The organism is Alkalicoccobacillus murimartini, assembly GCF_030813245.1.
Lineage (GTDB): Bacteria > Bacillota > Bacilli > Bacillales > Bacillaceae_D > Alkalicoccobacillus > Alkalicoccobacillus murimartini.
In genome coordinates, this window is record NZ_JAUSUA010000001.1 from 631,508 (window position 1) to 689,178 (window position 57,671).

Here is a 57,671-nt window from a genome sequence, read left to right on the forward strand (position 1 = left end):
CTGTTCTAGTTTTAAATCAACCGGAGCCAGATCAAATTATGAGAATGCAGCGCCGTGAATATGTCCGAATTTCGGCAAGGGCTGATGTGGCTGTACATCCAGCCGGATCCGCTTATTATCCTTTTGCTTCCACAACAGTTGATATTAGTGGAGGAGGCTGTGCGGTCACCCTTCCTAGAAATTATGAGAGTCCACCAGTTGGTGACGTGGTGATGCTTTATCTTGTCCTACACAGACCATCAGGAACTGTGGATTATCTACAAGTCAAAGCAGATATTGTGCGTGTCATACAACCTACGGAACATTCTCAAGAGCGAATTTCGTTTGAGTTTCTTCACTTAGCCAAGCGCGATCGCGAAAAGATCATGACGTATATTTTTGAAAAACAACTAGTAGAAAAAAAGAAAATGAAAATGTAAGTATAGGTGTAGAAGTGGGTAGTAGCAAGGTTTCATTAGACCCAATTCCATAAATATGCTATAATTGCAACGTAGAAAGAATCCTTTTTAGGGTTTTTGAATAAGCAGAATCGTATAAGTGACAAGTGTTACGGATAATTTGAGGTGTATGAAATGAGTGATTCAGTGAATATCGCAATTGATGGACCTGCTGGTGCTGGAAAAAGCACGGTTGCAAAGCTTGTATCAGAAGAACTAGGCTTTTTGTATATTGACACAGGTGCAATGTATAGAGCGTTAACGCTTGCTGCAATAAGAGAGAATGTTAACACACTAAATGAACGTGATTTAAGTGAATTATTGAGTCAGTGTCGTATTCAATTGTTAGTTGATCAGAATGGCTCCAGAGTCCTTTTGAATGACAAAGACGTTACAACAGACATACGTTCAGATGAGGTTAACAAGGCCGTATCACTTGTCTCAAGTTATCAATCTGTTCGTGAAGAGATGGTAGAACGTCAGCGCCAGCTTGCGAGTATAACAAATAGCGTACTCGACGGTCGTGATATTGGTACATTTGTGCTCCCGAATGCCCGTCTAAAAGTATTTTTGACGGCAACTGTTACGGAGAGAGCACGTAGACGTCATGAAGAGCAGTTAAGTAAAGGCATGCCTTCAGATTACGAACAGTTACAAGCCGATATTGCCAAACGGGATGAACTGGACTCAACTAGAGCATTTGCACCACTTAAAAAAGCAGAAGATGCCGTGGAGATTGATACAACCACATTATCTATTGCTGAAGTTGCCCAAGCCATTACAGATTTGGCAAAAGAGCGGACACTTTAAGATGGGGTTATATCAAGTAGGTCAATTTGTCTGCCGTGTTTATTTATCAACGTTTTACAAAATAGAGATTGAAGGCAAAGAGAACATTCCTGAACAGGGAGGGGTTCTACTTTGTTGCAACCATACTAGTAATCTCGATCCGCCTTTTCTAGGAGCCTATATAAAACGACCAACTAGGTATATGGCTAAACAAGAATTGTTTGAGAAGCCTATATTAAAACAATTGCTACCAAAGCTAGGCGCATTTCCAGTAAAACGCGGTGGAGCTGACAAACAAACGTTGCGAAAAGGGATTTCATATCTAAATGACAATGAAATCTTAGGCCTCTTTCCAGAGGGGACAAGAAGCAAAGATGGTATGCTGGGTAAAGGTTTGGCGGGTGCTGGATTCTTTGCTTTGAAAACTGAAGCAGTAGTTGTTCCATGTGCGATAGTTGGTGGATATAAACGTGGAAAAGCATTAAAGCTAATCTACGGAGAACCCATTGATTTAAGCAAAGAGCGTCAAGAAAAAGCGAACTCAGCAGAAGTAACAGAAACCATCATGACAGAAATACAAAAGCTATTGGATCAACACCAACAACCTCAGGATTAAAATTCTTTCATTCATTTGAAAGATTTTTATAAAACTAGTTTGATACCGCTCATTTAATTTGCGGGGATTGAAGGAGGCAGATGTCAATGGTCGAAGATTTGAATAATGAAGTATCTGAAATGAAATCATTCTCTGTTGGAGATATTGTGACGGGTAAGGTAACGAAGGTAGAGGATAAGCAAGCCTTTGTTGATGTGGGTTTTAAGGTAGATGGTATTGTGCCGATTAGTGAGCTATCAAGCCTCCACATAGAAACTGTCAGTGATGCTCTAGCAGTTGATGATGAACTCGAACTCAAAATTCAGAAGGTCACTGATGATGAACTCGTTCTATCTAAACGCGCTGTACAGGCTGAAAAAGCGTGGGAACGACTGCAAGCTGCTTTTGAATCAGGTGAAATTATTGAGGCAGAAGTTGCAGATGTTGTAAAAGGCGGTCTAGTTGTGGATGTAGGTGTTCGTGGATTTATCCCGGCCTCCTTAGTAGAAAGACATTTTGTTGAAGACTTTTCAGACTACAAAGGTCGAGTTCTCCGATTAAAAGTGGCTGAAATTGATAAAGAACATAACAAACTTATTCTTTCTCAACGAGCAGTGCTTGATGAAGAAGTAGAAGTAAATAAACGTAAAATTCTTGATTCCCTCCAACCGGGTGATACTGTTGAGGGAACCGTTCAGAGATTAACTAATTTCGGTGCGTTTGTAGATGTTGGTGGTGTAGATGGGCTTGTGCACATCTCTCAACTAGCTCATTATCGTGTCGAAACGCCTTCTGAAATTGTCACTGAGGGTGATAAAGTAAAAGTTAAGATTCTTTCGGTGGATTCTAATAGTGAGCGTGTTTCTCTCTCCATAAAAGATACAGAACCTGGTCCATGGGAGAAGGTTGCTCAGCAGTTCTCAGTAGATGATGTTATTGAGGGTACAGTCAAGCGACTTGTATCATTTGGAGCGTTTGTCGAGGTAGCGCCTGGCATTGAAGGTCTTGTGCACATTTCACAGATTGCTAACCGACACATCGGAACACCGTCTGAGGTATTAAGTGAGGGAGAAAGTGTTCAGGTCAAAGTGCTTGAAGTGAGCGCAGAAGATAAACGAGTCTCTCTTAGTATTAGAGAGCTTTTAACAGATGATGAAGGAAGTCAAGAATATGCTCAATATGACAAGAGCCGTGAAGAAGATTCCGGCGGTTTTTCATTAGGGGATATGATTGGTGACCAATTAAAGAAATATAAACAATAAAAAACACACAGAACGAAACCAGTAGCCACTTTTAATTAGAGGCTACTGGTTTTTTGAGGTTTAACGACTGTTTTTTCGCCCATACTAGAATATGAAACTAGGATAGGGGGAAAAATCATGGAAGGGCTTATCATGTATTGGTTCAGCTGGTGTGCGTGGATTGTCGTGACGTTTTTAGTACCAAAATCAATGAATCGGTATAAATGGTCTATGTTTATCTTATTCTTTATTGTCTTTTATTCAATAGATGTGACCGTGCCTTCTGGGCAATTAAATCTTGGCTTTATTTGGCTGAGCGTAGGCTGTTATCGATGTTTTCAGCTTCAAACAAAACAGAAACTATTTACGTGGTTCCTTTCTGTTTGGCTAATAACTGCTGTCTACGCAGGGTTTGTCCTATGGTCTATCTATGACCCAATTATTCTTTTTGCTGAAAAGCAGTGGATTGTGGCTGGCCTCATTTTCTGTGTAGGCTACTTAATCATGAAGCCTTCGTTTTCGCGAATTATTGTTGTCACATTAGGTATGCTTCATGGAGAAGTACTCGTTCATCTTATTTTTGTTCAAATATGGGGGTCATATGAAATTGGAGACGGGATTTTCTTTGACGCATTAGCAGCCACACAAGGGTTATTTTGTGCCCATCTCATTCTTAAAATTGGACTTGAAATGGCTAAACGACTGACAGAAAACAGCTCTCATGCATCACAAAGCCTATAAAACCTTTGATATAGGGTCGACAAGCACGGTGAGATTTAGTAAGATAAGTAAGTTAGAAACGGCAAAGAATGCGCTCGATCAACGAGTGGATGATCGTGTCGTTTTTTCGTATGAATGATGTCTGGTGAAATCTGATTGCTCAGATTCATACTGGCATTTAGAGAAAGGTTGTGGCGCTGTGACTAAACCAGTCGTAGCCATTGTAGGACGTCCAAACGTCGGAAAATCTACAATTTTTAATCGTATTGTAGGAGAAAGAATTGCTATCGTAGAGGATATTCCTGGGGTAACTCGTGATCGAATCTATAGTCAAGGTGAATGGCTAGATACGGAATTTCAGGTGATCGATACAGGCGGTATTGAAATTGGTGATGAACCATTGTTGGTTCAGATGCGTGCGCAAGCAGAGTTAGCTATTAAAGAGTCAGATGTCATTATTTTTATGGTTAATGGCCGTGAAGGTATTACGAATGCTGATCAAGAAGTGGCTAAGCTTTTATTCCGCTCAAAAAAACCAGTTGTATTAGCTGTGAACAAAATTGATAACGTTGAAATGCAACAACAATTGTACGAGTTCTATTCATTAGGTATGGGTGAGCCTTTTGGTATCTCTGGTTCTCACGGCTTAGGACTTGGTGATATGCTCGATGAAGTGAAAAGTCACTTCCCTGAACAAGAAGACGATGGGTATGATCCGGATACCATTCGAATTGCATTAATTGGTAGACCGAATGTAGGGAAGTCTTCCCTTGTGAACAGTATGCTTGGTGAAGAACGAGTCATTGTTAGTGATATTGCCGGAACAACAAGAGATGCAATTGATACTCCGTTTACAAAGGATGATCAAGACTACGTAGTCATTGATACGGCAGGGATGCGTAAGCGTGGGAAAGTCTATGAGTCCACTGAAAAATATAGTGTGCTTAGAGCTTTAAAGGCGATCGAGCGAGCGGATGTCGTATTAGTTGTTATCAACGCTGAGGAAGGCATCATTGAACAAGACAAGAAAATAGCAGGCTATGCTCATGAAGCTGGCCGAGCGATTCTGTTTGTTGTTAACAAGTGGGATGCAGTGCCAAGTAAAGATGATAAAACGATGCAGAATTTCGAACGGAAAATTCGTGAAGAATTTTTGTTTTTAACGTATGCACCTATCCTTTTCTTATCTGCACTTACACGTCAACGGATGCAACACTTGCTACCACTAGTTAATAAAGTAGCCGAAAACCATACGCTTAGGGTAGCCACTCATGTCTTAAATGACATGATAATGGACGCGGTTGTTATGAATCCAACACCTACAGATAAAGGGAAACGACTCAAGATTAACTATGTTACACAGGTAGCTGTTGGCCCGCCAACCTTTGTCTTTTTTGTTAACGAGCCTGAACTTATGCACTTTTCATATCAAAGGTTCTTAGAAAATCGACTGCGAGCGACGTTTGAGCTTGAAGGTACACCAGTTAAAATTATTGCAAGAAAGAAAAATGACTAATAGAAAACAGATAGTGGGAGGAGAACGAATATGGGACTAGCCCTTCTGGTTTCCATAAGTATTGGCTATCTGCTTGGTTCCATCAGCTTCAGTTATTTGATAGGAAAAAAATTGCTGAAGTTGGATATCCGCACAATGGGTAGTAAAAGTGCCGGAGCGACTAATACGCTTCGAGTGATGGGCAAGGGGCCAGCTATTTCTGTTTTAGTTCTGGACATTGCTAAAGGAATTGTAGCAGTTTGGCTTGGTGTCATACTAGGTGACGGGAATGCTTGGGTTCCCACCCTTGCAGGTCTCGCGGCAATACTAGGTCATAACTGGCCAATCTATTTTGGTTTTAGAGGGGGAAAGGGTGTAGCAACTACCATTGGTGTAATTGCTACGCTTGTCTTATTTCCGGCCCTTCTAGCAGGTGTTATTGCAATTGGTAGTATTTTTGTGACGCGCTATGTATCACTCGGATCCTTACTTTTTGTTGTACTTACGCCATTGTCTACGTGGTTGTTAATGAATTATTATGATTATCCTATAGAATACTTTTATTTAACCGTAGCCGTTGCACTGCTTTCCTTATGGAAACACCGCACAAATATTCAACGTCTGTTAACGGGCACTGAGAATAAACTAGGTGCAAAAAAAGCATAATTGACAATGCAGTGTGAGGAGATGAAAGCGTATGACTACGATCGCAGTAATTGGTTCCGGTAGTTGGGGTACGGCACTTGGAATGGTTCTTGCAGATAACGGACATCAAGTACGGATGTGGGCAAGAAGAGCTGATCAAATTAATGAAATCAATACTAGTAAAACAAATTCTCGTTATCTTCCAGATGTCACTCTGCCTGATAATCTAAAAGGATTTACACAACTTCATGAAGCAGTCGTTGATTCTGAGGTTGTTGTATTAGCCGTTCCAGTAAAAGCAATTAGAGAAGAAACAAAAAAACTACTCGAGGCAGCCAAACGTCCGCTTACTGTTATTCATGTGAGTAAGGGAATCGAACCAGGTACACAAAAGCGTGTATCTGAAATGATTGAAGAGGAAGCAGCCGCATATTCAACGCTCAAAGCTGTTGTTGCTCTATCTGGACCTAGCCATGCAGAAGAGGTTAGTCGACGTCAACCTACCACGGTGACTGTTTCTTCACTAGATGTAAATGCTGCACAGCTGGCACAGGATCTATTTATGAATCAAAACTTCCGTGTGTACACACATACAGATCTTGTTGGAGTGGAGCTCGGAGGAGCCCTTAAAAATATCATCGCGCTGGTTTGCGGCGTAACCAATGGACTTGGGTACGGGGATAATACAAAAGCGGCGATTATGACAAGAGGGCTTGCTGAAATTACACGGATGGGTGTGAAGCTAGGTGCTGATCCGCTAACATTCTCTGGGTTATCTGGACTTGGGGATCTTATTGTTACCTGTACAAGTGTTCATTCGCGAAATTGGCGTGCTGGTCAAATGATCGGTAAAGGTCTTTCATTAGATGAAGTACTTGATCAGATGGGTATGGCTGTGGAAGGTGTTCGTACAACTCAGGCCGCATTTGAAATGGCTCAGAGATATGATGTAGAGATGCCGATCACAAGTGCCATTTATAGTGTGCTTTTTAACAATGTTAAACCACATGAGGCCGCTGGTGAACTAATGGGCCGTGTTAAGAAGCATGAAGAAGAACAGTTAACGGAACACACAAGAAAAAAAGACTAGGCGGTGTAATGCACCATCTTTCTCCGTACGCATACGATATGTTGATACTACGTACGGAGGAGGAGAGCCAATGTCTCAAAAGAAGGATTCGTCTTTTTTTGATCAAATCCAAAAGAATACTAAAGTAAGACCTGACGAACTGTTGAAGCTGGCTAATTCAGTAAGTAAATCAAATTTGAAGGATGAAGCAACGGTCCGTAAGCTGATTCATCAAGTATCTCAGCTTGCAGGTAAACCAGTTACAAAAGAAAAAGAAGATCAGCTTGTGCAAGCGATTATTAAGAATAATGTTCCAGCTGATTTTGCTTCCCTTTCAAAAATGTTTAATAAAAAATAATGAATTAATAGGCTGATGTTTGTGCAAATACATGATTCACGCATACACTATGAAGGAACAACAAATTCAGGGCTTATAATAAAAATAGGGTTTTGTCAGAAGTTGGAGAAGAGGCCCCTCTTTTCTCCAATTTTTATGTATAGGTAGGACAAGCTTTTTGAGTAAAGGAGGACAGATAATGTCTCAGGCGATGTTACATATGTACATTTCTTTTGCTGGCATGATTTTAATGTTTGTATCCGCGGCATTGGCGTTATTTAGCCGAACCAAATTAAAGGGAATTCTTCAAAAAGTAATTTTGACCGTTTCATTCTTTTGCTTAATGGTCTCTGGACTCATTGTCATGTATATTGTGTTAGGGGGACCAACATCAACATTCGAATAGCGTAGGTGAGGAGGTGCGGTTATGAAACGCATCATATTGAAAGCGTTATTTTTAGGTTGTGTCGTTGTGCTTGCAGGCTGTTTTTATCCTCAAGGTGAACGTCAGGCGTCACAAGTAGCCTATTTGGATCAACTAGCATCTGTTCAAACGGCTGTGGATGCTTTTCAGGACGATACTGGTGTGCTTCCTATTCAAACATTTGATGAGAATACGCCAACCTATCAACGTTATGTCATTGATTTTAGACAACTTGTTCCGAGATATATGCAAGAGGCTCCAGGGACTGCTTTTGAGAGTGGTGGCCTATTTCAATTTGTGCTTGTTAATGTGGAAGAGGAGCCAACGGTAAAAGTAATTGACCTTCAATCCGTTAAGACAATACAAGATTTAAATAGACGAATTAATAACTATCGATCTCAACATACATACGCACCTGTAAAAGACATGTTAGGCAATGGACTATTTGTACTTGATTATGAAAAACTCTCATATAAGGAAGCGCCATTAGCGATCAGTCCATACTCAGGAAACTCATTGCCTTTTCTTTACTCAAACACTGGAGAAATAATCATTGATTATGCCAGAGATATTAACCAAGTACTCCAGGAGAGCGAGGCTTCTGAGGATACGGATTTGCGTCCGCTACTGTATGAGGATGCTCCATTTGTACCCTTCCATTCTGTGCCGTATACTTTAACAGAGGATGGAGAACCTGAACTCAATCCGCAATTTGAAGAAACACCAAATGAATAATAAGAAAATAGGTCTATTCTGCCTCTTCCATCGATATATATACGATAATGGAAGGGGCATTTTTTGTCATCACGCTCCCCTTCCCGAAAAAACAGAGTGAATCTAATTGTTTGCATGAGACCAAAAAGATGATCATATTTTTGGGACAACGCTCATAGCATGAGGTATGTGAGGTTTCGCAAACAATCGGAACAGCTCTTACATTGACTTGATCGGGAGGGGATCACGTGGAAAAGGTAGACATCTTCAAAGATATTGCAGAACGTACAGGCGGAGATATTTATTTGGGTGTTGTAGGGGCCGTTCGCACAGGGAAGTCGACATTTATTAAGAAGTTTATGGAGCTCGTTGTCCTGCCTAATATTGAAAATGAATCTGAGAAAATACGGGCACAGGATGAACTGCCTCAGTCTGCTGCAGGCAAAACAATCATGACTACGGAACCGAAATTTGTACCTAATCAAGCTGTATCCATTCATGTAGGGGATGGACTTGATGTGAACATTCGTTTAGTAGATTGTGTGGGGTATGCCGTACCTGGTGCAAAAGGCTATGAGGATGAGAATGGACCAAGGATGATCAATACTCCATGGTATGAGGAGCCTATCCCATTCCAAGAAGCTGCAGAAATTGGAACGAGAAAAGTCATACAAGAACACTCAACCTTAGGTGTCGTTATTACAAGTGACGGTACGATAGGTGATATTCCTCGCTATGACTATGTAGATTCTGAAACAAGAGTCATCGAAGAGTTAAAAGAAGTAGGAAAACCGTTTATCATGGTAGTTAATAGTGTAAGGCCGTATCATCCAGAAACTGAGAGATTACGAGCACAATTAGCTGAAGAGCATGATATTCCTGTACTTTCAATGAGCATTGAAAGTATGACAGATCAAGATATTCAGAATGTCTTAAGAGAAGTTCTGTTTGAATTCCCGGTGCATGAAGTGAATGTAAATCTTCCTAGCTGGGTGATGGTCTTAAACCAAGAGCATTGGTTACGACAAAGTTATGAAGAATCAGTAAGAGAAACAGTGAAAGACATAAAACGCCTGCGGGATGTTGACCGAGTCGTAGGACACTTTACTGAGTTTGACTTTATTGATGACGCGAGGCTTGCTGGGATTGAAATGGGTCATGGTATTGCTGAAATTGATCTTTATGCGCCAGATACTTTGTATGACGAAGTTCTAAAAGAGGTAGTTGGTGTTGAAATTAGAGGCAAGGACCATTTGCTTTCCTTGATGCAGGAATTTGCTCATGCGAAGTCAGAGTATGATCAGGTCTCAGATGCCCTACAGATGGTGAAGCAAACCGGATATGGTATTGCCGCACCTGCTTTATCCGATATGAGCTTGGATGAACCGGAAATCATTCGTCAAGGCGCTCGTTTTGGGGTCAGATTAAAGGCGGTTGCTCCCTCTATCCATATGATTAAGGTAGATGTTGAATCAGAATTCGCGCCAATCATAGGAACTGAAAAACAAAGTGAAGAGTTAGTCCGCTATTTAATGCAGGATTTTGAAGAAAATCCACTGTCCATTTGGAATTCTGATATATTTGGACGATCCTTAAATTCGATTGTTCGAGAAGGAATTTCTGCAAAGCTTTCCTTAATGCCAGAAAATGCACGCTACAAATTAAAGGAAACGTTAGAGCGTATAATTAATGAAGGTTCAGGTGGGCTCATTGCGATTATCCTATAAGCATAAAGGGGGACTCTTTAAAGGGTTCCTTTTTGCTTTTTCTCGATTATATATGCTAAGATTTACAGCAGAATAGCGTAACTAGTAGCTTTTTATCTAAGGAAAACAGGAGCGATGATGATGAATAATGAAAAGGAATATATTGTGATTAAAGCAAAAGAAAACGGCGTAACGGTCATTGGTTTAACACGAGGAACAGATACTCGTTTTCACCATTCTGAGAAGTTAGATAAAGGCGAGGTCATGGTCGCTCAATTTACGGAGCATACGTCGGCGATAAAGGTAAGAGGAAAAGCAGAAATCCAAACAAGTCATGGATCGGTTGAGTCGGGCACCGAAGACTAAGTAAGAAGAACAAATAGGTGTTGATAAGTCCGGACGAGTCTTGGTTGGGGCTTTACGATTATGCTATACTAAGGAAGATGAATTCGTTAAACACTGGAGGATACGTATTATGGTGAATCCCAGCCATTTACATGGAGAGGTAACAGCAATAATAGAAAAATTTAATCAACTTACTTATCATCCATATATTAAAGACTATATTCCTAGTGTAGGTATAGATGAAGGCAAGTGTCAGTTGTTTTATGCTGCATTATCAAAAAATACAACAAAAGAGGAAGCGTCTGTTGTAACCTTATGTGCCTTGCTTGTTCAAGCGGCATTGGACGTACATGAGGAGGTATCGTTGCATCCGATCGATTCTGATACCGCGCGGAAAAACCGTCAATTGCACGTGTTAATTGGCGATTACTACAGTAGTCTCTATTACAACTTGTTGGCTGAAGCGGATCGTGTACCATTAACGAGATTGTTTAGTTGCACTCTTCAAGAAATTAATGAACAGAAAATGGATGTGTATGAGGCCGTTGAAGGTAGTTATGCACAAATAGCTGATCATTTGGAATTTATTGAATCGGGGTTATACGGAAAAATCCTGGAAGAGTATGAATTGCCAGAGATGAAAGCCATTTTTGAATCATTATTTTTCTATAATCGTTACATGGATGAGTGGAACAAGTGGTCAAAAGGTGAAAGTTCTTTACTAATGAAGTCTCTAACTACGTTTGAAACTGCAGATGCGTCAACTCATTTAGACATCCTTTCGAGTAAGCAAGGTGATCTAATGACACAAATTCATATGCTTATGGATGAACACAGCGATTTCCGTCAACATATGGAGAAATACCTATCTGAATCCGTTCAGACCGCACCAAACGGCTTAGATGAAAGTAAGGTGAGATAGTTGTCTCAACAATCAAAAGAAGAACGTGTACATCAGGTTTTTGAGTCGATCTCGACACAATATGACCGGATGAATTCAGTTATAAGTCTTCAGCTTCACAAGGTCTGGAGAAAAGATGTCATGAAGATGATGCAGGTTTCTGATGGAGATGCATCACTTGATGTATGTTGCGGAACAGCAGATTGGACGATTGCACTCGGACAAGCTTCAGGGCCAGAAGGACGAACAGAAGGTCTTGATTTCAGCAAAAATATGCTTCAAGTAGGTCAAAAAAAGCTACAAGATAAACAATTAGAATACATACAGTTACATCATGGAAACGCGATGGAACTTCCCTTTGAAGATAATCAATTTGATTATGTGACCATTGGTTTTGGTCTGAGGAATGTTCCGGATTATCTCCAAGTGCTAAAGGAGATGGAACGTGTCGCTAAACCTGGCGGAATGGTTGTTTGTTTAGAGACGTCTAATCCAACGTTACCTGTCTATAAACAGGTTTATCAATTATATTTCAGACACCTTATGCCATTGGCGGGTAGAATTTTTGCGCGTAGTCACAAAGAGTACTCGTGGCTCCAGGAATCAACTCAGACTTTTCCTTCAAAAGAGGAACTAGCGAAGCTTTTTAAAGAAGCTGGATTGAAGAAGGTTAAGTTCAAAGGCTATTCAGGTGGAGCGGCAGCAGTACATGTTGGTTTGAAAGCAGAACAATAGAATATTGAGAAAAATGCTATCATTTGTTGATGGGTTTTTGATATGTAAGGAGCAGATATTGTGATACGGAAGTTAAAAATCATTCTTGAAATGATTAAATTTGAGCATACGGTTTTTGCCTTGCCGTTTGCCTTTATGGGTACGATCGTGGGTAGCTTAATCATTAACGGACGCTTCCCAGAGTGGATGGATTGGGTGTGGATTATCGTTGCTATGTTTGGAGCTAGAAGTGCTGCGATGTCCTTAAACAGATTAATTGATGAGAAGATTGACCGACATAACCCTCGTACGTCTGATCGGGCGATACCAGCGGGATTAGTTTCAAAGGTTGAAGTCATGCTATTTATTGTAGCATCCTTTGCTTTGTTATTTATTGCAGCATTTCAGCTTAATCGCTTAGCTGTGATCTTTTTACCACTCGCTGTTTTTCTATTGGTCTTTTATTCTTATACAAAACGATTTACATGGGCTTGTCACCTTTTCTTAGGTTTAACCATTGGCTTCGCTCCGCTTGGAGGATGGATTGCTGTAACGGGTGAAATTACTTGGGTAGCGATTGTTCTTTATTTAGCTGTTGCTCTCTGGATTGCAGGCTTTGATGTGGTTTATGCAACACAAGATGCTGATTACGATCGTGAGCGTGGCTTATTCTCTATTCCTAGTCGGTTTGGTGTTGCGAACGGACTGCGAATTGCTAGAGGCTTACATGTAGTTAGTTTTTGTGCTTTCTTAGCATTGTTTTTCATGACCGGTCTTTTAGGTTGGATTTATCTAACTGGTGTCATTATTGCAGGTGCGATGATGATTTATCAGCATTCACTCGTGTCAAAAGATGACCTTTCTCGAGTGATGTTTGCATTCTTCCCAATGAATGGAACGTTAAGTGTTGTTATGTTCTGTTTCACCATGGGAGATATTTTATTATGAGTACTCAGTATCCGTATATCGTTGGGATAACAGGCGCAAGCGGAGCTGTTTATGGCATTCGACTTGTTCAGGAGCTTTTGCGTGCAAAACATGAGGTACACCTTGTGCTTACTGAAGCTGCTTGGCAAGTATTTAAAGCAGAAATGAACTTAGATACAACGGATCGGGAAGCGTTACTCGACTCATTATTTAAAGATCGTCGACAAGCGTTACATATTCACGATCTGCACAATTATGCTGCACCAATTGCCAGTGGTTCATTTAGAACTGAAGGGATGATCGTGATTCCTTGTTCTATGGGGTCATTGTCTGGAATGGCTGCAGGGGCTTCTGGTAACCTGATCGAGAGAGCTGCCGATGTTATGCTGAAGGAACACAGGAAGCTTGTGATTGTACCAAGAGAGACACCTCTTCATCAAATTCAGCTTGAGAACATGTTAAAGCTATCAAAGGCAGGCGCAATTATCTTGCCAGCAATGCCAGGTTTTTATCATTCACCTCAGTCACTAGATGATCTAATTCTTTTTGTAGTAGGGAAAGCTTTAGATTCATTGGGAGTGGACCATGAGTTATTTAAAAGGTGGGGAACAGAATCATGACGTTACGCATTGGTGAAATTGAATATGCGAATATCCAGCCTTTTTTTGACAAGTTGGATCGCGATCAATTGCGATCGCAGGGCTTTCAATTAAAAACGGATGTACCAAGTAGCATTAATCAGAAGCTCTCAGAAGGCTCCGTAGATGTAGCGGGAATCTCTTCCTTTTCGTATGCACAAAATGCTCACGACTATTCGGTTCTTCCTGATTTGTCGGTTTCCTCAAAAGGGGAAGTACGTTCATTGTTTTTATTTTCAAAGGTACCTATCGAACAGCTCGAGGAAAAAAAGATTGCCTTAACGGCAAGCTCAGCTACAACCGTACATTTGCTTAAAATCATTCTGATTGCGTTTTACGGTGTACATGTGCAATATCAAACCATGAAACCGAACCTACAAGAGATGCTTGCAACGAACGATGCTGCCTTATTAATTGGCGATGATGCCATTCGTGCCGTTCGAACAGCCTCCGATTTATATGTATATGACCTCGGTGAACAATGGTATAAACACACAGGACTTCCTATGACCTATGCGTTATTTGCTGTTCGTAATGATGTTCTCACCTCTAATAGTAATGATTTAGAACGTGTATATCACGCGTTTGTGAACAGTAGAGAAGTAAGTAAATCAAACAACTATATGGACCTGTCTAACCGATTTACGTTAAAACAAGGTGGCACAATTGATTTTTGGCAATCATATTTTCAAAATCTATGGTATCATTTTAACGAAGAAAACAAACGTGGATTATTATATTATTATAAGCTGGCTTATGAGTATGGATTCTTGTCAAAGTCAATTCACTCAATCAGTGTGTGGAGTAAAGTTCACTCCTGATATTGCGGGCAGGATAAGGTGGCATAATGAAACTAGCAGAGATCTATGGACATTTTCAATCGGATATTAAGATCATAGAAAAAGAACTAGAAGAAACAATTCAAGCAAGGCATGAGGTGTTACGAAAAGCTTCGACGGATTTGCTCCATGCAGGAGGGAAAAGGATCAGACCTGTATTTGTCCTGCTCGCTGCAAGATTTGGCACCTATGATATTCATGCATTAAAACACATTGCCGTCTCGCTTGAGCTCATTCATATGGCTTCTCTTGTTCATGATGATGTCATCGATGATGCAGAGCTACGTCGGGGTAGAAAAACAATTAAGTCTCAATGGGATAATCGAGTAGCAATGTATGCGGGGGATTATATCTTTGCGAAAGCTGTACAAACAGCGGCTTATTTTGATCACCGCTCCATTCACTTAATTATCTCAGATGCCATCATGGAAATGTGTATTGGTGAAGTAGAGCAAATTAGAGACCAATTTAATTGGGATCAGAATTTGCGCACCTATTTCCGAAGAATTAAGCGAAAAACCGCTTTATTAATTGCAGTTAGCTGTAAACTTGGTGCAATTGCTGCCGGAACCTCTGATGAGATTCAACGCCGCTTATATCTTTTTGGATATTATGTAGGAATGTCTTTTCAAATCACTGATGATGTATTAGATTTCGTTGGAACCAAAGAACAGATTGGCAAGCCAGCGGGTGGGGATTTACGACAAGGCAATGTAACGTTGCCAGCTTTATATGCGATGCATAAAAGTCCTCAGTTAAAAACTGAAATCGTTCAGAACCTATCTAAAGATGAGCATCATGAAGATATGGAACCAATCATTGAACGTGTTAAAGCATCTGGTGGGATTGAGTATGCTGTTTCAATTAGCGATCAATATTTGGCTAAGGCATTTAAGCAGCTTGAAGCACTTCCTGATGTAGAAGCAAAAACGTATTTCTTACAGCTTGCCTCATACATTGGAAGACGGAAATTTTAACTCAAAAGTAGAGCCAATTGTTGATATTGTCAATGACTGGCTCTTTTGCTATACTTAGAGATGTAAGCGGATGCAAGATACTTTTTCACAGAGAAGAGAGGGTATACATATGGAGCGTACATACTTAATGATTAAGCCTGATGGCGTACAAAGAGGTTTAATCGGAGACATTATCTCACGTTTTGAAGCAAAGGGGTTCACACTGGTTGCTGGTAAGTTCACACAGTTATCAAGGGAGCTTGCGGAAACACATTATGGTGAGCATAAAGAGCGTCCTTTTTTTGGAAATCTCGTGGATTTTATCACGTCTGGTCCTGTATTTGCCATGGTGTGGGAAGGGGAAAATGTGATCAAGTCTTCTCGAACGCTTGTGGGTGCAACCAATCCGATTGAAGCGGCACCAGGAACGATTAGAGGAGATTATGGTGTGCATGTCGGCATGAACTTGATACATGGTTCGGATTCTTCTGAAAGTGCATCAAGAGAGATCGATCTCTTTTTCTCGAGTGAAGAACTAGTTACCTATGAAAAAACGCTTAAACAGTGGATTTAACGTATGATAACCTGCGGCCTAGTGATAGGTCGTAGGTTTTTTTGTTACATAGATTGGTTGAGAGATTTAGTTAAAATGAGGTATGATGAGCAAAAGATGTAGAAAAGGGAGCAAACATGAACGAGGACTATGAACACTTTACTCTAGCAATGAAACAAATGACAGGTATTGATTTAACTTCTTATAAGGAAGCACAGATGAAACGAAGATTAACATCTTTTCGCGATAAAAAAGGCTTTGTTGACTTCTCTTCATATGTTAAAGCCATGAAAAAGGATCAACGTTTGTTAGAAGAATGTCTTGAGAGAATGACCATTAATGTCTCAGAATTTTACCGTAACTACACACGTTGGCAAGTGTTAAATACTCAAATTCTACCATCTTTATTAACTGAATCGAAATCACTCAAAACGTGGAGTGCGGCATGCTCATCTGGGGAAGAACCATACACGTTGGCCATGATTCTGTCCCAGCACTTAAAGCCACAAGATTACTCTATTCTTGCTACAGATCTTGATCAAGTCATTCTGGAACGTGCCAAGTTAGGCTTATACGGGGAACGATCTTTAAAAGAAGTGCCAGAGGACATGCTAAGCAAGTACTTCACAAAAAAGGAATCGATCTATGAAGTGGATCAAGCCTTAAAGAAACACGTGCAGTTTAAACAACAAAATTTACTTACAGATCGATTTGATAGTCACTATGATTTAATTATTTGTCGGAATGTAATGATTTATTTCACAGAGGAAGCCAAACATATTCTATATCAAAAATTTAGTCGGGCCCTTCGTCCTGGCGGCATCTTATTTGTCGGAAGTACAGAACAAATTTTTAATCCTGATACATATGGTCTGAAGAGTACAGAAACATTTTTTTATGAGAAAGTGCGCTAAACAAATAATGATTTAGGCGCAGTGCAAGACATCGGAATAAATATATGTTATAATTTAACGCATAAAAGCGGTAAAGAATTTACCGGCATGCACTGATTAATAGGGGGATACATGTAGATGAGGTATTTAACAGCAGGTGAGTCACATGGACCACAACTAACAACCATAATTGAAGGATTACCAGCTCAGTTGGAGCTATTAGCAGAAGACATTAATACAGAGCTTGCAAGACGTCAAGGAGGATACGGACGCGGACGCCGTATGCAGATTGAGAAGGATCAGGTTCAAATTACAAGTGGAGTTCGTCATGGTAAAACAACAGGTGCCCCAGTTGCGCTAGTTGTCGAAAATAAAGATTGGACTCACTGGACAAAGGTCATGGGAGCAGAACCAATTACAGAAGACGAAGAAAAAGAGGTTAAGCGTAAGCTAACTAGGCCAAGACCAGGTCACGCAGATTTAAATGGAGCCATTAAATATGGTCACCGTGATATGCGTAATGTGTTAGAACGTTCTTCGGCACGCGAAACAACGGTTCGAGTGGCAGCGGGAGCTGTAGCTAAGAAAATCTTGAAAACCTTTGGGATTGAAGTAGCGGGACATGTTTTGGAGATTGGTGGAGTCCGTGCAGTAGAAACAGATTACCAATCGGTTCAAGACTTAAAAGAACGTTCAGAAGCATCCCAAGTACGTTGCTTAGATGATCAGGCATCAGAACAAATGATTAAGGCGATTGACCAAGCTAAGCAGGATGGCGACTCAATTGGTGGCGTTGTAGAAGTGGTCGTTGAAGGCGTGCCAATTGGACTTGGTAGCCATGTGCAATACGATCGTAAACTAGACGCAAAAATTGCTGGGGCGATTATGAGTATTAACGCATTTAAAGGCGTTGAAATCGGCCTAGGGTTTGAAGCGGCTCGTCTACCAGGAAGTCGTGTACACGATGAGATTATTTGGAGTGAAGAATCAGGCTATTCACGAAAAACCAATAACCTGGGAGGCTTTGAAGGTGGAATGACAAATGGAATGCCGCTTGTTGTTAAAGGAGTTATGAAACCTATTCCGACGCTTTATAAACCTCTACAGAGTGTAGACATTGATACGAAAGAGCCATTTCAGGCTAGCATCGAGCGTTCAGACAGCTGTGCAGTGCCAGCGGCTTCTGTAGTGGCTGAAGCCGTTGTGGCTTGGGAAGTAGCTAATGCTCTATTAGAATCGTTTGGTGCGGATCGTGTGGAGACCATCTCAGAGAATATTCGTCGCCATAACGAAGAGGCGAAGGAATTTTAACAATGAATAAGGTCCAAGTAAACACGCAGAGTCACACATACGAGGTTTACCTTGATAAAGCCCTTCGGTTTCGTGTTGGCGACTTATTGTCTCAATGCTTAAAGGAGAAGCCTTCTTCCGTCTTTGTCATAACAGATTCCACCGTGGCACCACTATATTTGCAAGATGTACTTAGTAGTTTGCCAGACGACCTTTCCGTTTCATCAGCAATCATTCCAAGCGGAGAGCAATCCAAGTCATTTAAAGAATATGAGAATCTGTTGTCACAAGCATTAAAAAATGGCTTGGATCGTAAATCTGTCATCATTGCTTTAGGTGGAGGTGTAGTAGGAGATATTGCAGGATTTGTTGCAGCGAGCTATATGCGCGGCATACGATTTATCCAAATGCCTACAACACTTCTTGCGCATGACAGCAGTGTCGGCGGGAAAGTAGCGATTAACCATGAACTTGGAAAAAACATGGTAGGTGCGTTTCATCAGCCAGAAGCCGTTTTTTATGATACTGACGTCCTGTTTTCACTTCCGCAAAAAGAATGGCGAGCGGGATTTGCCGAGGTCCTTAAGCATGGATTAATACTCGACAAATCCTTTTATGAATGGTTGCAAAAAAACGTCACAGACTTTTTGTCGATCGATAACGAGCTCGTTTCTAGTTTACTCGCTCGTTCTATTGCGATAAAAGCAGAGGTCGTATCTCAGGATGAACGTGAACAAGGTATTAGAGCATATCTTAATTTAGGGCATACCCTTGGGCATGCGATCGAAGCTGTTTCGGGTTACGGAAAGATTACCCATGGTGAAGCAGTGGTTATCGGCATTGTATTTGCCATGAAACTTAGTGAGCGACTCTATAAGATTGACTTAGATATCCCGGCATTTAAAGCATGGGTTGAATCGTTTGGATATGAAACCGTGATTCCAAAGGATCTTGATCATGAAAAACTACTTGAAGCGATGAAAAAAGATAAAAAAACAGAAGCTGGTATCATTCGAATGGTTTTATTAAAGAAACTTGGCGAAGCTTGTGTTGAAAAAGTAGAAACAGATGTGATTTTATCACTTCTTAAAGAGAGTTAAGGAGGTTGAGCGTATGGTTAGAGGCATTCGAGGAGCTACAACCGTTACTCAAAATGAAGAGAGACAAATTTTAGATGTAACAGAGCAACTTTTTAAGACGATTGCTGAGCAAAATGAGATTAATCCCGAAGATGTCGCACAAGTACTTATTACGGTAACAGGAGACTTGAACGCAGCATTTCCTGCTAAAGCCATGCGTAGGCTTACTGGGTGGGATTTTGTACCTGTCACCTGTGCACAAGAAATTGATGTACCCGGCGGACTGCCGTTTTGTATTCGAGCCTTATTAACTATAAATACAGAGAAATCTCAAAAAGAAATTGAGCATATTTATTTAAATGATGCTGTTAAATTGAGACCAGATTTAGTTCGAGTAAAATAGTTGACGATTGTTTTTAATCAAGGTACAATTTACAAAAGTGTACGGGCCAGAGGGTCTGTAGCTTAAGTTGAGAGTTTGAGAAGAGTAATGAATAATGAGCAGAGCTGAGTTGAGAAGAGTTGAGTTGAGCAGAGACGAGATACCATGTATTCTACACGTCCCTGAGTCTATACTCAGTGGGCGTTTTTATGTATAGTACGTCCTCTATGGAGACCTTCCCTTTCCCCTTCAGCCCTCTAAATAAGAGGAGCGAGCCAAATAATGAAACAGACTTCCATTGAATCATTTACAGAAGCAATGAAAACATATGACACGGTTACGTATACAGAGAGATATTTTGCTGATGGGTTAACTCCTATTCACATCGTTCAACAATTGCATGACCAAGTGGCCTTTTTACTTGAGAGTAGAGACGAACAATCATCTTGGTCCAGGTATTCATTTATTGGATTAAACCCTTTATATGATTTAAAAGAAGTAAATGGTCGGTACGTGACGACAAATAATCACAACGAAACCATTGTAGAACGTGACAGCTTTGACCAAGCGTTAGAAGAGACAATGAGTGTCCTTCATGTAGAACCGGTAGATGTGCCCATTCCTTTTAAAGGTGGAGCGGTTGGCTATATGAGCTATGATGCAATTGAAACGATTGAACCTAAATTAGAAAGAGACACACCTAAAAAAGTGGCTCACTATCATTTCTTGTTCTGTGAAACGATGATTGCTTATGATCACCTCCAAAAAGAACTTATTGTCATTGTTCATTTACCTGTTGAAAATCGAGAAGCAACGACTGATCTTTACCAAAAAGGTGTAGGGATTGTTAAGGATGTTCTAAAGGAACTAGAGCAACCAACTCTTTCTTTACTGTCATCAGGTGTACCGACTACGTATGAAGACGTTTCGTTTGAAGGCGTATCTTCTAATTACACAAAGGAATTGTTTCTCCGAGATGTTCAGACCATTCAAGAATATATTAAAGCGGGAGATGTTTTTCAAACGGTCCTATCACAGCAGTTTACAATGCCTGTCACCGTTGGAGCTTTAGAGGTGTATCGCGTTCTTCGATTAATCAATCCCTCGCCATATCTGTTCTATCTACGTTATGACGGGCTTGAAATTGTTGGTAGTTCGCCAGAGCGCTTGGTGCAAGTGCAAGATGGCCATGTGGAGATACACCCAATTGCAGGAACTCGTCCAAGAGGTCGGACGCCAGAAGAGGATCTAAGCCTTAGAGAAGAGCTGCTGGCAGACGAGAAGGAGCGTTCGGAACATTATATGCTTGTTGACTTAGCACGTAATGATGTTGGCAGAATTGCTACGTATGGAACGGTTCGCACACCTCAATTGCTCGACATCGGGTTGTTTTCTCATGTGATGCATATTGTATCAAAGGTAACGGGAGAGCTTCATCAAGATACAAAACCACTGCAGGCACTTATGGCTTCCTTTCCAGCTGGTACGGTATCTGGCGCACCGAAAATTCGTGCAATGGAAATTTTACAAGAGCTTGAGCCAACAAGAAGAGGCATATATGCCGGAGCAATAGGGTATCTAGGATTTGATGGCAACATCGATTCTTGTATAGCCATTCGGACAATGACAATTCAAGACGGAACAGCAACCATTCAAGCGGGGGCGGGTGTCGTCGCAGATTCACAACCTGAGTTGGAATATGAGGAAACAAGAAATAAAGCCAAAGCGTTAATACGAGCAGTCCAAGTAGCGGAGACGATGTTTCGTGCAGAAGGAGTGACAGGCAATGTTTAAATTCCTTTTAAATAGATGTGCAGAGGGTCATCAGCTTAATGAAGAACAGGCTTATCAAGCGATGGACCTTATTATGAGAGACCAAGTAGAAGTGAGCCAAATTGCTAGTTTAATTAGTATGATGAGACTTCGAGGTGAGTCGATCGAAGAGCTTGTAGGTTTCACTAGAGCGATGCGTGAGCACGCAGTTTCCATTCCTCATCACATGAAAGGTGTACTGGATACATGCGGAACAGGTGGAGATCAGCTAGGGACGTTTAATATTTCCACAGCCGTTTCTTTTGTTGCAGCTGCAGCTGGCGTCCCCGTTGCGAAACATGGAAATCGTGCGGTTACTTCCAGTAGCGGAAGTGCGGATGTATTAGAACATTTAGGTATTGATATCCAACAAAGTCCAGAAGCTGCGGCTCTAGCTCTCGAGAATAAAGGGCTAAGCTTCTTATTTGCCCCTCTATACCATGCGTCAATGAAATATGCTGCCCCTGCTAGAAAGCAAATTGGGTTTCGTACGATCTTTAATTTATTAGGTCCGATGACAAATCCAGCAGGTGCCGAACATCAACTCATTGGCGTATCAGGTAGGCAACACGCTTTGAAAATGGGTGAAGCCATTCGAAGACTTGGTACGACTCACACAGTGCTTGTAACAGGAGCTGATGATCTTGATGAGTGTTCTGTTCATGGCTCTACACAAGTTGTTGATGTGCAAAATGGTCAAATGGACGTTTATGAGATAACACCTGAAGAAGCAGGGGTCCAAACTGGTTTATTATCTGACATTCAAGTGAATAGCATAAAGGATAGTGCGCGGCTTATTGAAGATGTATTTGCTGGAACGGCAAATGCTTCAGCTGAGTCCATTGTCATCTTGAATGCAGGTGTAGCTCTATATGCAGCCAATCGAGTCGAATCTATTAAAGAAGGAACCTTACGTGCGACTGAATTAGTAAAGAGTAAGCAAGTAATGTCCTATACAAATGAATTACGCAATCATCGAGAGGCGGGAAGTAAGCATGCTTGAGACGATATTAAAAACAAAGAAACAGGAGATTGATACGTTGTCTATGCCAGCTTATGAGCAGGTAGAGAAACGCTCTCTTTATCAAGCAATCAAACATCCAACAAGAACAGTAGGTCTCATTGCTGAAGTGAAAAAGGCATCGCCTTCAAAGGGTTTAATTCGAGCAGATTTTCACCCAGTTGATATAGCTAAAACGTACGAAGCGGCAGGAGCAGATGCGATTTCAGTTTTGACGGATCAGCACTACTTTAAGGGGCATCGTGATTTTTTAACGGCGATCAAAAAAGAAACATCCATACCGATTATGCGCAAGGATTTTATCATCGATGAGCTCCAAGTGGAGGAGAGTCTACGAATTGGTGCAGATGCCATTTTACTGATCGCTGGTACGGTTCCGGATCAAAAGTTATTTGAACTTTATCAATCTGCTCATGAAAAAGGGATGCAGTGTTTGGTAGAAGTACATGCGGCAAGTGAACTATCGAGCTTGTTATCCGTATTCACACCAGAATTGATTGGCATAAACAATCGAAATTTAAAAACCTTTGAAACATCTCTTTCACAAACAGAAGAGATTGCGAGTCTTGTCCCACAACAGTGTACATTTATTAGTGAGAGTGGGATTCATACTTTTGAAGATGTCACTCGTGTGCAAAAAGCTGGCGCAGGTGGAGTACTTGTTGGGGAATCGTTTATGCGAGCCGAAACACCAAGTATTGGTATTACAAACTTGTTTGGAGAATCAAATGATGAGACCACTTCTTAAATATTGTGGTAACAAGAGTGAAGCAGACCTTGCTGTGACAGTAGCAAGTGAAGCAGACTACCTTGGTTTTGTGTTTGTTCCAGGTACAAAAAGGGAAGTAGATCCAGATCATGTGAAAGCCTGGTTGGACAGAAATCCTGTTTCAGATAAAAAACTAGTCGCTTTATTTGTGAACGAACAATCTGCCACCATTCATGACATATGCAAGAAACTCCCTATTGATGTGATTCAGTGCCATGGCAATGAATCTCCTGAATTCGTGACTGAGATTAAGCGTACGACAGGAAAAAAAGTCTGGAAAGTAATCCATCATCATTCTGAGGGAATGGTTGAGATGCGACGTTATGATGCGATTGCAGACGGATATATTATTGATGCGAAAGTAGAAGGACAATGGGGAGGAACAGGTAAGACATTTGATTGGGATTGTATTCCTGCTTATATCAAAGAAGGGAAACGACAATCCGTTCCTGTATTTATTGCTGGTGGGGTAGATGCGAGTAATATACAAAAACTATCTGACTATGATCCAGATGGAATCGATCTATCGAGTGGGATAGAAATAGATGGTACGAAATCACAACAAGCAATAAAACGCTTAGAGAAGGAGCTGTATAGACGTGACAATTCAATATCCTGATGAAAAAGGGCGCTTCGGTGAGTTTGGCGGCAAATATGTGCCAGAAACATTAATGAGTGTCATAGAAGAATTAGAAGCAGCTTTAGATGAGGCAATGAACGATCAAGATTTTATAGATGAGTATCACGAACATCTACGCGAATATGCGGGACGACCAACGGCACTTTCGTATGCTAAAAATATAAGTGAATCAATTGGTGGGGCTAAGATCTATTTGAAACGTGAAGATCTGTTACATACAGGTGCACATAAATTGAACAACGCCATGGGACAGGCGTTGCTCGCTAAACGAATGGGTAAAACAAAAATTGTCGCAGAAACAGGGGCCGGACAACATGGAGTAGCAACGGCCACCATAGCAGCCCGCTTTGGCCTTGAATGCAAGGTGTTTATGGGAACTGAGGATATCGAACGCCAGTCCTTAAACGTATTCAGAATGGAGCTTCTTGGAGCAGAGGTGATACCAGCTGAATCTGGTAGTCGGACATTAAAGGATGCGACAAATGAAGCGATTCGTTATTGGGTTGCAAATGCTGAAGATACATTTTATTTAATAGGTTCTGTTGTTGGACCTCACCCATATCCGAAAATGGTCCGAGATTTCCAACGAATTATTGGTGACGAAGCAAAAGTCCAGCTTCTAGCAGCTGAGGAGCGTTTGCCTACAGAGATTATTGCCTGTGTAGGTGGTGGAAGTAATGCAATTGGAAGTTTTTATCCGTTTTTAGACGATGATGTGAAGCTGACAGGTGTTGAGGCTGGTGGTTTAGGTGTAGATACAGATCAACATGCTGCAACGATTACAAATGGCACACCAGGGGTCATTCATGGATCACTTACGTATCTCATTCAAGATGAGGCTGGTCAAATTATCGAGCCTTATTCCATTTCAGCTGGACTTGACTATCCAGGTGTAGGCCCAGAACATGCTCATTTAGCGAAAAGTGGAAGAGTCCAATATGAGGCTGTTACAGATCAACAGGCATTAGATGCACTCATCCGATTGTCAAAACAAGAAGGCATTATCCCAGCAATTGAATCAGCACATGCCTTGGCCGTTGCATTTGAGCGGGCTTCGCAGCTTTCACCAGACGATCTTATTTTAGTTTGTTTATCGGGTCGTGGCGATAAGGATGTTCATACGATCCGTAAACATGTGAAGGGAGAGGCAAAAAATGGGCAGTAATCGATTAGAGGCCATGTTACAGCAAGAGCCTAACTTATTCATTCCCTTTATTACCGCAGGAGATCCTACAGGAGAAGCAACGATTGATATTGCGTTAACTTTACAAGAAGCCGGCGCATCAATCCTTGAACTGGGTATCCCTTATTCAGATCCTCTAGCGGATGGACCGACCATTCAGGAAGCGTCAAAGCGTTCTTTAAAAAACGGGATGTCGCTTTCATCGGCTATGCAATTGGTTCCTGCGATGCGAGAACGTGGATTAACTATTCCGGTTATTATTTTTACGTATGTCAATCCACTCCTTCAATATGGAGTAAAACGATTTACAGAAGAAGCGGCATCCCTTGGTATTGATGGGATTTTAGTGCCGGATCTTCCTTTTGAAGAAAGTGACGAGCTCAGTGCCTATTGTGAACAGGAGCAACTATCTCTAATCTCTTTAGTCGCACCCACATCCAAAGAGCGAATCCAAAAAATTGCGGACCGTGCTCAAGGCTTTTTATATTGCGTGTCATCCCTTGGTGTAACGGGAGCGAGGAAAGACCTAGACCCGAGAATTGAAGAATTCTTGAATACTGTAAAAGAAGCAAGTCATGTTCCGATTGCCGTAGGGTTTGGAATTTCAACTTCAGCTCAAGTGAGCACCATTCAAGCTTTGGCTGATGGTGTGGTTGTTGGCAGTGCGCTTGTTCATCAAATCGGTGAGCAGGGAGAAGCCCTTCAAAACGAAGAAACAAAAGAATTAGCGCTTCAACGCATTAAATCATTTGTCAAAGCACTCATTTCGGAGTAACATAGTTTAAGAAGTAACTTAGACGATAAAGAGGTGCACTAATGAAGGCAAAACCACAGCTTTATGGGCTGCCCGCTTACAAGCCGGGTAAACCTATTAGTGAAGTAAAAAAAGAATTAGGTTTAGATGAAGTCATCAAGCTGGCTTCAAACGAAAATCCATACGGATCATCGAAGCTTGCTAAGCAAGCCGTTATTGATGCTGTTATGGATTCAGCGATTTATCCAGATGGCTATTCAAGTGTGTTACGAAACAAAGTAGCTCAACATCTTGGTGTTCAAGAGGAGCAATTAATTTTTGGGAATGGAACAGATGAAGTAATCCAGTTTCTATGTCGCGCGTTTTTAACGCCTTCCGACAATACAGTGACTGCAGATCCAACATTTTCTCAATATAAGCTCAATGCAGCAATTGAAGGGGCAGAAATTCGTGAAGTGCCACTAACTGACATGGGTGAACATAACCTAGATGAAATGCTTCAAAAAATTGATGAGAACACTAAAATTGTATGGGTGTGTAACCCGAATAATCCTTCTGGAAACTATATTGGAAAAGACGTGTTTGAGGCATTTCTAAAACAAGTTCCAGAACATGTTATCGTTGCTAGCGATGAGGCATACATCGAATATACGGTGGCTGAGGATTACCCTGATACGATTCCTCTATTAGATCAATACAAAAACTTGGTTGTGCTGCGTACCTTCTCTAAGGCATATGGGCTTGCTTCGTTACGTATTGGTTATGGTGTCGCTTCTCCGGAGATTATTCAGGTTATGGAACCTTTACGTCCGGCCTTTAATACGACCGCATACGCACACACAGCTGCTGTAGCAGCATTAGATGATCAGACATTTGTGCAAGAATCAGCTAAAAAGAACCGAATCGAATTAGAAAAGTACGAAGCGTTCTGTAAAAAACATCAGCTTTTCTTTTATCCATCACAAACCAACTTTATCTTAATTGATGTTGGCATTCCTGGAGATGAGATTTTTTCTTATCTTCTGTCTAAAGGATACATCACGCGTTCAGGGCAAGCCCTTGGTTTCCCAACGTGTATTCGTATTTCAATTGGGACAGAAAAAGAAAACGAAGGGGTTATGCTGGCGTTAAGTGAGCTTTTAAAAGAGCGGTCGGCTTTGACCGAATCATAGGATATAAGTATAAGGTGTTGGAGTGAACGTGATGAAACGAGAAGTATTAATTATTGGCCTTGGTCTAATTGGAGGCTCAATCGCACTAGGTATCCGTAAAGAGCACGATGTGCGGATGGTAGGATTCGATATTAATGATGAGCAGATGAGAATGGCTGTTTCTTTAGGTATTGTTGATGAAAAAGCGACATCATTACGAGAAGCAGTACAAAGCGCAGATCTAATCGTTCTTTCGGTTCCAGTCGCTGCCTCTGAACGTCTACTTGATGAAATGAAGGCTTTTACGTTTAAGCCTGGTGCGATCATGACAGACGTAGGTAGTACAAAACAACAAATATGTGAAAAAGCAACAGAACTAAGCGACAAAGTAGTATTTGTTGGTGGTCATCCTATGGCAGGCTCACATAAAAGTGGTGTGAGTGCTGCCAAGGTTCATTTATTTGAGAACGCATTTTATGTGTTTACCCCTTCATCAGAGCTAGCGCCTGAGGTGATGTCCACCTTAAAGGATTGGCTAAAGGGGACGAGAGCAACGTTTCTTGAAATGACAGCAAGTGAGCATGACGAGATTACGGGAGCCATTAGTCATTTTCCGCATATCATTGCAGCGAGTTTAGTCCATCATGTAGAGTCAGAAGAAAATCGCGATACAAATGTGACAAGGCTTGCGGCTGGAGGATTCCGTGATATTACACGAATTGCCTCTTCTAGCCCCGAGATGTGGCGCGATATATTGCTTCATAACCAGCCAAGTCTTTTGCGTCTCCTGGATGAATGGGATCGTGAAATGCAGCATGTTCGGACACTCCTGGAAACAAAAGATCGTGATGGTATTTTTGATTATTTCCAACGGGCTAAGGATTTCCGTGAAAAGTTACCGGAGCGGAAAAAAGGAGCAATTCCTGCATTTTATGATTTATTTGTAGATGTTCCGGATCATCCGGGGGCAATTTCTGATGTAACAGGAATATTGGCTGATGCAAAAATCAGTTTAACAAACATTAGAATACTCGAAACACGCGAAGATATTATGGGTGTCCTTCGGTTGAGCTTTCGGTCAGAAGAAGATCGTGAACAAGCCAAGGAACAGCTCGGTTATCATACATTCGAAAGTTATATTTGATAAACGGTTCAAAAGATTAATGAAGAGTACTCTTCATTAGTCTTTTTTTTACAAAAAAAAACCTGCAATCGAAGAGCGTAAACGCTTTCAAATGCAGGGACAGCTAATCTGCTGAATTCAATAGTATGGATAGGAGTGGAGAGAAACCATACGCTTAATATTTATTATATAGAAAACGCTTTCATTGTCAATGGATATAGAAAAAAATCATATATTTTTTTGTTCTCTTCTCTTTTAAAAACGCATAGCTTGTCTTAATAAGATGTATACCTCTTAAAGGGAGGCTTTGCTCATGTATTTGCTTACGGATGCATTACGAATTAAGAATCAACAGGTATGCCGACAGTCCATTTTAATTTCAGAAGGTAAAGTGACCTATATCAGAGATCGCATGCCGTATTGGAGAAAGTGGAGAGTCAACGTAAGTAATCTCGTTCTCGCACCGGGCAAGATTGGAACAGATCATCGCATTCTTCAAGAAACGAATCTTAGAAAGCGACAATTGATTGAAGAGGAGTGGCTTAAGCAAGGGGTCACTACATTATCTGTATTTATTGAGGTCAAAAGCGAACGCAGTCTCCCAGTTGTTTATGAAGCAGCTTGTTCCATGATGAAACAGAGTTCACTCGATTATATCCTGGGTATCACGATCCCTATAAGACTTTTGAACCCTTCTCTACTACGCACATGCAAGAGGTTACATATCCCGCTTATTCAAGTTGTTATAGAAACAGATGAGCAGCTGGATCGATTACCTTGGAGCAGATTTGCGGATGCATGTGTTACGTATCCTGTTGTTTTAATTCCAACTCTCCCTACAAATACTAACTACAAAGACGGGTTAGTATTAACGTGGAAAAACAGATGTAGCTCGTTTGGCCTTTCGACGGCTTCGCTACCACGCATTTGGACGAAAGAACTTTTGCAAAAGAGTGGTATCTATCCACTGAAAGGTGAATTATTAGTCGGGAGTGATGCAGATTATCTTTTATACCATCAGCATACGCATCACTATATGAGTAGACAAGCCCGAATGGTTGCGGCAAACGCTGATCTTGATTATGATAGGGATGAACCAGCTGTTGTGATTCAAAGAGGACACATACTAAAAGTGAATGATGAATGTATGCTTAATGAACGTGGAGAACAAATCCTTGTGAAGAAACCAAAACGATTATGTTCTCTCGATTATGCATCTAGTTGTCCAGATCAGCGGCTAGGATTATTGAATACTTTTATTGGAGTTTGACGAACGGAGGATACAGATAGCGAATGACACTTGTTGAAGAAGCAATCCATGCGATCGAAGCAGGAGAAACGGAAAAGGGATTAAAGAAGCTTGAGCAAGCGAGTCACACGGATAATCATGAAGAGAAATTTACGATTGCCGAATTATACTATGAACTTGGGCACTTGAAACGTGCACAATCATTAATGGACGAGCTGTTGTTACTTTACCCTGATGAAGGCAGTTTATCTGTTTTTGCTGCCGAAATGATGATTGATGATGAAAAAGAAGATGAGGCGATTGAGCTTCTTTTAGACATAAAACCATCAGATGAGGCTTTTTTGCAAGCACAGATTCTTTTGGCAGACTTATATCAGATGCAAGCCCTTGATGAAGTGGCGGAGCAAAAGCTCATTGCGGCTAGCGAGCATGCTCCTGACGAAGTCATTATTACTTATGGTTTGGGTGAATTTTATTTGGACCGCGGCGACTATTCAAAAAGCATTCCTTATTTGAAGAAAGCCGTTGCCCAAAGAGATGAGCTTAAAGGAGTGCCTGTTGATTTAAAGCTTGCCGAGGCATTTAGTGCGACCGGTGAATTTGAAGAGGCATTGCAATATTACCAACGAGGCATTGATGATTCCATGACACCTGATGCATTGTTTGGATTTGGATTTACTGCGTATCAAGCGGGCGATACCACATTGGCGATTGAACAGCTGGAGGCTTTAAAGTCGTTAGATTCTGATTTCACTAGCCTTTACCCTTATTTAGCGAAAGCTTATGAAACAGAAAATCGACTTCGTGAAGCGATTGATGTGTTAAAGGGCGGCATGACTGCAGATGAATTTAATGATCAACTTCATTTACTTGCAGGAAAGATTTATTTTAAGCAACAGGATGCGGAGCAAGGTGAACATCACTTACGCCAAGCATTAGCTCTGAACCCCTCAAATATGGAAGCTTTACAAACATTGGCAGCTTACTTAAGACATGATGAGCAATACGAAGAATTACTTGAGCTATCTGCCCATGCACGGTCATACGGTGAAGAGGATGCCATGCTCGATTGGTATGAGGCATTTGCCTTCAGATCAACGGATGAGTATGAAAAAGCATATCCTTTGTATCAGGAGGCTTTAGCAGCATTTTCAGAAGACCCAGATTTTCTAGAAGAATATGCTCATTTTCTGATGGAGTATGGTCTAAGAGATGAGGCGGCTAGTTATTTCAGAAAGCTTATTGAACTGAAACCTGATCGAATGGATATCATTGAGCTACTAGAGGAATTCTAATAATTCAAGTGAAAAAAAAAGGAATTCATTTGTTTTTAGAGAATGTATGTATGAATAGGTGATTTAGCTACTGCTATAAGTGATAAAAGGACCTAATGAATCATTAAAGGAGGATGTGTGGAATGGGTAATACAATTCCAGTTGTTGATAAGAAGGATTTTCTGAAAAGCTTCTTAAAACAGTATGAGCTTAAGCGGCGTGAATGTGCCTGGCTTTTAAACTACCTCATGAGTGATGATAATTTAATGGAAAAGGTTCACTTTATTGAACAGGCTGAACAAACACCAAAAGCTCTTGTCATTTCTGCTCAAGGAATGAGTAGTATTCCTTTTTCATTTCGAAAGCATCAACATGTCACAACAGATGCTGAGAAAGCATTCCATGATATTCGCTTAAATCAAACCGAAGAAATTTTTATTGAGCTTCATTTTAAAGGAGCTCAGTCGTATTCCCTTTATCTAGCTGTGCTTGAAGACAACCCGTACCTGCCTGAGAACCAAAAGAGGGCTGAGGTCTTAGAAAATGAAGCAGACCGACTGCTTTCTCATTCAATGTATACGTTTAACCGTAGCCAGTTGTTGAGTCGAATTGACTGGGCATTAGATACAAGGAATCAACCTTTATTTAATCAATACTCGGAAGAATTGCGTTTATTAGATAAACGACAGCATAGAACGTAGAAGGCTCATACACGAGCCTTCTATTTTTACGTGAAGGAGAGAAAAAACATGAAATGGAATACACGAGACATTACGAAATACCAAAAAGAAAAAAAGTATGTAGATACGGTCCTAATCCCTCTCTTACCCATGACTCTGCAATCTGGTCTTAGCCGTGCAGTGACAGCGAGTGAGTATACTCAAGCCATTTCCGATGAGCTTGAACGTGTGTATCAAGGCAGACTCATTATAAGCTTGCCATTTACATATCAATCTAGCAAACCAATTGAACAAAACAAAATTCTACTTAATGAGTGGGTGGAGGAATGGCGAAAAGATGGAATCAAACACGTCATTTTACTAACCAGTGATAGTGTATGGAGAGAATGGGATAGTGAGTCAACGGCAGTGATGATATGGCTTCCGGCTGTTCAACTACATACGATGAATCAATCTGATCGAAAACAAATGTGTTCAGAAATTGTTCAAGATCTTTCCCCAATATTCGCAAAAGAATGGTCTTAAAGTCATGTTTTATATGAAAACGGAACCAATCCTCTCACTAAGAGATATTGCGCATTGATACGGGTTGTAGTATCATTACATTGTCCTAGTATTATTTAGTTTTATTGTCCAATGATTGGGCTTACAATCTGTTGGTAGGAGGGAGAACCGTGAGCGAGAAAGAGCATAAAGTGTCTAGACGACAATTTTTGACGTATACGCTTACAGGTGTGGGTGGATTCATGGCAGCAGGAGCTTTGATGCCAATGGTACGATTTGCCCTTGATCCGGCTTTAAAGGCAAGTGCGCAATCAGATATGCATTACGTGTGTGATCTGGATGACTTGACTGATGAACCGCAACGATTTGTTTTTTCGTATGATCAAGTAGACGCCTGGTATGAGTCAGAAGTGCAACACGAAGCGTACATATTTAGACAAGGTGATGAAGTTATCGCCTTATCCTCTTCCTGTACACATTTAGGCTGTACCGTAGCCTATCAGGAAGATCAAGGAGAGTTTTCTTGTCCTTGTCATGGCGGCAGATTTGAGAAAGACGGTAATAATTTACCAAACCTGCCTCCACAGAGACCTTTAGATCGATTTGACGTATTAGTTGAGGATGGACGAGTTTCGGTAGGACAAGTGAATCAGCAAACTTAGTGGGAGGCGTAGTAGATGCTTCAAAAAATTTATGATTACGTTGATGAACGTCTTGATATTACGCCAATGTGGCGAGATATCGCTGACCATGAAGTGCCTGAGCATGTCAATCCTGCTCATCATTTCTCAGCATTTGTTTATTGTTTCGGTGGATTGACATTCTTTGTAACAGTTATTCAGATCTTATCTGGTATGTTTTTAACCATGTATTATGTTCCCGATATTATTAATGCGCATGCTTCTGTTTATTATTTGCAAAATGAAGTAGCGTTTGGTGTCATCGTTCGAGGAATGCACCATTGGGGAGCCAGTCTTGTTATTGTTATGATGTTTTTACATACCTTACGTGTGTTTTTCACCGGTTCGTATAAGAAACCGCGTGAGTTAAACTGGGTAGTAGGTGTACTAATCTTTTTTGTTATGCTGGGACTAGGTTTCACAGGCTATTTACTTCCATGGGATAACAAAGCATATTTTGCAACCGTTGTTGGATTGCAAATTGCTGAAAGTGTTCCGATTATTGGAGATTTTACCAAGACCTTACTTGCAGGTGGAGAAATAATTGGCGCTGCAACATTAACTCGTTTTTTTGCCATTCATGTATTCTTTCTACCGGCAGCACTTCTTGGCTTGCTAGGAGCTCACTTCTTTATGATTCGTAAACAAGGGATCTCCGGACCGTTATAAGAAATTAAAACATGTGATTCATGGCAAAAGGAGGGGACAAGATGCATCGAGGAAAAGGAATGAAATTTGTTGGGGATTCCCGAGTGAAAGAAAATGGGAGAAAGCCAAATATTCCAAAGGATTACTCGGAGTATCCGGGTAAAACGGAGGCATTCTGGCCCAACTTTTTACTTCGTGAGTGGATGGTAGGTGCGGTATTTTTAATGGGTTATTTGTGCTTAACAGTAGCACATCCTGCTCCATTAGAAGGACTAGCTGACCCTACAAACTCTGCTTACATACCACTACCTGACTGGTATTTCTTATTTCTATACCAGTTATTGAAGTACACGTATGCTTCTGGTGATTACAATGTTCTTGGGACCGTTATTATTCCAGGTGTTGCATTTGGAGCTTTACTATTAGCTCCGTTTCTTGATACCGGAAAAGAACGTCGTCCGTTAAGAAGACCTATCGCTTCATCCATGATGCTACTAGGTACGATTGCTACTATTTTCCTTACGTGGGAAGCGGTTGACCAGCATGACTGGGTGGCGGCAGCTCAACAAGGACAATTAATGGAAGAAGTCGATGTAGATATTAATATGGAAGCTCAAGGCTATGAGATTTATAGTAGCCAAGATAGTTGTATCATGTGTCATGGTGAGACCTTGTCAGGCTCCGAAATGGGACCTAATCTTCTTGAGACTGAAAAAACAGTAGAAGAAGTGATTGAGGTCATTCACAATGGCCAAGGTGCTATGCCAGCTGATCAATTTGAAGGCTCTGAAGAAGAGCTTGAAATTTTAGCTGATTATATCGCAAACCATGGTCAAGTCGAATAAGCACGAAATAAAAGATGTCTAAACAGTCCATATTCAGGTAAACTGTCAAAAGGTTCGTCCTTTTGCAGTCTATCTGTCCTGTGGAGTATGTTAGACATTTTTTTGTGGTAAAGAAAGAAGGTATAAACATGTTCATTCCTTGGCTCTCTTATTTTCGTAAGCCTTATGTTCTGGTATTGCTTCTACTTATTAACGTTCCAGGGACGATCTATGGGTACATTTGGTACTGGAATCAACTAAAAGCAACGCCTTGGTACTTTGTACCTTTTGTTCCGGATAGTCCGACAGCTAGTTTGTTTTTTGTGTTTGTGCTCATTGCCTTTTTGATGAAAAAAAATTGGCCTCTTATGGAAGCACTAGCGGGTGTGACATTAATAAAGTACGGAATCTGGGCAGTTGTGATGAATAGCTCTGCCGTTTTTGCAGGAGCACAATTGACCTCAGATATTATAATGTTGAATCTTTCCCATGCAGGTATGGCTCTGCAGGCACTTATCTACGCCCCATATTTCCGAATAAAACCTTGGCATCTTGTGGTTGCGCTTCTTTGGACAGTACATAATGACATCATTGATTACGTGTTTCATATGTTTCCTTGGCTGTCTCCGGGGTTAATGCCTTTCCTGCCTCAGATCGGGTACTTTACCTTTATGCTTGGATTATTTTCTGTTGGATTGATGTATTGGTTGTGTTTAAAGCGTAATCGCTTGGTTCTGACGATATAATGTCCTCATTATCCTTTCTTCCAGGTCTACTCTTGTCCTGATTTTCATAGGATGCAAGTAATGGAGGAGGGATCGTATGCGATTTCTAATGGTGGTTATAGTAAGTGTGCTCTGTTTATTTTGGCCACATGAGGTAATTGGGCAAAAGGATCATAGCGGGTCGGATGTGAATCAGACGGCTGATCTAGTGCTGCAATTAACGAAACAGGGTGATTTTGCTGAAGCCAATCAATTACTTGAATCAATTACGTATACATGGGAAGAACAATCTACTAACATGCAACCTTTTTTTACAACTGAGGCAGAGCAGTCTGTTCTACTTACGTTACATCAGGCCAAGCTAGCTCTTCAGTCATCAGACATGGAAGAGTCTGAGCGGATTGATCGTGTTACGTCGTTTCGTCTCACTTTAGATGCTGTAACAAATGACAGTCAACCCCTATGGTTGTTTAGTGAAACTTCTTTGCTAAAGGCCGCAGATGAGCTAGGAGAAGCGGCACTTTTGGAAACACCTGAAGGTTTTTATTATCAATTAAATGAAATTAACAGGCAATATCAAGTCATTCGCCCTGCTGTTACAATCCAAGCAACAAGCGACCTCTACTTACTTGATCAACAATTGGATGTATTTCTTTCATCCAAAGAACAAGTAGATAGCAATGTGCGAGCTGCTTATGCAGTACAATTAAAGGAAGATATTGAAACAATGTATGAGGATTATAATAAAGACGAGGCAGATCCTTCATTGTTTTGGATTATGTTCACAATAGGTGGCATGATTCTTTTCTCACTATCCTACGTCGGTTGGAGAAAATATCGAGCGAGTCAGGTGAAAGAACGAGAAAAGGAAAATTCATGACAATTATGTGAACAAAATCTTGATATGACGGTAGCTTAAAGCGTATACTTTGACTTTTCCTGACGTTTTAAGTACACTCATAAAAAGATTAAAAGTTGAGGTGAGCTGTTCATGTCATTAATATTTCTTATTTATTTTGCTTTGTTACTGATTATCCCTATCGTAGCGAGCAGTCGAGTAAAAAAAGCGTATAACAAATATTCTAAAATCCGTAACTCATCAGATATGACTGGAGCAGAAGTAGCCAGAAAAATCCTTGATGATAATGGATTATATGATGTGGGAGTAGAAGAAGTAAAAGGACAACTCTCGGATCATTATGACCCACGTTCTAAGACGGTTCGTTTATCTTCTGAGAACTATCATAAGCCGTCCGTTGCAGGTGCAGCCATTGCGGCCCATGAAGTGGGTCATGCCATTCAGGATGCTGAGAACTATTCATTCTTGAATTTCCGAAGTGCACTTGTCCCGTTTGCAAGCTTTGGTTCAAATGCATCATTTTTCTTTATCATTGCAGGTATACTCTTTACTTCGCAAAACCTAATTTTAGTCGGAATTGTCTTTATGGCTGTAGCCGTATTATTCCAGCTGGTCACATTGCCTGTTGAGTTCAATGCGAGTAGCCGGGCGATGGGGCAAATGGTTTCATCAGGCATTATTCGTAATAACGAAGAACGCGAAACCAAAAAAGTATTAGATGCGGCCGCTATGACTTATGTAGCAGGTGCATTAGTAGCCCTTCTTGAGCTAGCTCGTTTTGTCTTTATGTTTCTTGGTATGAACGACGATTAATACTGGGACATAATTATTCGATGATATCGCAAAAGCTAAACTTTGCTAAGTTGTCAGAAACTAAAACCAGCTCCGGACATACTCGGAAAGCGGAGTGTATGTCCGGAGCGATAGCCTCACCACAAAAACCCGAATCATTATGCGAATTTAACAGCATAATGATTCGGGTTTTTAGATAGCAAAAATTGTTCTGTCCTAGCTTTTTTATAGATGTAATGGTTTTTTGTGTTCGTCTAGTGTAAAGCCCTCACCACTCACATCGGTGACATTGCTGATTGTCACAAAGGCATGTGGATCAATTCGATGAATCAAGGATTTAAATCGAGTTAATTCGTTTCTCGCCACTACACAGTATAATACATCCTTTTCAGAGCCAGTGAATGACCCTTTTCCTTTTAATGAAGTAGCACCACGACCCATTTCACGAAGGATGGCTTCTGAGATATCGGGAATGTGCTCAGAGATAATAAATGCGGCCTTCGCAGAGTAAGCCCCTTCTTGAATAAAATCAATCACACGTGCCGCGATAAAAACAAGCACAAGCGTATACATGACTTCTCGATAATCAATGTACAGCAAAGAAACCGCAATAACACAAGCATCAAACATAAACATTGTACGCCCTATGCTCCATCCAAAATAGCGTAAACAAAGCTTGGCGATGATATCTACACCACCTGTAGTTCCTCCGTAACGAAAGACTAATCCAAGTCCAACTCCAATAAAAACACCGGCAAACAAAGCCGCAAGTGTAAGGTCATTATGCAATGGAACAGAAATAATAGGAAAACGCTGAAATAAATCAAGAAACACAGATACGGAAACAGTTCCGATGATGGTATAAATAAATGCGGTGCGACCAAGTAGCTTCCAGCCTATTAAAAATAATGGAATATTTAATAGCAGGTTCGAAATAGCTGGATTAAATTGAAAAGCAAAATACAGGATGAGCGTTATGCCAGTAAAGCCACCATCGGCTAAATTGTTCTCCATATTAAAATATACGAGGCCAAAAGACATAAGTGCTGCTCCAAAAATTACAAATATACTATTGCGAATATGCTGATACATGTCAACTTTACCTCCCTTACCATCATTACTGTATAAGACACGTAACAAAAAAGCCAGCTTCTTTTCATCCTTAGTATGATCAAACATGCAAGAAGGTTTCCGAACATAGGATGGAAGTAGAAGAGGAGTTGGTCATAATGAGGAGAAACGGTTCGTTAATTGGTATTCTGTTGGTTAATTGTTTAGCTCTTGCCTTAGTAATCATGCTTGCCATCGCTAAATGGGGTGTGGCGGATAAACAAACGGTACTCCTAGTGATGATCGGTTGTTTTGTATTGGGCATATGGAATGCCGTGGCTCTGATCGATTCAATTTTATCGATTAGAAAAAAGCAGTAACTGATGTAGTCTATTTCAATTACATGTCAATCATATGTCATTTTAAAGTAAATGATAGGAAAAGGGTTTTAGTATGTGTATAGTTGGGAAATAAATGGTTAAACGATCATATGAGAAAAGAGGTTAGTGAAAGTGGACAATTTTTTATCGGTTGATGTATTAAGAGAAGCATACAGACAAGCCCTTCTTGAAAACCATAATGAAGATTTTATCCATTTAATTAGAGACGAACTCATAAAAAAAGAAACCGACTCATCCAAAAAAACACTTTTGAAGATCAATCGTTTAATTGGACATCGTGAATATTAACTTACTTACATACATAACACATATGCTTACCCACCTGCCAGGTCTAATGAGTTTGAATTCTGGTAGGTTTTTTGTGTTGTTTGAATTTTATTTGTAGATGTGAAACACTTTCAATTGCGAAATGGTGTACCATTCGCTAACATGGTATTACAACCTTGCTATTTCTGAGGCTTATTATATTTTATGATCTTGATATAAAGAAGGGTGATACATATGAAAGAAATTACACTAATCATAGCTGGACCAAGAGGTAACATGGGTAAAGAAGCTGTAAAATTAGCAGAGCAAACACCACATTTTAAGCTTCTTGCTGTTGTAGATACAAAAAATGAAGGTAAGCGCTTGCGAGATATTTCAGACATGCCTGCCTTAGACATACCGGTTTATACAGATCTTGAGAAATGCTTTACGGAACAGAAACCAGATGTTTTGATTGATTTAACTTCACCTGAATCAGGCCGTGTCCATTTAGAATTAGCATTAGATTATGGAGTTAGACCTGTTATTGGAACGACCGGTTTTAGCCAAGAAGACATTGAGAGACTTCGTGCGAAAGCAGAAGAAAAAGAAGTAGGCGCTATTATTGCTCCTAACTTTGCAATTGGGGCAATTCTCATGATGAAATTCGCGCAAACAGCAGCTCGTTATATGCCGGATGTTGAGATTTTGGAAATGCACCACGATAAAAAACTTGACGCACCATCTGGTACAGCTCAGAAAACAGCACAACTGATCTCTGAGGTTAGAGAAGCCAAAAAACAAGGTCATCCTGAGGAAACTGAAGATCTCCCTGGTGCACGCGGAGCTGAAGTAGAGGGTATGCGTATTCATAGTATTAGATTACCTGGACTTGTAGCACATCAAGAGGTTCTTTTCGGCGGGCCTGGACAAACATTAACGATCCGACATGACTCCATTAATCGTGCGTCCTTTATGCCTGGAGTTCGTTTATCAGTTGAGACTGTTCTTTCATTAAAAACACTCGTATATGGGTTAGAACATATTATTGATTAGAGGAGAATGGATATGAGAATTGCATTAATTGCCCATGATAAGAAGAAAAAAGATATGGTAGAATTTTCGGTAGCTTATAAGGACATTCTCGCTAAACATGAGTTATATGCAACAGGAACAACCGGCACAAGAGTTTCTGAGGCAACAGGCCTACATGTGACACTATTTAAGTCAGGCCCGTTAGGCGGAGATCAGCAGATCGGGGCCCGTGTTGCAGAAAACCTTTTTGATCTTATAATTTTTCTTAGGGATCCACTGACAGCTCAGCCGCATGAACCAGATGTCACAGCTTTGGTTAGACTGTGCGACCTGCAAGCTGTTCCATTAGCAACCAACCTAGGTACGGCAGATATTTTAATAAAAGGGTTGCAGAATGGTGATTTTAAATGGCGTGAAGTCGTACATGAAGAGGAAGAGAAAGATGGAAAAGCTTGATATTCTTGCATTTGGTGCCCACCCAGATGACGTAGAGATTGGGATGGCCGGTACACTGGCTATGTATGCCTCTATGGGCAAACGGGTAGGGATCTGTAATTTAACGAAGGCGGAATTATCTTCAAATGGTACAGTTGAGATTCGCCAAGAAGAAGCAACTGAAGCAGCAAAACTGATGGGGCTCTCTGAACGAATTCAGCTTGATTTATTTGATCGAGGGCTGCAAGACCTAACGCCAAGAGATATGGCTAAAATTACATCCGTGATCAGGAGGTATAAACCAACCATTGTGTTTGCACCAGGTAGCCCGGATCGCCACCCAGATCATGGTCATGCAGGACGTCTTGTTCAAGAAGCGGTTTTTAATGCGCGAATTCACAAATACCAATGTGACGAACATCTTTCATCTCACAAAGTAAGAGATGTATTTACATATTATATTAATGGTCTTAGTCAACCTGATTTTGTGATAGACATTTCAGAGTGGAAAGAGGTAAAAAGAAACGTTTTGAGTGCTTATCGCAGTCAATTTGAATCATCGGGTACCTCAGTTAAAACCCCACTTAACGTAGATTATTTGAGCAGTGTAGAGGCACGAGACAAAGTATTTGGCACTCAAGCCGGCGTGCAAATGGCAGAGGGCTTTCAAACGACAAAACCACTTGTTGTAGCTAATTTACTGGAAGGGACTATCTTATAACATGTACTATCGAATTGGAATAAGCTGTTATCCAACGGTTGGTGGCTCTGGTGTGGTCGCAACTGAATTAGGAAAACAGCTCGCTGAAAAAGGGCATGAAGTTCATTTTATTACATCAAGTGTGCCTTTCCGTCTTGACCGCGTGTACCCAAATGTTTTTTATCATGAAGTAGAAGTTAATCAATATGCCGTATTCCAACACCCTCCTTATGACTTGACTTTAGCTAGTAAAATGGCAGAAGTGATTGATCGGGAGAAACTAGATATTTTGCATGTACACTATGCTGTGCCACATGCGATTTGTGCCATTCTTGCAAAACAAATGGCTACGCATCCTGTTAAAATCGTGACGACGTTACATGGGACGGATATTACAATTCTTGGTGTGGATCGGTCTTTAAAGTCACTAATAAAATATGGAATTGAGGCTTCTGATGCTGTCACAGCTGTATCAAATGATTTGATTCGCCAAACGGAAGAGCTCGTCCAAACCTCAAAAGAGATACATACTGTCTATAATTTTATTGATGAACGGTACTACCGGCCTGTAGAGACAGGGGACTTGAAAAATCGATATGGCATCAACGAGGATGAGGCTGTCTTTATCCACATTTCTAATTTTCGACCTGTGAAACGAATACAAGATGTGATTAAAAGCTTTGCTCTGATTAAGCAATCGCTGAGAGCTAAGTTGTTATTGATTGGTGATGGTCAGGATCTACCAGCTGCAAGAGAGTTAATTAGGAAATTAGAGCTTGAGGAAGAAGTGCTGGTGTTAGGTAGTCAAAAGCATTTAACAGAGTTACTATCGATCAGTGACATTATGCTGCTCTTAAGTGAAAAAGAGAGCTTTGGACTTGTCGCTTTAGAAGCTATGGCCTGTGGTGTACCGGTTATTGGTACGAATATTGGTGGGATTCCGGAGGTCATCATAGATGGTGTGAGTGGATACCTTTGTGAGGTTGGTGACACAGAAGCTGTGGCAAAGAAAGCCGTTGAATTGATCGAGGATCGAGAGACTCATGAGCAATTTAAGGAAGCGGCTAGGGCACATGTCATTAAACGATTTAATGCAGACAAAATCGTCTCAGAATATGAGGATGTATATAGGCAAGTGCTTGAAGAGAAATGAGGGAATCACTTGGAACGAACCGTTATAGATGAAGCGAGTCAAATAATCCAAAGATTAAATGAAGATGGATACCGCGCTTATTATGTTGGAGGAGCTGTTCGTGATGAATTACTAGATCGTCCCTCATCTGATATAGATATCACAACATCTGCAAAACCGAATGAGATTTGTCTGTTGTTTCCACGTGCTCACCAAATGAATACAGAACATCAAACGGTGTTGGTTCGTTCTGGAGGATACTCTATTGAAGTGACTACCGAGCGAGGAGATTCATTGGTTGCAGATTTAAGTCATCGTGACTTTACAATTAATGCGATGGCTAAGTCTGCAGATGGTAAATTAATTGATCCTTTAAATGGTCAAAAAGATTTGCAACAAAAGGTGATACGTTCCGTTCATCCTGATAAGCGTATTCTCGAAGATCCACTGCGTATGCTTCGAGCGATTCGTTTTGTAAGTGAACTTAACTTTCAACTAGATAAACAACTACTAAACGCAATCAAGCAGCATGCCTATTTACTTGAGCAGGTTGCCCAGGAACGAGTCATACAGGAATGGGAAAAGCTTTTAAAAGGAGCATTTGTTCAACAAGCTTTTCAATTTCTAAAACGAAGTACGTTATATCGTTTTTTCCCAGGCTATCCTTTGTCTGAAAATGAAATCACTAAGCTATTGATGATGCCTGTGATAGATCGGGAGGCATCATCAGCATTTAGATGGGTACTATTCTATGTATGGATAGGAAGAGAAACAGATGAATCGGTAGGTAGACTGCTTTTATCCAATGAATTAAAACGACAAATCAAGAACCGACTACGCATGTTTCGTCATCGCAAGGACAAAAACATAGATGATTGGATGTTATATCAGTACGGACTCGAGACCACACGTGATGTAGAACACATTAGACACTTAATGGGGCTTGAACATGAACAACATGCTGACGTAGAAAAACGTTTTGATGCTCTTCCAATAAAAAGTCGGAAAGACCTTTGTGTGACAGGGGTAGACTTAATGACCGCACGGCAAAAGTCAGCGGGGCCTTGGATTAAAGAAGAACTTGAGTCGCTCGAAAAGCAAGTCATTAACCGAGAAGTAGGGCATTCAAAGCAAGATCTGCTTATGTGGTTAGAAAGGAAGGGGCATAATGAGGAATAAGCTTGTGCAGAAATTAGTTGAACACCAAGGTACATTTATTTCAGGAGAATCGTTAAGTCAGTCTCTTGGTGTATCCAGAACAGCTGTGTGGAAGCAAATGGATGCATTAAAAAAAAGCGGATATCAGATTGATTCTGTCCCTAAAAAAGGGTATCAACTCATTGCTCGACCTAATGGAATCCAAGAGCATGATATCCACTTATATGTGCAGACAAAGAGATTAGGCCACACTGTAACGTATTACGATTCTGTCCCAACCACTCAAACCTTGGCACATGAATGGGCAGAAGGTGGCGCAAAAGAGGGTCATCTTATCGTAGCTGACGAACAGACGGGGGGACGCGGAAGGCTTGGGCGAAACTGGCACTCAACATTTGGTACAAGCATCTCAATGAGTTTGATCCTGCGCCCGAAGTTATCTCCACAACAAACGCCTCAACTGACACTTGTGGCGGCCGTTGCTGTGACTCGAGCTATAGAGAAGGTCACCCAATTAAAAGCGGACATTAAGTGGCCAAATGATATCTTAATCAAGGGTAAAAAACTCGTAGGGATTTTAACTGAGATGCAATCAGAACCCGGTCTCGCTAAAGTAGTGATACTTGGTATTGGAATAAATGCGAACCAAAGCGAAGATGAGCTAAGTCACGACGAGCGGAATCAAGCAACTTCGCTTAAGGTAGAATCAGGATTGGAAACCAATCGTGCGCAACTGATCGCAACAGTACTTGAAGAATTTGAATGGTTATATGATACGTATCTTGAAAAAGGGTTCTCTGAGATCAAATTATTATGGGAAGCTCGTTCAATAAGTATTGGGAAGAAGCTAAAGGCACAAACGATTAACGGAACGGTAACAGGTATGTCTACAGGTATAACAGCAGAGGGCGCTTTGCTTTTGGAGGATGACGAGGGGATTGTGCATACGATCTATTCTGCAGACATTGACCAAGCATAAGGGTAGTCGATTTCCCTTTTATTTGCTATACTTCAAGCAACGGATTGTATTATCTTCGTATAAACAATACCGTGTTATGTATAAGATCAACTGCTTAAACTGCCTTGATCCAAATGGACAGGGACGGAAGGAATAAATAGGCTGTCATCACTGTGTAAGGTTAGTGTGTTTGACATGCCCTCACCCTTCTTTCTCCAGGCAGAGAAGGTTTTTTTGCATGGGAACATGCAGAGAGGGGAGAAGATCGTGAAAACAACAGCAGATTTTATGAAACGAAAGCAGACAAATGAACCGATTACGATGGTTACAGCCTACGATGCTCCATCTGCAAAATTAGCTGAGTCAGCTGGATTGGATGCTATTTTGGTAGGAGACTCATTAGGAATGGTTGTACTAGGGTATACATCTACCATCCCTGTTACGGTTGATGATATGGTATTGCATACAAAAGCGGTACGACGTGGTGCACCGAACACGTTTGTTGTGGCTGATTTGCCTCATCTTAGCTACCACGGCAGTTTTGACGCGACCTTGTCAAATGTCCGTAGACTTGTGCAAGAAGCTGGAGCGGACGCTGTAAAGCTTGAAGGCGGTGCAACGGTTTGCTCAGAAATAAAAGCATTGACGGAAGCTGGAGTACCGGTAATGGGACACATAGGTCTTACTCCTCAGTCAGTAGCGGTTATGGGCGGCTATAAAGTGCAAGGCAAAGATCGAGAAAGTGCTCGTAAATTGATTGAAGAGGCTAAGGCAGTAGAGAAGGCAGGTGCATTTAGTCTTGTGATTGAATGTGTGCCAGCCGAGCTAGGCAAGCTGATATCAGAACAAGTAACGATTCCTGTTATAGGTATTGGAGCTGGAGTCGATACAGATGGTCAAGTACTTGTCTATCATGATCTAATTGGATACGGAGATGTACATGTGCCGAAATTTGTGAAAGCATACACCAATGTAAGTGAACAGATTCAACAGGCACTTGAGTCGTACCATGATGAAGTAAAGAGACGTCAATTTCCAACTGAGGCGCACAGTTTTACGGTGAAAGAAGACGTACTGCAAGGATTATATGGGGGCAAAATTGATGAAGACAACTAATGCTACACATCAAATTCAAACCATAGCACAGATTCAAGCTGTTCTCGCTAATGAGCGTAGTCTTGGCCGAAGTATTGGCTTTGTTCCCACAATGGGTGCACTACACGAAGGTCATCTATCACTGATCGAACAAGCCCGAAAGGATCATGATGTGGTGGTCGTTAGCATCTTTGTTAACCCGCTTCAATTTGGCGAAGGGGAAGATTTTGAAACGTACCCTCGCGATATTCACAAAGACCAAGAAACATGTCAGGAAGCTGGAGTCGATTATGTCTTCTATCCCTCCGTTGAAGAGATGTATCCTGACGTTGCATCAGTAGAATTAAAAGTAGTTCAAGGCGTAGATGTATTATGCGGAAAAAGCAGACCTGGTCACTTTGATGGCATGGCAACCGTTGTCTTAAAGTTGTTTCATATAATTCAACCAGATACAGCGTATTTCGGACAAAAAGATGCCCAACAGGTGGCGGTTGTGAAACAAATGGTTAAAACCCTTGCTGTTCCAGTATCTATTCATGCTTGTCCAACCGTACGAGAGAGTGACGGGTTAGCTAAAAGCTCAAGAAATGTTTACTTAACGGCTGAAGAGAGAAAGCAAGCGCCTATGCTATATCAGTCACTTCTCGACGTGAAACCACTGGCACTCTCTGGGGCACAACGAGATGAATTAATCTCGTTTGTTCGAGATCGGATATCTACTATCTCAAGTGGAGAGATTGATTACGTGGACGTACTTTCTTACCCTAAGCTGGAAGCGGAAGCATCGCTTTCTGGTACGATCATTATAGCTTTGGCTTATCAATTCAGCAGGGCACGATTAATTGATCATATTCTAATCGAAGTTTAAAGGAGACTTTATTAATGTTTGTAACTATGATGAAATCGAAAATCCATCGTGCAACGATTACGGAATCGGACTTAAATTATGTTGGGAGTATTACCATTGATGAGGACATCATGAAAGCTGTGAACATCCTTGAGAATGAAAAAGTACAGATTGTAAATAATCATAATGGAGCCAGGTTCGAAACCTATGTAATTAAAGGTGAGGCAGGTAGCGGGCAAATATGTGTCAATGGTGCAGCAGCTCGACTTGTGCAGCCGGGGGACACGATTATCATTATTGCTTATGCAATGATGGAGGCAGCAGAAGCAAAAGAATTTCATCCTCAAGTTGCCATTATGAATCAAGATAACCAGATTGATCAATTGCTTGGTACAGAACCAGCTTATACCGTATTATAAAACGCATAAAACCCCTCATCCGTTGCACACTGAGTAAAAAGAACGGGAGAGGGGTTTTTGTATGGAGAAATGGCTTGGAGAATGGGAAGCAATGTACAAAGAGGTCTGCGAGCTTATCACAAAGGGTGAACACAATGAAATGTTGACGGCTGTAGAACAATTGGAGCAGCAATCAGCGACTTTGCTTGATCTGTGGACGCTAATGGATGAAAAGTTAATTGATTTAAAGCAATACGTTGAAACGTTTGAAGCGCATGATGATTCTGTTTATCATTCAATAGGGACAGAATGCTTTGAACAAAATCAAATCAAACGAGCGACCATTTGTCTCAGTTCAGAGAAAGCCAATGGCCAATCTGAGGAATGGCGACGATTGTTTCTTGCGTATGCGTATTTAATGAGTGGAAAGAAAGATGAGACAGTGGAGCAGTTCATCTATTTGATTCAGACGGCTAAGCAAGCAAGTGTAAAACATTTCAGCTACGCGGGATTAGGATGTTATTATACAGTGAATGGGCAAGTGGACCGTGGTGCTGAATTATTTGAACAAGCAAAATCTCTAACACCGACCTCAGATGTCGTGTATAATTTAGGTGTATGTTACTATTTATCTGGGGCGTTTCATTTGTCTGCTGAACACTTTGAATTGTATGCGAAGCATGTTGATCAAGATGCAGAGGCGATTTGCTTTCATGGCTTGGTCAGAATGAAGCTTAATCAAAGTCATCAGGCAAGAACATTATGGACACAAGCTTTAAGCTTATATGAACAACCTGAGGAATTAACCAGGCTTGCCTTATTATCAGAGTGGTATGGTCACCATGAATTGGCTGTATGCTGTTACCAAAAAGCATTAACTAAAGGGGCAGACCCTACTCAGATGGAGCATGGGATGGCTTGGAATTACGCTTTAGGTGATAAGTTGCAAGAAGCTTGGCCAATTTTTAATCGCCTCATAAAAGAACAACCTAACAATCTGCACATTAAGCGGTCACTATATCATCTTGGCCGTCTCTTTGAAGAAAAACAAAGAACGTGAAGAAAATAGAAAATAAGCAGCAATTGTAGATGGTAAATAGAGGTGAAAAATGAGTAAGAAATACGTTGTACTAGATCTTGAAACGACGGGTCATTCTGTTGCAAAAGGGGACCGAATGATACAAATTGGTGCTGTCAAATTACAGGATGGAAAAATCGTCGATCGATTTGTTACATTCATTAATCCAGAGCAGCCCATCAGTTCATTCATTCAAGAATTGACCGGTATTTCTGATGAGGATGTTAAAGATGCTCCTCTGTTTCGTGATGTCGCTTCAGAACTACTTGATTTTATGAATGACTGTGCGTTTGTGGCACACAATGTACAGTTTGATTGGGGGTTTCTCTCTAATCAATTAAAGATGGAAGGCTATGTTGTTCCAAAGACCGCTATATACGATACGGTAGAGCTCTCTCGAATTCTCATGCCTAAAGAAGAAAGCTACAAATTAGGTATGCTTGCTGAACAAATGGGCTTTACGCATGATCGTCCCCATCAAGCAGACAGCGATGCAGAAGCAACAGCAATGATTTTTCTGCACGTCTTAAAAAAACTAAAAGAGTTGCCTCTTTTAACGCTGCAGCAGTTATTGCCGCTAAGTAAACGATACAAAAGCCATATACAAATAGATATTCAAGATTTAATTACAGATAAATTAAAAACAGGGGACACCGGTGAGAAAGACTACGATTGTTTTCGTGGGTTAGCCTTAAAACATAAGCCGCAAGAACCCGAGGAAGAAAAAATCGATCAGTCAGCTGTTGATGAGGCGCGAGAATCATTTTTACAAACAGGAGAAGCTTTGGCGACAGCGATTCACCAATATGAACATCGTAAAGGCCAGCAACAAATGATTCACTCGGTTTACCAAGCCTTTTCTCAAAATGAGCATGCAATGATTGAAGCGGGTACTGGCACTGGGAAAAGTTTAGCCTATCTCATACCTTCTGCATTTTATGCGTATGAAAGTAAAAAACCAGTTGTAATTAGTACTCAAACCATTCCATTACAAGATCAACTTCTTTCTCGTGATGTGCCATTACTACGTAAAATTTTGCCTTTTCCAATTCGATTTACGTTGTTAAAAGGGAGAAGTCATTATTTGGACCTTCGAAAATTTGAATTGAGTTTAGAGTCAAACCTCGACCAATCTTATGATGTGATTTTAAGCAAATCCCAAATTTTAATATGGTTAACTGAAACTGAATTTGGTGACATCGAAGAATTGAATTTACCTTCTGGAGGAAGAAGCCTATGGTATGAAATCCAAAGTGATGCTGCCTCAGATTTAGGTAGATACAGTCCATGGTTTTCTCGTTGTTTTTATCATCGTGCAAGAAAAAGAGCGCAAGAAGCACATGTGATTATTACCAATCATGCATTGCTATTAACGGACCTAGTACATAATCAGCCTTTATTACCATCATATAGTCATGTGGTTATGGATGAAGCCCATCACTTGGAAGATACTGCGAGTGAACGTTTAGGCTTAAAGTCAGATTATCTATCGTTTGCTTTTCTCCTACAAAGACTAGGTGATACGAGTGATGAAGGGATTCTCTATAAGATGGCTTCGCTCGCAAAAAAAGCGGGTCACGAGTCAACTAAGTGGGCAGAGTGTGCTGAAGAACTTGCTGAGGCGAAGGATGAGCTGGATGAATTATTCAGGATGATTCACGCCTATGCTCTTCAAGCAAAAAAACGAGCCTCGTCAGATACTGGTCGTGCGCGATATGCCTATAAGGCTTTTGAAGAAACGGGTGAACTTTGGTCAGCTATCATTGAATGTGCTATGCGTGTTCATGCGTCTCTATCCGGTGTATGCCTGCAATTGGCGTCTCTTATCGCTCCGATGGATGACGGTCAAGTAGACCTTGTCTATCGTGAACGTGCCGTTTGGGCAGATGGAAGTCGAATGATTGCTTCTTTGCTTGAAGAAGATGATCATTTATATGAACTATTACTTGAATATGATGAAAATCAAGTGTATTGGATTGAAGCAGAACCTAAAGGGGCAAAAAATGCGACATTTCTTTATAGTAAACCAATTGATGTGTCTGAACGATTAGCGGATGATTTTTTTGGTCGTAAGAAAAGTGTTATTTTGACGTCTGCTACTTTAACGGTTAACGGCTCTTTTGATTATCAAAAAAACAAACTTGGTCTACAAGATTTTGGTGTGTTAACGTCTTTGATTGAATCTCCATTTTCATATCTTGAACAAGCCAAAGTTTTAATCCCATCTGATCTTCCTGCGATAAAGGATGTGAGTGATCAGGAGTTTGCTGTTGAAGTTGCGATTAAGATCTGGCGCATAGCAGAAGTAAGCAAAGGGAAACTAATGGTTTTGTTCACTTCATATGAAATGCTTCGCCAAGTGTACCAATACGTAAAAGATTTTAATGAACATGAAATGTTTCAGTTAGTTGGACAGGGTATAACGAGTGGAAGCCGAGCAAAGCTTATGAAAATGTTTAAGCAGTCGGAATATGGCATGTTATTTGGGACGAGTAGCTTTTGGGAAGGCATTGATTTACCTGGAGATGAATTGAAGCATTTAATCATTGTGCGATTACCTTTTTCACCACCTGATGAGCCATTGTTAAAGGCTCAACTCGATCAAGCAAAGGAACTGGGCAAAAACCCATTTATGGAAGTATCACTTCCGCAAGCCATTATCCGATTTAAACAAGGGTTCGGCCGACTTATTCGAACTCAACAGGATACAGGCTGTGTCTTTGTCTTTGATCGGCGGATCTCTACAACAAGATATGGTTCGTTGTTTATCAAATCTTTGCCAAATGTACCTGTACATGAAGGGAAATTGGAGGATTTACTTGAAGAACATCTTTCGTTTCTTTAGGTGAAATTGAAAGGAGAGAACATCAATGAATACTTTACTAACGAATGTGCGGATAGCGACTTTAGATGATACATTCACTATTATTGATCATGGGTATGTAGTTATCACTGATAAAATCTTTACGCACGTTGAATCTGGAGACCCACCGGAACATGTAAAGAAACAAGCAGATCGTATTCGAAATATGCAAGGTAAATGGCTACTACCTGGTCTTTATAACACACATGGTCACGCGGCGATGACGTTAATGCGCGGCTATGAGGATGATCTGCCATTAGATCGGTGGTTAAAGGAGAAGATTTGGCCATTTGAAGGAAAGCTTGATCGTGAGGCTGTTACGGCAGGTCGGGCATTAGCAATGAGTGAAATGATTAAATCAGGCACCATTGGATTTTTAGAGATGTATCACCTATTTATGGACGACTTTGCAGAGCAAATCAAAGACACAGGCATGAGGGCTGTGTTAACCCGGTCTGTAATCGGTCTATGTTCCCGAGAGGAGCAGGACGCAAAATTAGACGAATCCGCTGCATTTGCCGCTAGCTGGAATGGAGAAGCGGACAATCGGATTCATACCATGCTTGCGCCACACGCACCTAATACATGCCCAATTGACTACATTAAACGAATTGTTGAACGAGCGGTTGATCTTCAGTTGCCCGTACATATGCACCTTGCAGAAACAAAAAAAGAAGTGGATGATCACTATAAAATGCATGGGATGCATCCACTTGATCAGCTAGATCAATATGGTCTTTTAAATCAGGTTCAATGGTTGTTTGCACATGGTGTTCATCTAGAACAAAAACACATTGAGTTGTTAGCAGAAACAAAGGCCTTAATTAGTCATAATCCTATTAGTAACTTAAAGCTTGGTTCTGGAATGGCCCCTTTATCTCAAATGCTTCAATCAAATGTCTCTGTATCGATTGGCTGTGATGGCGTCTCTGCTAATAACACCTTGGATATGTGGGAAGAGCTACGTATGGCTGTCCTGCTTCAAAAAGGGCTTCTCCAGCAGGCTGACGCAATAAACGTTAAACAAGCGTTGCGCATGGTCACAAAAGAAGGCGCCACTGCATTACAAACGGGTCAACCAGGAATGATCACAGTCGGTGCAGAAGCTGATTGTATTCTTCTTGATCAAACGGCAGCTCATTTGCAACCAGAGCAACAACTTCACTCCCATCTTGTTTATGCCGCTAGAGGATCAGATGTAACAGATGTGTATGTACAAGGACGGAGTTTGTTGGAGAATAAACAGTTAATAACCTTAGATGAAGAGAAGATTCGGTTTGAGGCAAACGAGCAGTTTGCTAAAGTTGCTCATTCAATAATATAAAAGGATGCACAAAGTGTTTTGCGCACCCTTTTACTGAGGTATGGGTGAAGGTTTTTAGATTGGCTCAGCCTTAACTTGTTTCATCAGCTGTTGAACGCGAATTTGACTTAAAATAAGAATACGGAAATTCAGTTTGTTTAATCGATACCGGCCATAGCGTATCCGTTGTGTCGCCTTGCCGGCTTAAAAGAGAAATACATTGCTTATGCTGCTGATACCAATCGGCTGTTTGCAGGCCGCCTTTGCCTTTTTTCATGTTGCGCGCCCCCCTTCACTGGCGTAAGCTTAGTATGAGTCATTGGTTCTAAGATATAACAGGCAATACCTGCAATGTATAGATCATCATAAAAGGGACTAGGAGGAAATGTTTATGGGTTCAAAAAAAGAAGTTCTATCGACTGTGAAAATTCAAAAAGCGCCAGATGTGTATAAAGTAGTTGATTCCTTAAATCGTACGTTAAAGGATCGAGATTTACTTTTTGGGTTAGCATTAGATGAAGACGATGATCAAAAAATGGTCTTTACCATTTACAAAACCTAACGGAGGAAGCTATGAAGAAATGGGTAATAATTGGTCTTATTTTGTTCGCTTTGATTGTAACGAGTGCTTCTGTGTATGCCTATACGACTGTTCGCTCGCCTATTACAGATGGGTATGATCAGGCTGAGCAAACGCTTCTTGACTCAGGTGATCTGGAAACAGTAGAGGACATTTCATATTTCCACGGAAGAGATTCCTACTATGTGTTAAGAGGTCTCGATGCGGATGGTGATCAGGCGATTGCTTGGATAAAACAAGACTTTGAAGAATCAGCAATTCTTAGAAAAGAAGCTGAAGGAATATCAGCTGAAGAAGCTGAAGCAATCGCTGTAGAAGCGGTAAACCCTAATCGAATTCAATCGGTTAAGGTTGGTATAGAAGGAAATACTCCTTTATACGAAATTAAATTTATTTCAGAATCAGATCAACAAGGGTATTATTATGTAGCTTTTTCGGATGGAACATTTCTGAAGCGATATAATTTAAGAATGGACTAATACTTGATTGTCGAACATGGGTCTCTTATAGTAAAAGAGGACTGTGAGAGGAGAGATAGATATGAAATTAGCCAAACGAGTAGAAGCACTTACCCCGTCAAGCACCTTAGCCATAACAGCTAAGGCCAAAGAATTAAAAGCTGCTGGACATGATGTCATTGGATTAGGAGCAGGTGAGCCTGATTTTAATACACCTCAATACATCATTGATGCTGCAGTGAAATCTATGGAAGAAGGCCACACAAAATATACGCCTGCCGCTGGACTGCCTGCATTAAAGGAAGCTGTTATCGGGAAACTTAAGCAAGATCAAGGGTTGGACTATAAAGCGTCCGAAATTTTTGTTGGTACGGGTGCAAAACACGTTCTTTTTACCTTGTTTCAAGCTTTACTTGATGAAGGAGATGAAGTGATTATCCCAACTCCTTATTGGGTTAGCTATCCGGAACAGGTGAAACTTGCATCTGGTGAACCCATCTATGTAACGGGTCATGAAGAATCTGGCTTTAAGTTGACACCAGATCAATTAGAAAAAGCTGTAACAAACAAAACGAAAGCAGTTATTATTAATTCGCCAAGTAATCCAACAGGAGCGATGTATTCACCAGATGAACTAAAAGCATTGGGTGATGTAGCTCTAAAACACGATTTGTTAATTGTGTCGGATGAAATTTATGAGAAGTTGATTTATGATGGAGCATCTCATACGTCAATTGCTGAACTAAGTCCTGAACTGAAGGCACAAACCTTTGTGATTAACGGCGTGTCTAAGTCCCATTCCATGACTGGGTGGAGAATTGGCTATGCTGCTGGAGATCAGACTTTAATTAAAGCCATGACTAACCTTGCTAGCCATAGTACATCAAATCCAACAACGAGTGCACAATACGGTGCCATTGCAGCCTATACAAAGGAAGATGGATCAGTAGAAACAATGCGCCAAGCGTTTGAAGAAAGATTAAATGCTTCGTATGAGAAACTAATCCAAATTCCTGGTGTGTCATGTGTAAAACCTCAAGGTGCGTTTTATTTGTTTCCTAATGTACGTGAAACCGTTGAAATGTGTGGATTTACTGATGTTGATAGCTGGGTTGAAGCCTTACTTGAAGAAGAAAAAGTCGCGCTTGTGCCAGGCTCTGGTTTTGGTTCACCTGACAATGTTCGATTATCCTATGCAACGTCATTAGATCAATTTTTAGCAGCACTTGAACGGATTGAACGTTTTGTTTTAACTAAAATCAAAGGCTAAGTCTAACTGCTCTATACAAATGTATAGGGCAGGAATTATACATAGTAAGAACAAACAATTGGAGGATCTCGAATGAAAACAACGATTTCGAAAATAGGATTATATGCCGGTCAAGAAGTAACACTGGGCGCATGGTTAGCGAACAAACGATCGAGTGGAAAGATTGCCTTTTTACAACTTCGTGATGGAACAGGCTTTATCCAAGGTGTGGTTGTGAAGGCAGATGTAGGGGAAGACGTATTTGCCGCTGCAAAGAACTTAACGCAAGAAAGCTCACTCTATGTAACAGGAATCGTACAAACAGATGAACGTTCGCCGTCTGGTTTCGAATTAACTGTTACAGGTTTTAACGTAATCAGTGAATCAAAAGACTATCCAATTACACCAAAGGAACATGGAACAGAATTCCTTATGGATAACCGTCACTTATGGCTTCGTTCTAAGCGACAACAGGCTGTAATGAAAATACGTGATCAAATCATTCATGCTACGTATGAATTTTTCCATGAGCATGATTTCTCGAAGCTTGATTCACCTATTTTAACTGGAAGCTCTCCAGAGGGTACGTCTGAATTATTTGCAACAAAATACTTTGATGAAGATGCGTTTCTTTCACAAAGCGGACAATTATACGCGGAAGCTGGGGCAATGGCTCTTGGTCGAGTGTTCACGTTCGGACCAACATTCCGTGCAGAAAAGTCAAAAACACGTCGTCATCTAATCGAGTTTTGGATGATCGAACCAGAGATGGCTTTTGTTGAATTTGATGAGAACTTAGAGTGGCAGGAGAAGTATGTATCGCATCTGGCAGCTTCTGTTCTGAAGCATAATCAAATTGAACTAAAGACTTTAGGTCGTGACACTGCAAAGCTTGAAGCCATCGCAGCACCGTTCCCACGTATTACGTATGATGATGCGTTGACTCTTTTGCATGAAAAAGGCTTTGATGATATCACATGGGGCGATGATTTTGGTTCTCCACATGAAACAGCGATTGCAGAGCATTTTGACAAGCCGGTTTTTATTACACACTATCCAACATCACTAAAACCGTTCTATATGCAACCTGATGCCAATCGTGATGACGTTGTTCTTTGTGCGGATCTAATCGCACCTGAAGGATATGGTGAGATCATTGGTGGATCAGAACGGATTCATGATTATGACTTATTAAAGAAACGAATTGCTGAGCACAACTTATCAGAGGAAACATATGAATGGTACCTTGATCTGCGTAAGTATGGATCGGTTCCACACTCAGGTTTTGGATTGGGCTTAGAAAGAACGGTAGCGTGGCTTTCTGGGGTTGAACATGTTCGTGAGACCATTCCATTCCCACGTTTGCTTAATCGTCTATATCCTTAATGTTACGAGCATAATCGGATCGGTGAGTCTCTCACCGGTCCTTTTTGTATGTTAGAACATGGATTGAGTTTTTTACTCTTGTTCAACCAAGCAATATGACATACATGTTATAATAACCTTTGAGGTGTTCCGACATGAAGAAAACGAAGCTAGCAAAATGGATGGCACAAAAGCATATTACTATTCCAGAGTGGCTTTTGGCCCATTATACAGAATTAGGATTAAATGAATATGAGCTAATGGCTCTTTTACATATACAATCTTTTATTGATCAAGGTGATGACTTTCTAACACCTACACAATTAAGTGATCGAATGACACTAAATCATGAAGAATGTACAAAAGTTTTAAGCAAGCTCATTCGCTCACAATTATTAGCTTTAGAGAAAAAATCGGACGAGTCGGGTATCTTATATGAAGCTTATTCATTGGAGCCATTATGGATGAGAATCATTGAACTCGTCGATCAAAAAGAATACACGGCTTCTCAAGTTGAGTCCGTAGAACTAGAGGGCAAACTATATAAGCAGGTAGAGCAAGAATTTGGACGTCCTCTTTCACCAATCGAAGCAGAGACTCTGTCAATGTGGATTGATCAGGATCAACACAAGCCAGAACTTATCTATGCAGCTTTAAAAGAAGCTGTGGTATCCGGAAAATTAAACTTCCGGTATATTGATCGGATTTTATTTGAGTGGAAAAAGAACGGGATTAAAACAACGGATCAAGCACGAGCCCATAGTGAGAAATTTCGAAATCAGAGTCAAACGCGAAAACCAGAAAAAGAAACAGTGCGTACAGATCATGTGCCTGGATTTAGTTGGCTTGAACAATCTTAAAGGAGATCAGATGAAATGCTAAGTAAGAAAGCAACCATACATGCGATTGAAGTCATGGGGGAGTTATTTCCTGAAGCAGAATGTGAGCTCATTCATAAAAATCCGTTTGAATTATTAATTGCGGTCGTTCTTTCAGCTCAATGTACCGATGCTCTTGTGAACCGAGTCACCCCTGCTCTATTTGAAAAGTATCAAACACCGGAAGACTATCTGAGTGTATCTGTCGAAGAGCTTGAACAAGATATACGTTCCATCGGTCTTTTTCGTAGTAAAGCCAAAAATATTCAGAAGCTGTCACAATCACTTATCGACAATTATGATGGTGAGGTTCCGAAAACTCGAGATGAGTTAGTGGAGCTTGCAGGTGTAGGTCGGAAAACGGCCAATGTGGTTACTTCCGTAGCATTTGGTGTGCCGGCGATTGCTGTTGATACTCATGTAGAGAGAGTGAGCAAGCGTTTAGGTATTTGCCGATGGAAGGATAATGTGAAAATTGTAGAAGAAACGCTTATGAAAAAATTACCTGAAGATGTGTGGTCTGATGCGCATCACCGACTAATTTTCTTCGGACGTTATCACTGTAAGGCCCAATCTCCTCAATGTCCAACCTGTCCATTAGTAGATGAGTGCAGAGAAGGTAAGAAGCGGATGAAGGAGAGATTAATCGGATGACACTAATTATTCCAGAGTCGTTTGTACGGGATCCTTTTTATGAAAAAGGGTCTTTTATTCAAGAACCTAATGCAGATGCGTCGCTTTCAAATGGTGACCTGCCATTATTTTGGTTTGATTTACTTACTGATGAAGGTCAGTCCAATGAAGGCTGGGATCGTGACAGATTACTTCCCGCGTTATTTAAGAGATGGCACACATTAAATGAACAATTAGCTGACTACCACGAACAGGAAAATAAAGAAGTGGTGGCTCGATTAACCCCTGAATTCACAGCGTTAGTGATTGAAGCTATATTTTGGATTAATCATAAAAAAGTTCCGTGCTTGATCGCAGTTGAAAATGAACTAGATCATTTGCCTCATCTTCCACCAAACAGTAAGGATCGTCTTCATTTTGTCCTGATCGCACCATGGAGGTACCGATCGTTTATTCAGATGCGTTCCTTGATGGAAGAACTAGAAAAGCTCTATGCACGACTGCGTATTTTAGAAAGTAAAGGTAGGAAGTAGATAGAGGAGATGATGGTATGGACACGCAAATGACAACTGAGCTGGAGTGGACTCAGGCTGAAAAAGACCGTTTTTTGGTCATAGAGCAAAAGCAATCTGAAAAACGATTTCAGGTTGCTTTCTGCGGTCATTTTTCAGCAGGGAAATCAACGATTTTAAATGAGTTTATTGGATCAGAGGTTTTGCCGACTAGTCCGATTCCAACCAGTGCAAACATTATCTCCATTCAATTTGGAGAGTTAGCTGTATTGGTCAAGACAAGAGATGGAAAGCAAGAAAAGTGGGAAGGTCATATTCCATGGGAAAAGGTAGGCGAATGGGGACGGGATGGCGCGGGCATTGAACAAGTTATTATTTATGCGCCACTTCCATTCTTAGAGGGGGATGCTGCTGTATATGACACACCAGGAGTAGACTCTACTGACCCGACTCATCAATCCATTACAATGGAAGCGCTATACTCAATGGATCTCATCGTATATGTTATGGATTATAATCATGTTCAATCTGAAACCAATCTATATTTTTTAAAGCAGCTAAGCCAAGAAAAAAAACCACTCTATATTATTATAAATCAAGTGGACAAACATGATGAATCGGAACTTTCTTTTACTGATTTTGATCGTAGTGTAACAACTGTGTTTGACCAATGGAATATCCGTTCATCTAAGATTTTTTATACAAGCATGAAACAGAAGGAACATCAGCACAATCAATTTCTGATATTTGAACAGGAACTAAAGGCAATCATGTATCAAGGGAGAGAATTGGCTGATCACTCGGTTACACGATTAAAACAGGGTTTTTATTTGAGTCAAGTTTCAAGGTTAACAGAAGAGAAAGAAGCAGAATCAGAACAAATTGTTGAGGAGATGGAAGCAAAAGGCTTTCATGAATCT

At 40.8% G+C, this 57,671-nt stretch carries 66 protein-coding genes (2 of these 66 running past the window's edge); 64 read left to right on the forward strand and 2 right to left on the reverse strand.

Annotated elements, in window-relative coordinates:
* The 42 genes from J2S05_RS03415 to J2S05_RS03620 form a co-directional block, all read left to right on the forward strand.
* Positions 1-419, forward strand: partial view of a flagellar brake protein gene (locus J2S05_RS03415; protein WP_306979905.1) — the 3' portion only. The gene continues 250 nt to the left of window position 1, outside the view; 419 of the gene's 669 nt are visible here — the last part of the coding sequence; the start codon falls outside the window, past its left edge; the stop codon is at positions 417-419.
* A gap of 153 nt (positions 420-572) precedes the next feature.
* Entirely contained in the window at positions 573-1,247 is a 675-nt protein-coding gene (cmk, locus tag J2S05_RS03420) for a (d)CMP kinase (protein ID WP_306979906.1), read from the forward strand.
* A gap of 1 nt (position 1,248) precedes the next feature.
* Positions 1,249-1,842: a lysophospholipid acyltransferase family protein gene (locus J2S05_RS03425; protein WP_306979907.1), complete on the forward strand. Its 594-nt coding sequence runs from the start codon at positions 1,249-1,251 to the stop codon at positions 1,840-1,842.
* A gap of 86 nt (positions 1,843-1,928) precedes the next feature.
* Entirely contained in the window at positions 1,929-3,083 is a 1,155-nt protein-coding gene (gene rpsA / locus J2S05_RS03430) for a 30S ribosomal protein S1 (RefSeq protein WP_306979909.1), read from the forward strand.
* A gap of 117 nt (positions 3,084-3,200) precedes the next feature.
* Positions 3,201-3,803 (forward strand): YphA family membrane protein, encoded by a 603-nt coding sequence (locus J2S05_RS03435; protein WP_306979911.1) that lies wholly within the window; start codon positions 3,201-3,203, stop codon positions 3,801-3,803.
* A gap of 178 nt (positions 3,804-3,981) precedes the next feature.
* Complete coding sequence (gene der / locus J2S05_RS03440) at positions 3,982-5,298, forward strand: ribosome biogenesis GTPase Der (protein ID WP_306979913.1); 1,317 nt, start codon at positions 3,982-3,984, stop codon at positions 5,296-5,298.
* A 30-nt stretch (positions 5,299-5,328) separates the two neighbouring features.
* Positions 5,329-5,943: a glycerol-3-phosphate 1-O-acyltransferase PlsY gene (gene plsY / locus J2S05_RS03445; protein ID WP_306979915.1), complete on the forward strand. Its 615-nt coding sequence runs from the start codon at positions 5,329-5,331 to the stop codon at positions 5,941-5,943.
* A gap of 31 nt (positions 5,944-5,974) precedes the next feature.
* Complete coding sequence (locus tag J2S05_RS03450) at positions 5,975-7,012, forward strand: NAD(P)H-dependent glycerol-3-phosphate dehydrogenase (protein WP_306979917.1); 1,038 nt, start codon at positions 5,975-5,977, stop codon at positions 7,010-7,012.
* A 70-nt stretch (positions 7,013-7,082) separates the two neighbouring features.
* Positions 7,083-7,349, forward strand: coding sequence for a stage VI sporulation protein F (locus J2S05_RS03455; protein ID WP_306979919.1), 267 nt, complete (start codon positions 7,083-7,085; stop codon positions 7,347-7,349).
* 178 nt (positions 7,350-7,527) lie between these two features.
* Positions 7,528-7,734: a DUF2768 domain-containing protein gene (locus tag J2S05_RS03460; RefSeq protein WP_306979921.1), complete on the forward strand. Its 207-nt coding sequence runs from the start codon at positions 7,528-7,530 to the stop codon at positions 7,732-7,734.
* A 21-nt stretch (positions 7,735-7,755) separates the two neighbouring features.
* Positions 7,756-8,487 (forward strand): hypothetical protein, encoded by a 732-nt coding sequence (locus J2S05_RS03465; RefSeq protein WP_306979923.1) that lies wholly within the window; start codon positions 7,756-7,758, stop codon positions 8,485-8,487.
* Between the two features lie 227 nt (positions 8,488-8,714).
* Positions 8,715-10,193 (forward strand): stage IV sporulation protein A, encoded by a 1,479-nt coding sequence (gene spoIVA, locus J2S05_RS03470; RefSeq protein WP_306979925.1) that lies wholly within the window; start codon positions 8,715-8,717, stop codon positions 10,191-10,193.
* Between the two features lie 120 nt (positions 10,194-10,313).
* On the forward strand, positions 10,314-10,538 hold the full coding sequence (gene mtrB, locus J2S05_RS03475; RefSeq protein ID WP_306979926.1) for a trp RNA-binding attenuation protein MtrB: 225 nt from the start codon (positions 10,314-10,316) through the stop codon (positions 10,536-10,538).
* A gap of 109 nt (positions 10,539-10,647) precedes the next feature.
* On the forward strand, positions 10,648-11,439 hold the full coding sequence (locus tag J2S05_RS03480; RefSeq protein ID WP_306979928.1) for a heptaprenyl diphosphate synthase component 1: 792 nt from the start codon (positions 10,648-10,650) through the stop codon (positions 11,437-11,439).
* Positions 11,440-12,153, forward strand: coding sequence for a demethylmenaquinone methyltransferase (locus tag J2S05_RS03485; protein WP_306979930.1), 714 nt, complete (start codon positions 11,440-11,442; stop codon positions 12,151-12,153).
* 57 nt (positions 12,154-12,210) lie between these two features.
* On the forward strand, positions 12,211-13,080 hold the full coding sequence (locus tag J2S05_RS03490) for a UbiA-like polyprenyltransferase (RefSeq protein WP_306981085.1): 870 nt from the start codon (positions 12,211-12,213) through the stop codon (positions 13,078-13,080).
* Positions 13,077-13,679: a UbiX family flavin prenyltransferase gene (locus J2S05_RS03495; RefSeq protein WP_306979933.1), complete on the forward strand. Its 603-nt coding sequence runs from the start codon at positions 13,077-13,079 to the stop codon at positions 13,677-13,679. The genes J2S05_RS03490 and J2S05_RS03495 overlap by 4 nt, the downstream gene beginning before the upstream one ends.
* Entirely contained in the window at positions 13,676-14,518 is an 843-nt protein-coding gene (locus tag J2S05_RS03500; protein WP_306979935.1) for a menaquinone biosynthesis protein, read from the forward strand. The genes J2S05_RS03495 and J2S05_RS03500 overlap by 4 nt, the downstream gene beginning before the upstream one ends.
* Positions 14,519-14,544: 26 nt before the next feature.
* On the forward strand, positions 14,545-15,513 hold the full coding sequence (hepT, locus tag J2S05_RS03505; protein ID WP_306979937.1) for a heptaprenyl diphosphate synthase component II: 969 nt from the start codon (positions 14,545-14,547) through the stop codon (positions 15,511-15,513).
* Between the two features lie 109 nt (positions 15,514-15,622).
* Complete coding sequence (gene ndk / locus J2S05_RS03510; RefSeq protein WP_306979939.1) at positions 15,623-16,066, forward strand: nucleoside-diphosphate kinase; 444 nt, start codon at positions 15,623-15,625, stop codon at positions 16,064-16,066.
* 116 nt (positions 16,067-16,182) lie between these two features.
* Positions 16,183-16,959: a CheR family methyltransferase gene (locus J2S05_RS03515; RefSeq protein WP_306979941.1), complete on the forward strand. Its 777-nt coding sequence runs from the start codon at positions 16,183-16,185 to the stop codon at positions 16,957-16,959.
* A 117-nt stretch (positions 16,960-17,076) separates the two neighbouring features.
* Positions 17,077-18,249 (forward strand): chorismate synthase, encoded by a 1,173-nt coding sequence (gene aroC, locus J2S05_RS03520; protein ID WP_306979942.1) that lies wholly within the window; start codon positions 17,077-17,079, stop codon positions 18,247-18,249.
* Positions 18,250-18,251: 2 nt separating this feature from the next.
* On the forward strand, positions 18,252-19,328 hold the full coding sequence (gene aroB / locus J2S05_RS03525; protein ID WP_306979944.1) for a 3-dehydroquinate synthase: 1,077 nt from the start codon (positions 18,252-18,254) through the stop codon (positions 19,326-19,328).
* 13 nt (positions 19,329-19,341) lie between these two features.
* Positions 19,342-19,710 carry a chorismate mutase gene (gene aroH, locus J2S05_RS03530; protein WP_306979946.1) on the forward strand — a complete coding sequence of 123 codons (369 nt, stop codon included), beginning with the start codon at positions 19,342-19,344 and terminating at the stop codon, positions 19,708-19,710.
* A gap of 261 nt (positions 19,711-19,971) precedes the next feature.
* On the forward strand, positions 19,972-21,483 hold the full coding sequence (trpE, locus tag J2S05_RS03535) for an anthranilate synthase component I (protein WP_306979947.1): 1,512 nt from the start codon (positions 19,972-19,974) through the stop codon (positions 21,481-21,483).
* Positions 21,476-22,504, forward strand: coding sequence for an anthranilate phosphoribosyltransferase (gene trpD, locus J2S05_RS03540; protein WP_306979949.1), 1,029 nt, complete (start codon positions 21,476-21,478; stop codon positions 22,502-22,504). Before trpE ends, trpD begins: the two co-directional genes overlap by 8 nt.
* On the forward strand, positions 22,497-23,270 hold the full coding sequence (gene trpC / locus J2S05_RS03545) for an indole-3-glycerol phosphate synthase TrpC (RefSeq protein WP_306979952.1): 774 nt from the start codon (positions 22,497-22,499) through the stop codon (positions 23,268-23,270). The genes trpD and trpC overlap by 8 nt, the downstream gene beginning before the upstream one ends.
* Positions 23,251-23,910 carry a phosphoribosylanthranilate isomerase gene (locus J2S05_RS03550; RefSeq protein ID WP_306979954.1) on the forward strand — a complete coding sequence of 220 codons (660 nt, stop codon included), beginning with the start codon at positions 23,251-23,253 and terminating at the stop codon, positions 23,908-23,910. The genes trpC and J2S05_RS03550 overlap by 20 nt, the downstream gene beginning before the upstream one ends.
* A complete protein-coding gene (gene trpB / locus J2S05_RS03555) occupies positions 23,891-25,096 on the forward strand; it encodes a tryptophan synthase subunit beta (protein ID WP_306979957.1) in 1,206 nt (401 codons plus the stop codon). Before J2S05_RS03550 ends, trpB begins: the two co-directional genes overlap by 20 nt.
* Positions 25,086-25,889: a tryptophan synthase subunit alpha gene (gene trpA, locus J2S05_RS03560; RefSeq protein WP_306979960.1), complete on the forward strand. Its 804-nt coding sequence runs from the start codon at positions 25,086-25,088 to the stop codon at positions 25,887-25,889. Before trpB ends, trpA begins: the two co-directional genes overlap by 11 nt.
* A gap of 41 nt (positions 25,890-25,930) precedes the next feature.
* Complete coding sequence (gene hisC / locus J2S05_RS03565; RefSeq protein WP_306979962.1) at positions 25,931-27,040, forward strand: histidinol-phosphate transaminase; 1,110 nt, start codon at positions 25,931-25,933, stop codon at positions 27,038-27,040.
* Positions 27,041-27,071: 31 nt separating this feature from the next.
* Positions 27,072-28,163, forward strand: coding sequence for a prephenate dehydrogenase (locus tag J2S05_RS03570; protein ID WP_306979964.1), 1,092 nt, complete (start codon positions 27,072-27,074; stop codon positions 28,161-28,163).
* A gap of 292 nt (positions 28,164-28,455) precedes the next feature.
* On the forward strand, positions 28,456-29,412 hold the full coding sequence (locus tag J2S05_RS03575) for a hypothetical protein (protein WP_306979965.1): 957 nt from the start codon (positions 28,456-28,458) through the stop codon (positions 29,410-29,412).
* 23 nt (positions 29,413-29,435) lie between these two features.
* Positions 29,436-30,686 (forward strand): tetratricopeptide repeat protein, encoded by a 1,251-nt coding sequence (locus J2S05_RS03580; protein WP_306979968.1) that lies wholly within the window; start codon positions 29,436-29,438, stop codon positions 30,684-30,686.
* Positions 30,687-30,808: 122 nt separating this feature from the next.
* Positions 30,809-31,366: a ReoY family proteolytic degradation factor gene (locus J2S05_RS03585; RefSeq protein WP_306979970.1), complete on the forward strand. Its 558-nt coding sequence runs from the start codon at positions 30,809-30,811 to the stop codon at positions 31,364-31,366.
* 48 nt (positions 31,367-31,414) lie between these two features.
* A complete protein-coding gene (locus J2S05_RS03590; RefSeq protein ID WP_306979971.1) occupies positions 31,415-31,870 on the forward strand; it encodes a DUF2487 family protein in 456 nt (151 codons plus the stop codon).
* A gap of 149 nt (positions 31,871-32,019) precedes the next feature.
* The gene (locus tag J2S05_RS03595) at positions 32,020-32,511 is read left to right on the forward strand and encodes a QcrA and Rieske domain-containing protein (RefSeq protein ID WP_306979974.1); all 492 of its coding nucleotides are present in this window, start codon (positions 32,020-32,022) and stop codon (positions 32,509-32,511) included.
* Between the two features lie 15 nt (positions 32,512-32,526).
* A complete protein-coding gene (gene qcrB / locus J2S05_RS03600; RefSeq protein WP_306979975.1) occupies positions 32,527-33,198 on the forward strand; it encodes a menaquinol-cytochrome c reductase cytochrome b subunit in 672 nt (223 codons plus the stop codon).
* A gap of 41 nt (positions 33,199-33,239) precedes the next feature.
* On the forward strand, positions 33,240-34,022 hold the full coding sequence (locus J2S05_RS03605; RefSeq protein ID WP_306979976.1) for a menaquinol-cytochrome c reductase cytochrome b/c subunit: 783 nt from the start codon (positions 33,240-33,242) through the stop codon (positions 34,020-34,022).
* Between the two features lie 128 nt (positions 34,023-34,150).
* On the forward strand, positions 34,151-34,747 hold the full coding sequence (locus tag J2S05_RS03610) for a DUF1405 domain-containing protein (RefSeq protein ID WP_306979978.1): 597 nt from the start codon (positions 34,151-34,153) through the stop codon (positions 34,745-34,747).
* Positions 34,748-34,823: 76 nt separating this feature from the next.
* Positions 34,824-35,606, forward strand: a complete 783-nt coding sequence (locus tag J2S05_RS03615; RefSeq protein ID WP_306979979.1) for a sporulation protein YpjB — start codon at positions 34,824-34,826, stop codon at positions 35,604-35,606.
* Positions 35,607-35,717: 111 nt separating this feature from the next.
* Positions 35,718-36,398 (forward strand): zinc metallopeptidase, encoded by a 681-nt coding sequence (locus tag J2S05_RS03620; protein ID WP_306979981.1) that lies wholly within the window; start codon positions 35,718-35,720, stop codon positions 36,396-36,398.
* A gap of 204 nt (positions 36,399-36,602) precedes the next feature.
* Here the strand turns inward: J2S05_RS03620 and J2S05_RS03625 are convergent, their stop codons facing one another.
* The gene (locus J2S05_RS03625; RefSeq protein ID WP_306979983.1) at positions 36,603-37,469 is read right to left on the reverse strand and encodes a YitT family protein; all 867 of its coding nucleotides are present in this window, start codon (positions 37,467-37,469) and stop codon (positions 36,603-36,605) included.
* Positions 37,470-37,606: 137 nt separating this feature from the next.
* On the opposite strand from J2S05_RS03625, the gene J2S05_RS03630 reads away from it, so the two are divergent.
* The 14 genes from J2S05_RS03630 (at position 37,607) to J2S05_RS03695 (ending at position 51,097) form a co-directional block, all read left to right on the forward strand.
* Positions 37,607-37,807, forward strand: a complete 201-nt coding sequence (locus J2S05_RS03630) for a hypothetical protein (RefSeq protein WP_306979985.1) — start codon at positions 37,607-37,609, stop codon at positions 37,805-37,807.
* Positions 37,808-37,939: 132 nt separating this feature from the next.
* Entirely contained in the window at positions 37,940-38,116 is a 177-nt protein-coding gene (gene sda, locus J2S05_RS03635; protein ID WP_306979987.1) for a sporulation histidine kinase inhibitor Sda, read from the forward strand.
* A 213-nt stretch (positions 38,117-38,329) separates the two neighbouring features.
* Positions 38,330-39,130, forward strand: a complete 801-nt coding sequence (dapB, locus tag J2S05_RS03640; RefSeq protein WP_306979989.1) for a 4-hydroxy-tetrahydrodipicolinate reductase — start codon at positions 38,330-38,332, stop codon at positions 39,128-39,130.
* Between the two features lie 12 nt (positions 39,131-39,142).
* The gene (gene mgsA / locus J2S05_RS03645; protein ID WP_306979990.1) at positions 39,143-39,565 is read left to right on the forward strand and encodes a methylglyoxal synthase; all 423 of its coding nucleotides are present in this window, start codon (positions 39,143-39,145) and stop codon (positions 39,563-39,565) included.
* Positions 39,552-40,265, forward strand: coding sequence for a bacillithiol biosynthesis deacetylase BshB1 (gene bshB1, locus J2S05_RS03650; protein ID WP_306979993.1), 714 nt, complete (start codon positions 39,552-39,554; stop codon positions 40,263-40,265). The genes mgsA and bshB1 overlap by 14 nt, the downstream gene beginning before the upstream one ends.
* Position 40,266: 1 nt before the next feature.
* Positions 40,267-41,397: an N-acetyl-alpha-D-glucosaminyl L-malate synthase BshA gene (gene bshA / locus J2S05_RS03655; protein WP_306979994.1), complete on the forward strand. Its 1,131-nt coding sequence runs from the start codon at positions 40,267-40,269 to the stop codon at positions 41,395-41,397.
* 9 nt (positions 41,398-41,406) lie between these two features.
* Positions 41,407-42,555 carry a CCA tRNA nucleotidyltransferase gene (locus tag J2S05_RS03660; RefSeq protein ID WP_306979996.1) on the forward strand — a complete coding sequence of 383 codons (1,149 nt, stop codon included), beginning with the start codon at positions 41,407-41,409 and terminating at the stop codon, positions 42,553-42,555.
* Positions 42,545-43,513 (forward strand): biotin--[acetyl-CoA-carboxylase] ligase, encoded by a 969-nt coding sequence (locus J2S05_RS03665; RefSeq protein WP_306979998.1) that lies wholly within the window; start codon positions 42,545-42,547, stop codon positions 43,511-43,513. Before J2S05_RS03660 ends, J2S05_RS03665 begins: the two co-directional genes overlap by 11 nt.
* Positions 43,514-43,759: 246 nt before the next feature.
* Positions 43,760-44,608: a 3-methyl-2-oxobutanoate hydroxymethyltransferase gene (gene panB, locus J2S05_RS03670; RefSeq protein WP_306980000.1), complete on the forward strand. Its 849-nt coding sequence runs from the start codon at positions 43,760-43,762 to the stop codon at positions 44,606-44,608.
* On the forward strand, positions 44,595-45,455 hold the full coding sequence (gene panC / locus J2S05_RS03675) for a pantoate--beta-alanine ligase (protein ID WP_306980002.1): 861 nt from the start codon (positions 44,595-44,597) through the stop codon (positions 45,453-45,455). Before panB ends, panC begins: the two co-directional genes overlap by 14 nt.
* Before the next feature lie 14 nt (positions 45,456-45,469).
* Positions 45,470-45,853: an aspartate 1-decarboxylase gene (gene panD / locus J2S05_RS03680; RefSeq protein WP_306980004.1), complete on the forward strand. Its 384-nt coding sequence runs from the start codon at positions 45,470-45,472 to the stop codon at positions 45,851-45,853.
* A 61-nt stretch (positions 45,854-45,914) separates the two neighbouring features.
* A complete protein-coding gene (locus J2S05_RS03685) occupies positions 45,915-46,892 on the forward strand; it encodes a tetratricopeptide repeat protein (RefSeq protein ID WP_306980005.1) in 978 nt (325 codons plus the stop codon).
* A gap of 49 nt (positions 46,893-46,941) precedes the next feature.
* Entirely contained in the window at positions 46,942-49,755 is a 2,814-nt protein-coding gene (gene dinG / locus J2S05_RS03690; protein WP_306980007.1) for an ATP-dependent DNA helicase DinG, read from the forward strand.
* Positions 49,756-49,780: 25 nt separating this feature from the next.
* Entirely contained in the window at positions 49,781-51,097 is a 1,317-nt protein-coding gene (locus tag J2S05_RS03695; protein ID WP_306980009.1) for an amidohydrolase, read from the forward strand.
* A 70-nt stretch (positions 51,098-51,167) separates the two neighbouring features.
* Here the strand turns inward: J2S05_RS03695 and J2S05_RS03700 are convergent, their stop codons facing one another.
* Positions 51,168-51,353 carry a hypothetical protein gene (locus tag J2S05_RS03700; RefSeq protein WP_306980011.1) on the reverse strand — a complete coding sequence of 62 codons (186 nt, stop codon included), beginning with the start codon at positions 51,351-51,353 and terminating at the stop codon, positions 51,168-51,170.
* 114 nt (positions 51,354-51,467) lie between these two features.
* On the opposite strand from J2S05_RS03700, the gene J2S05_RS03705 reads away from it, so the two are divergent.
* The 8 genes from J2S05_RS03705 to J2S05_RS03740 form a co-directional block, all read left to right on the forward strand.
* Positions 51,468-51,638, forward strand: a complete 171-nt coding sequence (locus J2S05_RS03705) for a YpmA family protein (protein WP_306980015.1) — start codon at positions 51,468-51,470, stop codon at positions 51,636-51,638.
* 11 nt (positions 51,639-51,649) lie between these two features.
* Entirely contained in the window at positions 51,650-52,135 is a 486-nt protein-coding gene (locus J2S05_RS03710; protein WP_306980016.1) for a cell wall elongation regulator TseB-like domain-containing protein, read from the forward strand.
* A gap of 61 nt (positions 52,136-52,196) precedes the next feature.
* Positions 52,197-53,384, forward strand: coding sequence for a pyridoxal phosphate-dependent aminotransferase (locus J2S05_RS03715; RefSeq protein WP_306980018.1), 1,188 nt, complete (start codon positions 52,197-52,199; stop codon positions 53,382-53,384).
* Positions 53,385-53,456: 72 nt separating this feature from the next.
* Positions 53,457-54,749, forward strand: a complete 1,293-nt coding sequence (asnS, locus tag J2S05_RS03720) for an asparagine--tRNA ligase (RefSeq protein ID WP_306980020.1) — start codon at positions 53,457-53,459, stop codon at positions 54,747-54,749.
* Positions 54,750-54,883: 134 nt separating this feature from the next.
* Positions 54,884-55,588, forward strand: coding sequence for a DnaD domain-containing protein (locus J2S05_RS03725; RefSeq protein ID WP_306980021.1), 705 nt, complete (start codon positions 54,884-54,886; stop codon positions 55,586-55,588).
* A gap of 15 nt (positions 55,589-55,603) precedes the next feature.
* Positions 55,604-56,260 carry an endonuclease III gene (gene nth, locus J2S05_RS03730; protein ID WP_306980023.1) on the forward strand — a complete coding sequence of 219 codons (657 nt, stop codon included), beginning with the start codon at positions 55,604-55,606 and terminating at the stop codon, positions 56,258-56,260.
* Positions 56,257-56,772: a YpoC family protein gene (locus J2S05_RS03735; protein WP_306980025.1), complete on the forward strand. Its 516-nt coding sequence runs from the start codon at positions 56,257-56,259 to the stop codon at positions 56,770-56,772. The genes nth and J2S05_RS03735 overlap by 4 nt, the downstream gene beginning before the upstream one ends.
* A 17-nt stretch (positions 56,773-56,789) precedes the next feature.
* On the forward strand, positions 56,790-57,671 hold the start of the coding sequence (locus tag J2S05_RS03740; protein WP_306980027.1) for a dynamin family protein. It continues 2,682 nt past the right edge of the window; only the first 882 of its 3,564 coding nucleotides appear in the window; it begins with the start codon at positions 56,790-56,792; its stop codon lies off the right edge, out of view.

Bases quoted from the DNA above. Each gene is read 5' to 3' on its own strand.
- cmk (WP_306979906.1), top strand. From the start codon at position 573: ATGAGTGATTCAGTGAATATCGCAATTGATGGACCTGCTGGTGCTGGA.
- J2S05_RS03425 (WP_306979907.1), top strand. From the start codon at position 1,249: ATGGGGTTATATCAAGTAGGTCAATTTGTCTGCCGTGTTTATTTATCA.
- rpsA (WP_306979909.1), top strand. From the start codon at position 1,929: ATGGTCGAAGATTTGAATAATGAAGTATCTGAAATGAAATCATTCTCT.
- J2S05_RS03435 (WP_306979911.1), top strand. From the start codon at position 3,201: ATGGAAGGGCTTATCATGTATTGGTTCAGCTGGTGTGCGTGGATTGTC.
- plsY (WP_306979915.1), top strand. From the start codon at position 5,329: ATGGGACTAGCCCTTCTGGTTTCCATAAGTATTGGCTATCTGCTTGGT.
- J2S05_RS03450 (WP_306979917.1), top strand. From the start codon at position 5,975: ATGACTACGATCGCAGTAATTGGTTCCGGTAGTTGGGGTACGGCACTT.
- J2S05_RS03455 (WP_306979919.1), top strand. From the start codon at position 7,083: ATGTCTCAAAAGAAGGATTCGTCTTTTTTTGATCAAATCCAAAAGAAT.
- J2S05_RS03460 (WP_306979921.1), top strand. From the start codon at position 7,528: ATGTCTCAGGCGATGTTACATATGTACATTTCTTTTGCTGGCATGATT.
- J2S05_RS03465 (WP_306979923.1), top strand. From the start codon at position 7,756: ATGAAACGCATCATATTGAAAGCGTTATTTTTAGGTTGTGTCGTTGTG.
- mtrB (WP_306979926.1), top strand. From the start codon at position 10,314: ATGAATAATGAAAAGGAATATATTGTGATTAAAGCAAAAGAAAACGGC.
- J2S05_RS03480 (WP_306979928.1), top strand. From the start codon at position 10,648: ATGGTGAATCCCAGCCATTTACATGGAGAGGTAACAGCAATAATAGAA.
- J2S05_RS03495 (WP_306979933.1), top strand. From the start codon at position 13,077: ATGAGTACTCAGTATCCGTATATCGTTGGGATAACAGGCGCAAGCGGA.
- J2S05_RS03500 (WP_306979935.1), top strand. From the start codon at position 13,676: ATGACGTTACGCATTGGTGAAATTGAATATGCGAATATCCAGCCTTTT.
- hepT (WP_306979937.1), top strand. From the start codon at position 14,545: ATGAAACTAGCAGAGATCTATGGACATTTTCAATCGGATATTAAGATC.
- ndk (WP_306979939.1), top strand. From the start codon at position 15,623: ATGGAGCGTACATACTTAATGATTAAGCCTGATGGCGTACAAAGAGGT.
- J2S05_RS03515 (WP_306979941.1), top strand. From the start codon at position 16,183: ATGAACGAGGACTATGAACACTTTACTCTAGCAATGAAACAAATGACA.
- aroC (WP_306979942.1), top strand. From the start codon at position 17,077: ATGAGGTATTTAACAGCAGGTGAGTCACATGGACCACAACTAACAACC.
- aroB (WP_306979944.1), top strand. From the start codon at position 18,252: ATGAATAAGGTCCAAGTAAACACGCAGAGTCACACATACGAGGTTTAC.
- aroH (WP_306979946.1), top strand. From the start codon at position 19,342: ATGGTTAGAGGCATTCGAGGAGCTACAACCGTTACTCAAAATGAAGAG.
- trpE (WP_306979947.1), top strand. From the start codon at position 19,972: ATGAAACAGACTTCCATTGAATCATTTACAGAAGCAATGAAAACATAT.
- trpD (WP_306979949.1), top strand. From the start codon at position 21,476: ATGTTTAAATTCCTTTTAAATAGATGTGCAGAGGGTCATCAGCTTAAT.
- trpC (WP_306979952.1), top strand. From the start codon at position 22,497: ATGCTTGAGACGATATTAAAAACAAAGAAACAGGAGATTGATACGTTG.
- J2S05_RS03550 (WP_306979954.1), top strand. From the start codon at position 23,251: ATGATGAGACCACTTCTTAAATATTGTGGTAACAAGAGTGAAGCAGAC.
- trpA (WP_306979960.1), top strand. From the start codon at position 25,086: ATGGGCAGTAATCGATTAGAGGCCATGTTACAGCAAGAGCCTAACTTA.
- hisC (WP_306979962.1), top strand. From the start codon at position 25,931: ATGAAGGCAAAACCACAGCTTTATGGGCTGCCCGCTTACAAGCCGGGT.
- J2S05_RS03570 (WP_306979964.1), top strand. From the start codon at position 27,072: ATGAAACGAGAAGTATTAATTATTGGCCTTGGTCTAATTGGAGGCTCA.
- J2S05_RS03575 (WP_306979965.1), top strand. From the start codon at position 28,456: ATGTATTTGCTTACGGATGCATTACGAATTAAGAATCAACAGGTATGC.
- J2S05_RS03580 (WP_306979968.1), top strand. From the start codon at position 29,436: ATGACACTTGTTGAAGAAGCAATCCATGCGATCGAAGCAGGAGAAACG.
- J2S05_RS03585 (WP_306979970.1), top strand. From the start codon at position 30,809: ATGGGTAATACAATTCCAGTTGTTGATAAGAAGGATTTTCTGAAAAGC.
- J2S05_RS03590 (WP_306979971.1), top strand. From the start codon at position 31,415: ATGAAATGGAATACACGAGACATTACGAAATACCAAAAAGAAAAAAAG.
- qcrB (WP_306979975.1), top strand. From the start codon at position 32,527: ATGCTTCAAAAAATTTATGATTACGTTGATGAACGTCTTGATATTACG.
- J2S05_RS03605 (WP_306979976.1), top strand. From the start codon at position 33,240: ATGCATCGAGGAAAAGGAATGAAATTTGTTGGGGATTCCCGAGTGAAA.
- J2S05_RS03610 (WP_306979978.1), top strand. From the start codon at position 34,151: ATGTTCATTCCTTGGCTCTCTTATTTTCGTAAGCCTTATGTTCTGGTA.
- J2S05_RS03615 (WP_306979979.1), top strand. From the start codon at position 34,824: ATGCGATTTCTAATGGTGGTTATAGTAAGTGTGCTCTGTTTATTTTGG.
- J2S05_RS03620 (WP_306979981.1), top strand. From the start codon at position 35,718: ATGTCATTAATATTTCTTATTTATTTTGCTTTGTTACTGATTATCCCT.
- J2S05_RS03625 (WP_306979983.1), bottom strand. From the start codon at position 37,469: ATGTATCAGCATATTCGCAATAGTATATTTGTAATTTTTGGAGCAGCA.
- J2S05_RS03630 (WP_306979985.1), top strand. From the start codon at position 37,607: ATGAGGAGAAACGGTTCGTTAATTGGTATTCTGTTGGTTAATTGTTTA.
- dapB (WP_306979989.1), top strand. From the start codon at position 38,330: ATGAAAGAAATTACACTAATCATAGCTGGACCAAGAGGTAACATGGGT.
- mgsA (WP_306979990.1), top strand. From the start codon at position 39,143: ATGAGAATTGCATTAATTGCCCATGATAAGAAGAAAAAAGATATGGTA.
- bshB1 (WP_306979993.1), top strand. From the start codon at position 39,552: ATGGAAAAGCTTGATATTCTTGCATTTGGTGCCCACCCAGATGACGTA.
- bshA (WP_306979994.1), top strand. From the start codon at position 40,267: ATGTACTATCGAATTGGAATAAGCTGTTATCCAACGGTTGGTGGCTCT.
- J2S05_RS03665 (WP_306979998.1), top strand. From the start codon at position 42,545: ATGAGGAATAAGCTTGTGCAGAAATTAGTTGAACACCAAGGTACATTT.
- panC (WP_306980002.1), top strand. From the start codon at position 44,595: ATGAAGACAACTAATGCTACACATCAAATTCAAACCATAGCACAGATT.
- panD (WP_306980004.1), top strand. From the start codon at position 45,470: ATGTTTGTAACTATGATGAAATCGAAAATCCATCGTGCAACGATTACG.
- J2S05_RS03685 (WP_306980005.1), top strand. From the start codon at position 45,915: ATGGAGAAATGGCTTGGAGAATGGGAAGCAATGTACAAAGAGGTCTGC.
- dinG (WP_306980007.1), top strand. From the start codon at position 46,942: ATGAGTAAGAAATACGTTGTACTAGATCTTGAAACGACGGGTCATTCT.
- J2S05_RS03695 (WP_306980009.1), top strand. From the start codon at position 49,781: ATGAATACTTTACTAACGAATGTGCGGATAGCGACTTTAGATGATACA.
- J2S05_RS03700 (WP_306980011.1), bottom strand. From the start codon at position 51,353: ATGAAAAAAGGCAAAGGCGGCCTGCAAACAGCCGATTGGTATCAGCAG.
- J2S05_RS03705 (WP_306980015.1), top strand. From the start codon at position 51,468: ATGGGTTCAAAAAAAGAAGTTCTATCGACTGTGAAAATTCAAAAAGCG.
- J2S05_RS03710 (WP_306980016.1), top strand. From the start codon at position 51,650: ATGAAGAAATGGGTAATAATTGGTCTTATTTTGTTCGCTTTGATTGTA.
- J2S05_RS03715 (WP_306980018.1), top strand. From the start codon at position 52,197: ATGAAATTAGCCAAACGAGTAGAAGCACTTACCCCGTCAAGCACCTTA.
- asnS (WP_306980020.1), top strand. From the start codon at position 53,457: ATGAAAACAACGATTTCGAAAATAGGATTATATGCCGGTCAAGAAGTA.
- J2S05_RS03725 (WP_306980021.1), top strand. From the start codon at position 54,884: ATGAAGAAAACGAAGCTAGCAAAATGGATGGCACAAAAGCATATTACT.
- nth (WP_306980023.1), top strand. From the start codon at position 55,604: ATGCTAAGTAAGAAAGCAACCATACATGCGATTGAAGTCATGGGGGAG.
- J2S05_RS03735 (WP_306980025.1), top strand. From the start codon at position 56,257: ATGACACTAATTATTCCAGAGTCGTTTGTACGGGATCCTTTTTATGAA.